At 72.8% G+C, this 57,671-nt stretch carries 41 protein-coding genes (1 of these 41 running past the window's edge); 18 read left to right on the top strand and 23 right to left on the bottom strand.

Annotated features, from left to right (window positions below):
• Positions 1 to 842 carry the 3' portion of a glycosyltransferase family 4 protein gene (locus tag LZ495_RS36535; protein ID WP_235057462.1) on the top strand. Its footprint begins 292 nt before the window's first position, so 842 of the gene's 1,134 nt are visible here — the last part of the coding sequence; the start codon falls outside the window, past its left edge; its stop codon occupies positions 840 to 842.
• Positions 843 to 896: 54 nt separating this feature from the next.
• Here LZ495_RS36535 and LZ495_RS36530 read toward each other — a convergent pair whose 3' ends face one another.
• Positions 897 to 2,051 carry a peptidoglycan recognition protein family protein gene (locus LZ495_RS36530; RefSeq protein ID WP_235057461.1) on the bottom strand — a complete coding sequence of 385 codons (1,155 nt, stop codon included), beginning with the start codon at positions 2,049 to 2,051 and terminating at the stop codon, positions 897 to 899.
• 365 nt (positions 2,052 to 2,416) lie between these two features.
• On the opposite strand from LZ495_RS36530, the gene LZ495_RS36525 reads away from it, so the two are divergent.
• From LZ495_RS36525 to LZ495_RS36505, 5 genes are all read left to right on the top strand, one after another.
• Positions 2,417 to 3,172, top strand: a complete 756-nt coding sequence (locus tag LZ495_RS36525) for a TIGR03089 family protein (protein WP_235057460.1) — start codon at positions 2,417 to 2,419, stop codon at positions 3,170 to 3,172.
• 75 nt (positions 3,173 to 3,247) lie between these two features.
• Positions 3,248 to 4,909 carry an LCP family protein gene (locus LZ495_RS36520; RefSeq protein ID WP_235057459.1) on the top strand — a complete coding sequence of 554 codons (1,662 nt, stop codon included), beginning with the start codon at positions 3,248 to 3,250 and terminating at the stop codon, positions 4,907 to 4,909.
• Positions 4,910 to 5,118: 209 nt separating this feature from the next.
• Complete coding sequence (locus LZ495_RS36515) at positions 5,119 to 6,903, top strand: LCP family protein (protein WP_235057458.1); 1,785 nt, start codon at positions 5,119 to 5,121, stop codon at positions 6,901 to 6,903.
• 104 nt (positions 6,904 to 7,007) lie between these two features.
• On the top strand, positions 7,008 to 8,843 hold the full coding sequence (locus LZ495_RS36510; protein ID WP_235057457.1) for an LCP family protein: 1,836 nt from the start codon (positions 7,008 to 7,010) through the stop codon (positions 8,841 to 8,843).
• A 112-nt stretch (positions 8,844 to 8,955) separates the two neighbouring features.
• The gene (locus tag LZ495_RS36505; RefSeq protein ID WP_235057456.1) at positions 8,956 to 10,824 is read left to right on the top strand and encodes an LCP family protein; all 1,869 of its coding nucleotides are present in this window, start codon (positions 8,956 to 8,958) and stop codon (positions 10,822 to 10,824) included.
• Between the two features lie 44 nt (positions 10,825 to 10,868).
• Here LZ495_RS36505 and LZ495_RS36500 read toward each other — a convergent pair whose 3' ends face one another.
• The 15 genes from LZ495_RS36500 to LZ495_RS36430 form a co-directional block, all read right to left on the bottom strand.
• Positions 10,869 to 12,263 (bottom strand): outer membrane protein assembly factor BamB family protein, encoded by a 1,395-nt coding sequence (locus LZ495_RS36500; protein WP_235057455.1) that lies wholly within the window; start codon positions 12,261 to 12,263, stop codon positions 10,869 to 10,871.
• An 82-nt stretch (positions 12,264 to 12,345) separates the two neighbouring features.
• On the bottom strand, positions 12,346 to 13,656 hold the full coding sequence (locus LZ495_RS36495; protein ID WP_235057454.1) for a nucleotide sugar dehydrogenase: 1,311 nt from the start codon (positions 13,654 to 13,656) through the stop codon (positions 12,346 to 12,348).
• Positions 13,657 to 13,977: 321 nt separating this feature from the next.
• Positions 13,978 to 14,985, bottom strand: a complete 1,008-nt coding sequence (locus LZ495_RS36490; protein WP_235057453.1) for a Gfo/Idh/MocA family protein — start codon at positions 14,983 to 14,985, stop codon at positions 13,978 to 13,980.
• Positions 14,986 to 15,049: 64 nt separating this feature from the next.
• Entirely contained in the window at positions 15,050 to 16,132 is a 1,083-nt protein-coding gene (locus tag LZ495_RS36485; RefSeq protein ID WP_235057452.1) for a DegT/DnrJ/EryC1/StrS family aminotransferase, read from the bottom strand.
• On the bottom strand, positions 16,132 to 16,737 hold the full coding sequence (locus LZ495_RS36480; protein WP_235057485.1) for an acyltransferase: 606 nt from the start codon (positions 16,735 to 16,737) through the stop codon (positions 16,132 to 16,134). The genes LZ495_RS36485 and LZ495_RS36480 overlap by 1 nt, the downstream gene beginning before the upstream one ends.
• Positions 16,738 to 16,798: 61 nt before the next feature.
• Positions 16,799 to 18,016 carry a glycosyltransferase family protein gene (locus LZ495_RS36475; protein ID WP_235057451.1) on the bottom strand — a complete coding sequence of 406 codons (1,218 nt, stop codon included), beginning with the start codon at positions 18,014 to 18,016 and terminating at the stop codon, positions 16,799 to 16,801.
• A gap of 10 nt (positions 18,017 to 18,026) precedes the next feature.
• A complete protein-coding gene (locus LZ495_RS36470) occupies positions 18,027 to 18,866 on the bottom strand; it encodes an ABC transporter ATP-binding protein (RefSeq protein WP_235057450.1) in 840 nt (279 codons plus the stop codon).
• Positions 18,850 to 19,785 carry an ABC transporter permease gene (locus LZ495_RS36465; RefSeq protein WP_235057449.1) on the bottom strand — a complete coding sequence of 312 codons (936 nt, stop codon included), beginning with the start codon at positions 19,783 to 19,785 and terminating at the stop codon, positions 18,850 to 18,852. Before LZ495_RS36465 ends, LZ495_RS36470 begins: the two co-directional genes overlap by 17 nt.
• A gap of 113 nt (positions 19,786 to 19,898) precedes the next feature.
• On the bottom strand, positions 19,899 to 21,371 hold the full coding sequence (locus LZ495_RS36460) for a glycosyltransferase family 4 protein (protein WP_235057448.1): 1,473 nt from the start codon (positions 21,369 to 21,371) through the stop codon (positions 19,899 to 19,901).
• A complete protein-coding gene (locus LZ495_RS36455) occupies positions 21,368 to 24,229 on the bottom strand; it encodes a hypothetical protein (protein WP_235057447.1) in 2,862 nt (953 codons plus the stop codon). The genes LZ495_RS36460 and LZ495_RS36455 overlap by 4 nt, the downstream gene beginning before the upstream one ends.
• Complete coding sequence (locus tag LZ495_RS36450) at positions 24,229 to 27,681, bottom strand: glycosyltransferase (protein ID WP_235057446.1); 3,453 nt, start codon at positions 27,679 to 27,681, stop codon at positions 24,229 to 24,231. Before LZ495_RS36450 ends, LZ495_RS36455 begins: the two co-directional genes overlap by 1 nt.
• Positions 27,681 to 29,135 carry a glycosyltransferase family 4 protein gene (locus LZ495_RS36445; protein WP_235057445.1) on the bottom strand — a complete coding sequence of 485 codons (1,455 nt, stop codon included), beginning with the start codon at positions 29,133 to 29,135 and terminating at the stop codon, positions 27,681 to 27,683. The genes LZ495_RS36450 and LZ495_RS36445 overlap by 1 nt, the downstream gene beginning before the upstream one ends.
• A 250-nt stretch (positions 29,136 to 29,385) precedes the next feature.
• Positions 29,386 to 30,654, bottom strand: a complete 1,269-nt coding sequence (locus tag LZ495_RS36440; protein ID WP_235057444.1) for a glycosyltransferase family 4 protein — start codon at positions 30,652 to 30,654, stop codon at positions 29,386 to 29,388.
• A 17-nt stretch (positions 30,655 to 30,671) separates the two neighbouring features.
• Complete coding sequence (locus LZ495_RS36435; RefSeq protein WP_235057443.1) at positions 30,672 to 31,838, bottom strand: glycosyltransferase family 4 protein; 1,167 nt, start codon at positions 31,836 to 31,838, stop codon at positions 30,672 to 30,674.
• Positions 31,835 to 32,875, bottom strand: coding sequence for a glycosyltransferase family 2 protein (locus LZ495_RS36430; RefSeq protein WP_268823823.1), 1,041 nt, complete (start codon positions 32,873 to 32,875; stop codon positions 31,835 to 31,837). Before LZ495_RS36430 ends, LZ495_RS36435 begins: the two co-directional genes overlap by 4 nt.
• A gap of 446 nt (positions 32,876 to 33,321) precedes the next feature.
• Here LZ495_RS36430 and LZ495_RS36425 point away from each other — a divergent pair, with 446 nt between their 5' ends.
• From LZ495_RS36425 to LZ495_RS36390, 8 genes are all read left to right on the top strand, one after another.
• Positions 33,322 to 34,860, top strand: a complete 1,539-nt coding sequence (locus LZ495_RS36425) for an LCP family protein (protein ID WP_235057442.1) — start codon at positions 33,322 to 33,324, stop codon at positions 34,858 to 34,860.
• Positions 34,861 to 35,004: 144 nt separating this feature from the next.
• Positions 35,005 to 36,486, top strand: a complete 1,482-nt coding sequence (locus LZ495_RS36420) for an LCP family protein (protein ID WP_235057441.1) — start codon at positions 35,005 to 35,007, stop codon at positions 36,484 to 36,486.
• Positions 36,487 to 36,589: 103 nt separating this feature from the next.
• A complete protein-coding gene (locus tag LZ495_RS36415; RefSeq protein ID WP_235057440.1) occupies positions 36,590 to 38,476 on the top strand; it encodes an HSP90 family protein in 1,887 nt (628 codons plus the stop codon).
• Positions 38,477 to 38,487: 11 nt separating this feature from the next.
• Positions 38,488 to 41,454 (top strand): ATP-binding protein, encoded by a 2,967-nt coding sequence (locus tag LZ495_RS36410; RefSeq protein WP_235057439.1) that lies wholly within the window; start codon positions 38,488 to 38,490, stop codon positions 41,452 to 41,454.
• A gap of 78 nt (positions 41,455 to 41,532) precedes the next feature.
• Complete coding sequence (locus LZ495_RS36405; RefSeq protein WP_235057438.1) at positions 41,533 to 41,706, top strand: hypothetical protein; 174 nt, start codon at positions 41,533 to 41,535, stop codon at positions 41,704 to 41,706.
• A gap of 412 nt (positions 41,707 to 42,118) precedes the next feature.
• Positions 42,119 to 43,441, top strand: a complete 1,323-nt coding sequence (locus tag LZ495_RS36400) for a UDP-glucose dehydrogenase family protein (protein WP_308268695.1) — start codon at positions 42,119 to 42,121, stop codon at positions 43,439 to 43,441.
• A gap of 50 nt (positions 43,442 to 43,491) precedes the next feature.
• Positions 43,492 to 43,923 (top strand): CoA-binding protein, encoded by a 432-nt coding sequence (locus LZ495_RS36395; RefSeq protein ID WP_235057437.1) that lies wholly within the window; start codon positions 43,492 to 43,494, stop codon positions 43,921 to 43,923.
• A gap of 165 nt (positions 43,924 to 44,088) precedes the next feature.
• Positions 44,089 to 44,508, top strand: a complete 420-nt coding sequence (locus tag LZ495_RS36390; protein WP_235057436.1) for a CoA-binding protein — start codon at positions 44,089 to 44,091, stop codon at positions 44,506 to 44,508.
• 62 nt (positions 44,509 to 44,570) lie between these two features.
• On the opposite strand, the gene purE is transcribed toward LZ495_RS36390, so the two are convergent.
• Together purE and LZ495_RS36380 are read right to left on the bottom strand one after the other, a co-directional pair.
• A complete protein-coding gene (purE, locus tag LZ495_RS36385; protein WP_235057435.1) occupies positions 44,571 to 45,101 on the bottom strand; it encodes a 5-(carboxyamino)imidazole ribonucleotide mutase in 531 nt (176 codons plus the stop codon).
• Positions 45,098 to 46,237, bottom strand: coding sequence for a 5-(carboxyamino)imidazole ribonucleotide synthase (locus LZ495_RS36380; RefSeq protein WP_235057434.1), 1,140 nt, complete (start codon positions 46,235 to 46,237; stop codon positions 45,098 to 45,100). Before LZ495_RS36380 ends, purE begins: the two co-directional genes overlap by 4 nt.
• Positions 46,238 to 46,501: 264 nt before the next feature.
• Between LZ495_RS36380 and LZ495_RS36375 the strand changes: the two genes are divergently transcribed.
• Together LZ495_RS36375 and LZ495_RS36370 are read left to right on the top strand one after the other, a co-directional pair.
• Positions 46,502 to 47,002, top strand: a complete 501-nt coding sequence (locus LZ495_RS36375) for a GtrA family protein (RefSeq protein ID WP_235057433.1) — start codon at positions 46,502 to 46,504, stop codon at positions 47,000 to 47,002.
• Positions 46,999 to 47,499, top strand: coding sequence for a GtrA family protein (locus LZ495_RS36370; protein WP_235057432.1), 501 nt, complete (start codon positions 46,999 to 47,001; stop codon positions 47,497 to 47,499). The genes LZ495_RS36375 and LZ495_RS36370 overlap by 4 nt, the downstream gene beginning before the upstream one ends.
• 21 nt (positions 47,500 to 47,520) lie before the next feature.
• On the opposite strand, the gene LZ495_RS36365 is transcribed toward LZ495_RS36370, so the two are convergent.
• The 5 genes from LZ495_RS36365 to LZ495_RS36345 all read right to left on the bottom strand — a co-directional run bounded on the left by LZ495_RS36365 (position 47,521) and on the right by LZ495_RS36345 (position 53,028).
• Complete coding sequence (locus LZ495_RS36365) at positions 47,521 to 48,783, bottom strand: sensor histidine kinase (protein ID WP_235057431.1); 1,263 nt, start codon at positions 48,781 to 48,783, stop codon at positions 47,521 to 47,523.
• Positions 48,784 to 48,822: 39 nt separating this feature from the next.
• Positions 48,823 to 49,494 carry a response regulator transcription factor gene (locus tag LZ495_RS36360; RefSeq protein ID WP_235057430.1) on the bottom strand — a complete coding sequence of 224 codons (672 nt, stop codon included), beginning with the start codon at positions 49,492 to 49,494 and terminating at the stop codon, positions 48,823 to 48,825.
• Between the two features lie 240 nt (positions 49,495 to 49,734).
• Positions 49,735 to 50,211, bottom strand: a complete 477-nt coding sequence (locus tag LZ495_RS36355) for a hypothetical protein (protein ID WP_235057429.1) — start codon at positions 50,209 to 50,211, stop codon at positions 49,735 to 49,737.
• 267 nt (positions 50,212 to 50,478) lie between these two features.
• Positions 50,479 to 51,792 carry a WxL domain-containing protein gene (locus tag LZ495_RS36350; RefSeq protein WP_235057428.1) on the bottom strand — a complete coding sequence of 438 codons (1,314 nt, stop codon included), beginning with the start codon at positions 51,790 to 51,792 and terminating at the stop codon, positions 50,479 to 50,481.
• 432 nt (positions 51,793 to 52,224) lie between these two features.
• Positions 52,225 to 53,028, bottom strand: a complete 804-nt coding sequence (locus LZ495_RS36345; protein WP_235057427.1) for a hypothetical protein — start codon at positions 53,026 to 53,028, stop codon at positions 52,225 to 52,227.
• A gap of 769 nt (positions 53,029 to 53,797) precedes the next feature.
• On the opposite strand from LZ495_RS36345, the gene LZ495_RS36340 reads away from it, so the two are divergent.
• Complete coding sequence (locus LZ495_RS36340; protein WP_235057426.1) at positions 53,798 to 55,006, top strand: hypothetical protein; 1,209 nt, start codon at positions 53,798 to 53,800, stop codon at positions 55,004 to 55,006.
• 277 nt (positions 55,007 to 55,283) lie between these two features.
• Positions 55,284 to 57,632, top strand: a complete 2,349-nt coding sequence (locus LZ495_RS36335; RefSeq protein WP_235057425.1) for a WxL domain-containing protein — start codon at positions 55,284 to 55,286, stop codon at positions 57,630 to 57,632.
• The last annotated feature ends 39 nt before the right edge of the window (positions 57,633 to 57,671 follow it).

Genomic DNA, 57,671 nt, shown 5'->3' with positions numbered 1-57,671 from the left:
TGTTCCCGCGGGTGCCGCTGGTGCTGGACCACCTGGAGAGCGTGGACGACGTCGCCGACCGGACCGGGCGGCCCCCGCGGGTGGGGCTGCGCGTCGCGATGCGGGTCGAGGCGTCCGCGCTGCATGCCGCGGATCTGATCCTGGTGGACACCGAGGAGCACCGCCGGGTGCTGGCCGCGGCGGATCGGGAACGTGCCGTGGTGGTGCCGATCGGGGCCGCTCCGCACTGGTTCGATGCCGGTCGGGACATCGGCGGCGATCTCGTGCCGCCGATCGAACCGGCAAGCCGGGAGCGCCCGTTGCGGATCGTCGCGCACGGGTTGTTCTCGCCCGTGCACGGGGCGACGGTGATCGGGGCGGCACTGCGACAGTTGGACGGCTACCCGCTCGCCGTCACCCTGGTCGGCCGCGGCCTTCAGCTCCAGCGCACTCGCGACCTGGTGGGGCAGGATCCGCGGGTGCGCTGGCACGCCTGGGTGCCCGGTTCCGAACTCCCGCGCCTGGTGGCCCGGCACGATGTGTGCCTGGGGGTTTTCGGTACGGGCGCCAAGGCGTTGCGGCTGGTGCCGAACAAGGTGTTCCAGGGCGCGGCGGCCGGCTGCGCGGTGGTGACCTCGGACACCGCGCCGCAGCACCGGATGCTGGGCGGCGCCGCGCGGTTCGTGCCGGCCGGGAACCCGGACGCGCTCGCGGACACCCTGCGGCGGCTGGCCGGGCATCCGGCCGAGGTGGTGCGGCTGCGTACCGCGGCGGTGGAGTTGGCACGCGAGCGGTTCACTCCGCAGGCGGTGGTCGAGCCTCTTGTGGAGCGGCTGGAGCGGATGGTCGGGAAGGGCTCGTAAGCGGTCGGACGAGGGCTCGTCGAGGAGCTCGCCGAGGGGCTCGGCGGCGGTCGGCTACTGCATGAGGCGTTCGGCGCCGCGGCGCAGCCGCCACAGGTTCTCGTAGAGCTTCTGGCCAGGGCACTCGGTGTTGAAGGCGTCGCGGTGGCCCGCGATGACGTTGAAGCGCGCGCCGGTGCCGGCCGGGAACTTGCTGCCACTGTCGGCGGAGGTAAGTTCGGCCTTGCCGAGGGGGTCGGCACCGTGCAGGCCGAGCTTCCAGGCCAGGACGCGGCTGAGGCCGTCGACGAGGGCGGCGGGCGGGGCGGTCCCGGTGTACGTGCCCATCGCGGCCACCGCCGCGGTGTCGTTGTTGAAGCCGAGCGTGTGGGCGCCCTTGACGGGCTTGTCGACGCCGCCGGCCCGGCCTTCGTAGATGGTGCCGCAGCGGTCGACGAGGAAGTTGTAGCCGATGTCCGCCCAGCCGTTGGTCTTCACGTGGTAGCGGTAGATCGAGCGCAGCACGGCGGGCGAGTCGGCGCAGGTGAAGTCGTTGCTGTCGGCGGTGTGGTGCACGAACATCGCCTTGACGGTGTTCGTGTACTTGAAGGTCAGGTCGCGCAGCGTCTCGTCGGCGCCCCACTCGGCGCGGCCGACGATCGCGGGCCGGCTGGCGGTACGGGGCGCGGACTGCGCGGCGGGGCCGATGCGGGAGTCCGCGGCGGAGACGCCGGGGTCGACGAGGTCGAGCCGCAGGCCGCGCGGGAGTTCGCCGCCGAGGAGGCCGACGCGTACTTGCGCGCCGTCGGAACGGCCCACCCACAGGGGCTCGGTGGCGCCGCGGGCGGTGGCCGGGCGGGGTGCGTCTTCGGCGTACATGCCGGTGCCGTCGCCGCCGACGCGCAGGGTGCGCCAGTCGGTCCAGGTCCCGGCGGTCCTGGTACGGACGGTCACCGCGAGCCGGGGGCTCGCGGCGGGGTCGTCCCAGGAGACGCCGACGAGCGAGAAGCTGCGGGTGGTCTGAGCCGGCGTCAGGACCATGGTGCGGCCGGCCCCGGGGACGGGGGTGCGGGCGGCGACGACGTCCACGCCGCGCAGTGCGGTGGTGTGCGTCGCACCTGAGACCGGCGCGGGCATCGGCACAGGGGCCGCGGCAGCGGACGGGATGGCCAAGGGGATCGCGACAGCGGCGGCCAACAGCGGGGCGCACAAGGCTTTCCTGGCGGACAAGGAGGCTCTCCGACTCACTCGCGGTCACGTACGGGGTGCGCTTTCGCACACCAACGTCTGGTTCCTCCGTGGTGTGCGTGTAGTGCTGATCCGAGGAACGCCACCCGGATGGCGCAGATCCCCGCGGCTGCGGGGACGGAGGCAACGAGGACGGGGCAAGGGGAACGAGGAGACGCAGGGGACGCGGGGAAGAGGGGCGGGACGAGCGACGGTGGCGTGCGCGGCGGGTAGTCGGTCCGGCGGCGGGTCGGGGCGGAGTGAGCGGGCAGGGCGAGACGTGGCCGAGGGGTGCGGGCCGGCGGAGGTGTGGCGGGTGGGTGTGCGGGGTGTCCGAAGGCTGCGGTGCGGGTCCGTAGAGTGGCGGGATGCCTGAGACTCCTGTGTCGCTGCTGCGTGCGGCGATGGCGGCCGATGCCACGCGCCCGTTCACCACGTTCTACGACGACGCGACCGGGGAGCGGGTCGAGTTGTCGGTGGCGACGTTCGACAACTGGGTGGCGAAGACCGCGAACCTGCTGCAGGACGACCTGGGGGCCGAGCCGGGGCAGCGGTTGGCTCTGCTGCTGCCCGCGCACTGGCAGGCGCAGGTGTGGCTGATGGCGAGCTGGGCGGTGGGGCTGGTCGTGGTGCCGGACGGCGACCCGGCAGGGGCCGATCTGGTGGTGAGCGGGCCGGACACGCTGGACGCGGCACGCGCGTGCGGCGGGGAGCGGGTGGCGCTGTCGCTGCGGCCCATGGGGGCGCGGTTCACCGAGGTGCCGGCCGGGTTCCTGGACTACGCGGCGGAAGTGGCCGGGCATGGCGACCGGTTCGTTCCCTATGTGCCGGTGGGCGCCGATGCCGAGGCTCTGGAGCTGGACGGCCGGACGCGGACCGCGGCGGAGGTCGGCCAGGCGGGGGCCGATGCGGCCGCGGAGTGGGGGCTGACGTCCGGGGACCGCCTTTTGAGCGCATTGCCGTTCACTCGTGAGGGTGGTTTGCGGGCGGGCCTCCTTGCCCCGCTCGCGGCGGCCGTACCTGTGGTTTTGTGCAGAAACCTCGAACAGATCGACGAATCCGCCCTGGAACGACGGATTTCGACCGAGCGCGTCACCCGTACGATCACTGATTCCGAAGGCTGAACCCCGGCCGGACACCTGGGGCGTCCGCCGTCACACCGACCGGGGCAACTGCGTGCGGGGAGGTGACGACGGGGCATGGCCAAGAGGCGTACTCCGTCCGGCAGCGCATCGGGAGACGGCGGCCGGGCCGCGGACGGGAGGGGCGGCCGAGCCGCGGAGCGCCGTGCGCGGCGCAAGCGCAACCGGCGCCGCAAGGTGGTGCTGCCGTTGGCGATCGTCGGCTCGCTGCTCCTGCTGACCGGTGTGGCGGGGGCGTTCGTCGCCTACCGGACCCTGAACGGCAACATCAAGACCGACGCGGTCAAGGGCAAGCTGAGCCAGGACCGCCCCGAGCCGGGCAACGGCCGGGCGCTGAACCTGGTGGTCATCGGCTCCGACTCGCGGGCCGGCGCCAACAAGGCGCTGGGCGGCGGCAAGGACGAGGGCGAGCGCTCCGACACCACGCTGCTCGTGCACCTGTCCGCGGACCGCAAGCGCGCGGTGGTCATGAGCATCCCGCGCGACATCCTGGTCACCGTGCCGCCCTGCGTGCTGCGCAGCGGCTCGAAGTCCGAAGAGCGCACCCGCCAGATGTTCAACTCGGCCTACGAGTTGGGCGGCGCGGCCTGTACCCGCAACACCCTCGAACGCATGACCGGTATGCGCATCGACCACCACATCATCGTGGACTTCTCCGGCTTCAAGGGCATGGTCGACGCGGTCGGCGGCGTGGAGATCTGCCTGCCGCAGGCCGTCCAGGACAAGACCGGGAAGATCTCGCTGGCCGCCGGGCAGCGCAAGGTCGGCGGCAAGGAGGCGCTCGACTTCGTCCGCCTGCGGCACGACGAGGCGATCGGCGGCAACGGCAGCGACCTGGGCCGCATCAAGCGCCAGCAGGCCTTCATCGCCTCGCTCGCCAAGCAGATCACCAGCAGCAAGGTGCTGCTCAACCCGGCCCGGCTCTTCAACCTCGCGGACGCGATGACCAAGTCGATCCGCGCCGACGAAGGCCTGGACTCGGTCAAGGCGCTCGTCGACCTGGCGCGCAGCGTGCAGGGCATCAAGTCGTCGGAGATCACCTTCGTCACCGTGCCGGTGTTCGACTCGCCGACCGACAAGAACCGGCTGGAGCTGATCCAGCCGGACGCGAAGCGGCTCTTCCAGGCCATCAACACCGACGAGCCGATCAGCGGCCGCAAGCCGGGCGCGGCTTCCGCCCCGGTCCAGGCCGGCGCGGCACCGGTCGGCAAGCCGGGAACGCCGGCGGCGAGCGGGACTGCGGGTACGGCAGGGACACCGGGCACCCCGGGTGCCCCCGGCGGCGCCCAGACCTCTCCCCCGTCGTCCGCCGCCCCGCCTGCGCTGCCACCGGGCGCGGTGCCGCCGTCGCAGGTGCACGTGAAGGTGCTCAACGGCACCGGCCGGCCCGGGGTGGCCCGCGAGGTCGGCGACGAGCTGACGCGGCGCGGGTTCGTGGTCGAGTCGACCGGCAACGCGCCTCAGCAGGCCGCCGCCACCACGATCGAGCACGCTCCGGGGCTCGCCAGCCAGGCGCGTACGCTGGCCGCCACCGTGCCGAACTCCGAACTGGCGCCCAAGAGCGGGGCGCCGCAGCAAGTGGTCCTGACCATCGGGAGTTCGTACACCGGGATCACTCCGCCGGGTGCGCCCGCGGGAGTGGCCGCACCGGCGACCTCGGCACCGCCGCTGAAGGTCGCGACGCGCGACGGGGATCAGGACATCTGCAAGGCCACCTGATCACACCCCGGCTTTCCTCACCTGAACAGCGCAAAGTACCGTGCCTGCCTACCGCCGGACAGCTGCAACGCGGCACGTCACTCCATCGTGATGTGACATAGGTCACATGCGCCGCGCAACATGCAACTCACCCTTCCGTCGGTACGTCTATCTGGACACCGGCCACCCGGAGTTCGCACCTGCGCACTTCCGGACACGGGGGCCGATTCATGTCGCACGGCAGGGAGCGGAACCTGGTGGCCAGCAGCGAGCAGGACCCGAGTACGGCAGGTCCGGATCCGGCGGAGACCGCCGCATCCGGGGAGCCGACCGTGCCCGAGGTCCCGCCCGCGGATGCGGCGGAGAACGACGAGGCCGCAGCGAGCGCCGAGCCGGCGGCCGAACCGGAGGCATCCGAGGCTGCAGTCGCGGCCGAGCCCGCAGCCGAGGCCACCCCCGAGCCCGCTGCCGAGGCGGTCCCTGCGTCCGAGCCCGTACCGGCGCCCGCGGCCGAGCCCGCCGCAGCCGCGCCGGAGGAGACCGTCCTGCCCGCCGCCCCCGTGCTCATCGCGCACCCGGCCCGCCGCAAGCGGCGCTGGCGGCGTGTGCTGATCAGCATGGCGGTCGCGATGGCGGTGCTGGCCACCGCGGCCGGGGTGACCGCGTTCGTGCTCTACCGGCAGCTCGACGGCAACATCACCACCGAGTACGTGGCGGAGAAGATCGGCCCGTCCCGGCCGCCGGTGATGCCCGAGGCTTACGGCGCGGTCAACATCCTGCTGATGGGATCGGACGACCGGACCGGCGAGAACATCGAGTACGGCGACATCGGCGAGGGCACCAAGCGCTCCGACACCACGATCCTGCTGCACCTCTCCGCGGACCGGAAGAGCTCGGTCGCGGTGAGCATCCCGCGCGACCTGATGGTCCAGATCCCGTCCTGCGTGCGCGACGACGGCACCACCTCGCGCGCCTACAAGGACCAGTTCAACCACGCGTTCGAGATCGGCGGCTCGGCCTGCACGATCAAGACCGTGGAGCAGATGACGCAGGTGCAGATCGACCACCACATCGTCATCGACTTCACCGGCTTCAAGCGCATGGTCGACGCGGTGGACGGCGTCGAGGTGTGCCTGGACGAGCCGCTGCGCGACCGGGCCGCGAAGCTCGACCTGCCGGCCGGGCGCCAGGAGCTCGACGGCGAGGAGTCGCTCGCGTACGTCCGGGCCCGCAAGAACCTCGGCGACGGCAGCGACACCCAGCGCATGGTCCGCCAGCAGCGCTTCCTCGCTTCGCTGTTCAACAAGGTGCAGTCCAACGGCGTGCTGTTCAACCCGATCAAGCTGTACAGCCTGCTGGACGCCGGCACGCGCTCCATCACCGCCGACCCGGGGCTGGACTCGCTCGACGAGCTGACCAAGCTCTCCAAGAGCGTCTCGGGCATCCCGTCCGACAAGTCCGCGTTCCTGACCGTGCCGCGGCAGCAGTACCGGTACAACACCAACCGCGACGAGCTGGTCCAACCGGAGGCCGACGCGCTGTTCACCGCGATCCGCTACGACCGCGTCGCGGTCGGCAAGCCCGAACCCGGGGTCGACGCGGACGGCGACGGCGTGGAGGACAGCGGCTCGGTCCGGATCGACGACCCGAACCCGGTGCTGCCCGACGAGCCCCCGGGCGGCACGCCCGGCGACGGCACGTCCACCGGCACCGCGGACCCCGACGGCGATGGCCCGGCGACCCTGCGGCCGGGCAGCACGCCCACCGGGAAGGCGCAGCCCGGCGTACCGTCCCGCACTCCCCGGGCCGGCACTTCCCCGACCGCCGAGACCGACGGCAGCAGCAGTTCGCCGACCGGCACCGCCGACCCCTCCGGGTCCGCATCGCCGGACGCCACCGCGGCGCCGACCGACGGCAGTTCGCCCAGCTCCGGGGCGACCACCGCGGTACCGGTCCCGACCGGCCCGATAGTCACCGTCACCGGTCGCACAGTGGACCAGGACGTGTGCTCATGAAGCCGGGAAGCGGCCGCTAGGGTGACACTTTCGTACGCACGAGCAACGCGCGACCGGGGAGCTGCGCATGCCGAACCACAGGTAGCCGGGAGGGGAAGCGGGTCGTGAACGCACGCAACGCGCCCAGGCACGGCCAGTCGGACAACGAGTTCGACGGCCTCGACGACGCCGACGTCGCCGACCTGTGGGTCATGGACCCGGACACCGGCAACTACCAGCTCCGCTCGCCGGGCCCGGCCGCCCCGGCACCGCGCCGCGGCGAACCCGACGACGACGACCCGTTCGCCTCGCTCTACCGCGACTCCGCGGGCAGCGCGGGCGGCTCGCGGGCGCGTACCGTCGCGCCGCAGCGCAGCGAACCGGACGTCGAACCGCGGACCTCGCGCCGGACGGCCGCGGCCGCCGCGCCGCCGCCGCGGAGCAAGGCCAAGAAGCGGCTCAAGTGGACCGCGATAGGCCTGGCCGTCGTCCTGGTGGTCATAGCCGGGGCCGCATACGGCTACTACTGGTACCTCAACAACCGCATCAAGAAGACCGAGCGAAGCGGCGCCAACGAGGTGCCCAAGGCGGCCGCCGACGAGTTCGGCCGGGTACCGCTCAACATTCTGCTGATCGGCTCCGACACCCGGGTCGGCGAAGGCAACACCGGGTACGGCGACAAGGGCCACGAGGGCCTGGCCGACACCACGATCCTGATGCACCTGTCCGCGGACCGCTCGAACGCGACGATGGTCAGCATCCCGCGCGACACGATGGTCGACCGCCCGTCGTGCAAGTACGACAAGGGCGTACAGCCGGCGTCCACGAACAAGGTGCAGTTCAACACCACGCTCCGGGCACCCGGCGGAGCCCCGTGCACCGTCGCCACGGTCGAGCGCATGCTCGGCGTCCAGGTCGACCACTACTTGATGATCGACTTCAAGGGCGTCAAGGAGATGACCAAGGCGGTCGACGGCGTCCCGATCAATCTGTGCGAGCCGATCAACGACCCCGTACGCCCGAACAAGCAGGGCGGCACCGGCCTGAAGCTGCCCGCCGGGCCGCAGCGCCTGGAAGGCAACGACGCGCTGCAGTTCCTGCGCGCCCGGCACGCCTTCGGCGACGGCAGCGACCTGGCCCGCATCGAGGCGCAGAAGAGCTTCCTGATGGCCCTCGCGCGCGAGATCAAGACCAGCGCGACCTGGAAGGACCCGGCCGCGGTGATCGGGATCGCCCAGGCGGCCACCGGCAACCTGCAGGTCGACAAGGGCCTCGGCAGCATCAACAAGCTCGTGGGGCTCGGCAACGAGATCAAGAAGGTCCCCGAGAAGCGGATGGCCTTCACCACGCTGCCGATCGAGCCCTACCCGGGGAACCCGGAGGCGTGGGTCCAGCAGCGCCAGCCCGATGCCAACAAGCTGTGGGAAGCGCTGCGCACCGACACCGCCGTGACCAAGGGCGATCCGGCCGCACCCGTGCCCGGCGCGGCTCCCGAGACACCGGTCGCCGCCCCGCCGGCGCCGCCCACCGTCGACCCGTCCACGGTCCGGGTCACGGTCCGCAACACCACCAAGTACCCGAAGGCCAAGGCGGTCGCCACTCAGCTGACCGAGCTGAAGTACAAGGCGACGGCGGACACCGCGAACAGCGGTACGCCGCGCGACAACAGCGTCGTCAAGTACCCGAAGGGCAAGGCCGACACGGCCAAGCAGATCGCCGCCGCGGTCGGCATGTCGCCGCTGGCGATCGAGGAAAGCACCGCGGCGGGCAGCACGTTCGAGCTGGTCATCGGCTCGGACTTCCCCGGGCTCACCGGCGCCGCGCCCACCAAGGGCACAACGGCGGGCGCCCCCGGCACCACCGCGGCCTCGGCACCGCCGATCGCGGTCCCGCCGGCCGAGGAGCTCAAGCTCAACACTGCGGACAACACGTCCTGCATCTCGACCGGAAAGAAGAGGTAGGCAGGGCACCGCTTTTGGCTCATGGACGGTCCGCGGGCGGGTCGAAAGGGACACTTTCCGGTCCTGCGCCCGCGGACCGCCGAGGAACAGCGCCGGGGAGGGGATGCACGGCATGGCTTCAGGGCACCGACGTCCGCAGGGACCGTACGATCCGCAGCACGACCAGCAGCGGGTACCGCAGCAGCGCGACGGCGGGCTGGGGGCGCTGGACGACGCGGACATCGCCGACATGTGGGTCATGGACCCGGACACCGGGTCCTACCGGCTGCGCACCCCGGACGAGACCGCCGCCGGGGCTGCCGCCCAGGAGCCGGACCGCGACGCTTACTACGGCGACGACGACCCCGAGGACGAGTCCGCGTACGCCTCCGAACCGGAACCGGAATCCGAGCCCGTGCGCTCCCCTGGCCGCCGCGCCACCCGGACCGCACCTCCGCCGCGGAGCAAGGCCAAACGCCGCCTGAAACGCACGGCGATATCCCTCGGCCTGATCCTCCTGGTGCTGGCCGGTTCCCTCTACGGCTACTACGAGTACCTCAACAGCCGGATCCAGACGGACAAGCACAGCGCCGACCCGGACCGCGTGGCACCGGCCGAGAAGGACGAAAAGGGCCGGAAGCAGATGAACATCCTGCTCATCGGCTCGGACAGCCGCATCGGCGAAGGCAACACCAAATACGGCTTGAAGGGCCAGGAGGGCCACGCCGACACCACGCTGCTCTTGCACCTGTCGGCAGACCGCTCCAATGCGACGGTGGTCAGCATCCCGCGCGACACGATGGTCTACCAGCCGCCCTGTCTGTATGACGGAGGCAAGAAGACACAGCCGGCCCGGGAACTGGTCATGTTCAACGAGAGCCTGCTCAAGCCCGGCGGTCCGCCTTGCACGGTCGCCACTGTCGAGCGCATGCTCCGCGTCCAGATCGACCACTGGCTGATGATCGAATTCAACGGCGTCAAGGAGATGACCAAGGCCGTCGGCGGTGTGCCGTTGAACTTCTGCCGCCGGATGCACGATCCGGTCGACAAGGAGGGCGGCACCGGACTGGACGTCGGTCCCGGGGTGGCGACTCTGGAAGGCGAATCGGCCCTGCAGTTCCTGCGGGCCCGGCACGTCTACCCGGCGGAGAGCGACCTGGCCCGCATCGAAGGCCAGAAGAAGTTCATGATGGCGCTCGCCCGGGAGATCAAGACCAGCGCGACCTGGAAGGACCCGGCCGCGCTCTTCAAGATCGCGCAGGCCGCGACCGGCAACATCAAGGTGGACGAGGGGCTGAACCGCCTGGAGAAGCTGGTGGACCTCGGCCAGGAGATCAAGAAGGTGCCCGAGAAACGGATGGCGTTCACCACGCTGCCGTACGAGCCTTACCCCGCGAACACGAACCGTGTGCAGCCCAAGCAGCCTCAGGCCAACAACCTGTGGGCGGCAATCCGTGGTGATGTCGCGTTCACCAAGGGCGATCCCACCGCCCCTGCCCAGCCGATCGCCTCGAACGAGCCGCCGGCGCAGACCGAACCGCCGCCGCCCACCGTCGACCCGGCCACCATGACGGTCTCGGTGCGCAACACGACCAACGTGCCCAAGGCTCAAGCCGTGGCGACCCAATTGTCCGCCGCGGGCTACAAGGCCAAGCCCGATCAGGCGAAGTCGGCAACGGTCCGGGCGAACAGCTCGGTGGTCTACCCCAAGGGCAAACAGGACGCGGCCCGGCAACTCGCCGCTGCCGTCGGCATACCGGTGACCGCATTGGAGGAGGCGGCCTCGGCCACTGCCACCACCTTCGAAGTCGTCATCGGACTCGACTTCCCCGGCCTCAATGATCCGGCGCCGGCGAAGACCCCGACCAGGTCCGGCAAACCGGGGACCGGGGCACCTGCCTCGCAGCCCCCGCAGCAGCCTCCCGCGTCGCAGGCCCCGAAGCCGCCCACGGCTGAGGAACTGCAGCAGAACACCGCGGACGACAAGAGCTGCGTGGGCTGACCCAAGCCCGGCAGACGAACACCCGCCGGCCCCCGGACGCGCCCTCAGCGCTGCCGGGGGTCGGCGTCCGTTGCGGGCTTGTCTGCCTGGGCCTTGGGGGTCAAGTAGGCGATGGTCCAGGAGAGTTCCGGGGATGCGGTGTGCTCGGCGACGATGCGCTGGCCGCTGGTGAAGATGCGGTCGACGGGTGTGCTGAGCGTGGTCGGCACGGTGCTGCCGTCCGCGATGCGCAGGATGCGGGGGCCGCGTTCGCCGGGCAGGTAGAGCAGCGCCGCATCGGAGCCGTCCGGTGCGATGCCGTCCGCGCCTCCGTCGGAGAGCCGCCGCAGACCGCCGGCCTCGGTGAACCACACCGGTGTTCCGTCGGCGATGCGGTACGCCGCGACGCCCGCGCGGCCGGTGCGCTCCTCGCGGACCAGCACCATCCCGCCCGCCACGACGACGTCTGCCGGGTCGGCGCCGGCGTGCGTCCACGCCAGGCGTCCGGTCGCGGTGTCGAAAGCGGCCAGGGCTCCGGCGCGGCCGTCCGGCTGCCGGGCGCCGACCAGCAGGCGCCCATCCTGGATCGCGGCGATGCCGACGGCAGCGGACTCGCCTGGCTCTGCGGGCAGTTCGACGCGCCAGAGCGGCGCCGCCACGCCGGGCTTGTAGGCCGCGACGGCCCCTGGGGCAGCGGTGTAGGTCTGCTTGCCGTCCGAGACGGCGTCGGTCCAGGCGCCTTCCACCGACCACGAGCGGGCTGTGCCGCCGGTGACGACGTCCTGGAACGCGAGCGTCGACCAGCCGGGCTTGCCGCCCTTGGCCTTGCCGACCATGAGCACCGTACGGGCGTTTCCGGTGCGGTCGGTGGCCCAGCCGCCGTCCTCGTCCGCGCCCCCGGCGGCCGCACCGGCCGCGGGTGCGAGCGGCGCAGCGCGGCACCACTGCAGGTAGCCGGAGCGGGCGTCGGCGGCGAGCACGTGGGTGCTCCCGTCGGGCTGCGGCGCGAATGTCAGCGCGCGCAGGTTCTTCATGAAGTACGCAACCGGCTTGTTCGCGGTGCGCATCCAGTGCCGCTTGCCGTTGCGGCCCTCGTACATTGCCAGGTCGGCGGGTGCCGCGCCGCCGCGGGCGGCGAGCAGGCCGAACTGGTCGGCGAGCACGGGGCCGGGGCCCTGCGCGGCGATCGTCCAGACCGGTGCGCCGACCGCCGCATCGCCGGTGAACGCGGTACCGGCCCGGAAGCCGGCATCGGTGCGCGCGGCCTGCAGCACGGGGTCGTCGAAGGTGTCCAGGGCCGGCACCGGGTAGGCCGCCGGGAACACCTTGTTGTCCGCGAGCGGTTCGAAGTCGGCCCAGCAGGCGGAGACTTCGTGGGCCTGCACGGCGACCACGCCCAGTACGGCCAGCAGCCCGGCGGCGCAGCCGCCCGCGACCAGCTTGCCGACGTTGACCTTCATGCACCCACCTCGGATCGGACCGGCGGACGGCGGTGCCGCGCGGGCCCCGCGGAGGTCCGCCGGGCCCGCGCAGCCGCGCGGTTCAGTCGGACCCGCCGCCGATGGTGCGGCGCAGCACGCCCGCCCAGCGGTCCGGGTCGGTGACCCGGCGCCCGTCCACGAGAGCGCGGACGCCCGGGAATTGCCCGGCGGACAGGGTGCGGTACTCGGCGTGGTCGGTCTGCACGATGACCGCGTCGACGGGCTCGCCGACATGGTACGGCGTGAGTCCGAGTGCGGTGATCTCGTCGTCGGCGTACATCGGGTCGGCGACGCGCGCCTCGGCACCCGCGGCGCGCAGCGCCTGCACAACCGGGAAGGTGCCGGAGAACGCGGTCTCCTTGACCCCGCCGCGGTAGGCGACGCCCAGCACCGCCACCTGGGCGCCGCGCAGTCCGGTGCCGCCTTCCCGGGACAGCAGGCCGTCCAGCAGGCCGACCGCGTAGCCGGGCATGCCGGCGTTGGTGGTGCGGGCCGCCTTGACGATGGTGGCGTCCGGGTCGTTGAAGGCGTAGAAGCGCGGGTAGACCGGGATGCAGTGCCCGCCGACCGCGATGCCGGGGCGGTGGATGTGGCTGTACGGCTGCGAGTTGGAGGCCTCGATCACCGCGTAGATGTCGATGCCGACCGAGTCGGCGAAGCGCGCGAACTGGTTGGCGAGGCCGATGTTGACGTCGCGGTACGTGGTCTCGGCGAGCTTGGCCAGCTCGGCGGCCTCCGCACTGCCCATATCCCACACGCCGTTGCCGCGCGGCAGGTCGGGGCGGGCGTCGAAGTCGAGCACCGCCTGGTAGAACTCGACGGCCTTCTTGGCGCTGATCTCGTCGACGCCGCCGACCAGCTTCGGGTAGGCCCGCAGGTCGCCGAAGACCCGCCCGGTCAAGACGCGTTCGGGGCTGTGGCACAGGAAGAAGTCGGTACCGCAGGACAGGCCGGACGCGGCCTCCAACTGGACCAGGAAGCGCTCCCGGGTGGTGTGCACCGGGAGGGTCGTCTCGTAGGAGACCAGCGTGCCGGGCCGCAGGCCGGCCGCGATCGCGGCGGTCGCGGCGTCCATCGCGCGGAAGTCGGGGCGGGCCTCGGCGTCCACCACCACGGGCACGACGACCACGACGTAGTCCGCGGCGGCCACCGCGGCGGTGGTGTCGGTGGTGGCCTGCAGCGCCCCGGAGTCCACCGCTGCGCGCAGGCGCGCGCCGAGCTCGGCCTCGCCGGGGAACGGTTCGACGCCCTTGTTCACCAGCTCGACGACGGCGGCATTGACGTCGGCGCCGACCACGTCGTGGCCCTTGCCGGCGAACTGCACGGCAAGCGGGAGGCCGATCTTCCCGAGCGCGACGACACAGATCTTCACGATGGGCGAATCCTTCTTGTACGGCTTGTTCGGCTTGTACGGGCGTGCAAAGGCTTGTCCGGGATGATCCTGTTGCCGCCAGCGTAGCGGCGCGACCGGCGCCGACCCGGGCCGTTCGCGCTACGCAGCGTGGCGTACGCGCGGCCGGGCGGGGAGAGTTCCCCGGACATTCCACCCGAACCGGTGACCCGCAGCGACGAAGGGCGGGCGGGCGACCTGGCGAACGGCCAGGCCGACGCCAGGCGGGCTGCCGGGCGGATGCGCGCACGCGCAAGCCCGGGAGGGCGGCCGGTGCGGCCGCCCTCCCGGGGAATCCGCGGGTCAGCCGGCGACGGCGACCGTGGTGCCGTCCGTGGCGGAGTCCAGCATCGCCTGCGCCACCACGACGTTCACCAGGCCCTGGTGCATCGTGACGATGTCCGAGTCCTTGCCGAGCACCGCGTCGCGGAACGCCTCGTGCTCGGTGACCAGCGGCTCGGGCTTCGCGATCGCGTACCGGATCATGTCGCCCTCGGAGACCCCGCGGAAGTTCCGCAGCGCCTCCCACTGGGTGGCCATCTCGGCGTTGTTGTGGAACGTCAGGTCCACGTTGAGGGTGTCCGCGATCAGGCAGCCGCGCTCGCCGGTCACCACGGTGACGCGTTCCTTTATCGGCGAGAGCCAGTTCACCAGGTGGTTCGTGACGGTGCCGTCGGCCAGTTGCCCGACCACCGCGACCAGGTCCTCGAAGTCGCGGCCGCTCTTGTAGGCGGTCCGCGCGGACACCGAGCGGTACGGCTGGCCGGTCACCCAGGCGGTGAGGTCGATGTCGTGGGTGGCCAGGTCCTTGACCACGCCGACGTCCGAGATGCGGTTCGGGAACGGGCCCTGGCGGCGCGTCACGACCTGGTAGACGGCGCCCAGTTGGCCCTCTTCGAGGCGGGCCCGGAGCTGCTGCAGCGCCGGGTTGTAGCGCTCGATGTGGCCGACCGCGTTGACAAGGCCGGCCGTCTCGAAGGCCTCGGCGACGCGGCGCGAGGACTCGACGTCCTGCGCGAGCGGCTTCTCCACCAGCGCGTGCACGCCCGCGGCGGCGAGCGCCATGCCGACCTTCTCGTGGCAGGCGGTCGGGGCCGCGACCACGCAGTAGTCCAGCCCCAGGTCGACGAGTTCCTCGACGGTCCCGCACAGCGGCACGCCCTGGGCGGCGTTGTGCGGATCGCCCATGGGGTCGGCGACGCCGACCAGTTGCACCCCGGTGAGGGAGCGCAGCACGCGGGCGTGGTGGCGGCCCATCATGCCCAGGCCGATGAGTCCCGCGCGCAACGGCGCACCCGGCAGCGGGCTCATGCCGCCACCTCGCTGCGCTCGGCGGCCGCATTCGCGAAACGAATCCTCTTCTTGGTTCGCTCGCTCACTTCGCCACCACCGCCTCGACGATGCTCTTCAGGTCCGCGTCCGACAGCGACGGGTGGACCGGGAGCGAGAGCACCTCGCGGGCCGCCCGCTCGGTCTCCGGCAGGTCCAGGGCCAGCCCGAAGGACGGCAGCCGGTGGATCGGGATCGGGTAGTACACGCCGCTGCCGACGCCGCGCGCGGCCAGCCGCTCGGCGAGGCCGTCACGGCCGCCGGGCACCGCGTCCGGCTCCACCCGGACGGTGTACTGGTGGTAGACGTGCCGGGCGCCGGGCGCCACGGACGGGGTGCCGACCGCGGATCCGGCCAGGCCGGCGTCCAGGAACGCGGCGTTGGCGCGGCGCTGCTCGGTCCAGCCGGCCAGCTTGCGCAGCTGGACCCGGCCGATGGCGGCGTGCAGGTCGGTCATGCGCACGTTGAAGCCGACGAGTTCGTTCTCGTAGCGCTTCTCCATGCCCTGGTTGCGCAGCAGGCGCAGCGTGCGGGCGATCTGCGGGTCGTCGGTGACGACCATGCCGCCTTCGCCGGACGTCATGTTCTTCGTCGGGTAGAGGCTGAACACCGCGGTCTTGCCGAACGCGCCGACGGGGGTGCCGTCCAGCGCGGCGGCGTGCGCCTGGCAGGCGTCCTCGATCACCGCAATGCCGTGCCGCTGCGCGATGGCGCCGATGGCGGCCATGTCGGCGGGGTGGCCGTACAGGTGCACCGGCATGATCGCCGCGGTGCGCGGCGTGACCGCCGCCTCGACGGCGGCCGGGTCCAGGCAGTAGTGGCCGGGCTCGATGTCGACGAACACCGGGGTGGCGCCGGCCAGGGCCACCACGTTGGCGGTGGCCGCGAAGCTGAAGGACGGGACGATGACCTCGTCGCCGGGTCCGACGCCCATCGCCAGGAGGGCCAGGTGCAGGCCCGAGGTGCCGGAGTTGACCGCGACTGCCGTGCGGCCCGCGACGATCGCCGAGAACTCCTCCTCGAAGGCCGCCACTTCGGGGCCCTGGGCGACCATGCCGCTGCGCAGCACGCGGTCGACGGCTTCGCGCTCCTCGGCGCCGAATAACGGCGCTGCGGCGGGAATGCTCATCAGGGGACTACCTCCGCGAGGGTCTCGTCGGTCTCGATATAGCGCGCCCCGGTATCCGGGCACACCCACCGGCGACTCCCCGTCGCGACGGACCGTTGGGCCGGGTCCTCGACAAGAGGCACACCCGCCCGGCCCACCCACTTCACGCGCCGTGCCGGTACACCCGCAACGAGTGCGAAGTCCGGTACGTCACGGGTGACAACCGCACCGGCGGCGATCAGCGACCACCGGCCGACCGTCACACCGGCCACGATGACCGCGCGCGCGCCCACCGCGGCGCCCTCGCGCACCAGGACGCCCTGCGCCTCCCAGTCCCCGCCGCGCTTGAGCGTGCCGCCCGGGTCGACCGAGCGCGGGTACATGTCGTTCGTGAGCACCGCGGCCGGGCCGATGAAGACCCCGTCCTCCAGCCGGGCGGGCTCGTAGACCAGCGCGTAGTTCTGCAGTTTGACGTTGTCGCCCAGGCGTACGTCGGGCCCGACGTACGCGCCGCGGCCGATGATGCAGCCGGTGCCGAGGACCGCTCCTTCGCGGACCTGCGCGAGGTGCCACACCGTGCTCCCGGAACCGATCTCGGCGGTACGGTCCACATCGGCGCTCGGCATGATGCGGGCACCGGACGGGTCAACGTCGCCCGTGAACTCCACGCAGCGCTCCTCGGTCTCGTCAGGGTCTGCGCTCGGCGGCACGGACAAGATCACTGATGATGCGGGCGAGTTCGTCGGAGGGTGCGACCCCCGCCAGATTGCGGTCCGTCCACTCGAGAGCGGCGGTGCGCAACGCCCTTGGCTGCTCGGGGTGGTCGGTCCAGGCGCGCAGGGTCCGCCCCGCGTCCTCGGCGTCGCGGACGACCCGGCCCGCCCCTGACTCCTGGACGATCCTAGCCATTCGCGGCAGGGGCGTGGCGACAACTGCCAGGCCGCAGGCCAGGTACTCGTAGAGTTTGGTGGGCACCGCCTCTCGAAACGCCGGGGTGTCGTCCAGCAGCGCGAATCCGGCCCAGGCGCCCGCGGCGAACCGCCAGGCCGCCTCGGGGGCGAGGCGGCCGTGCAGCCGTACGCGGGCGGCCGCGGGCGACTCGGCCTGCCAGCGGGCCAGCCACTCCTGGTCGGCCGCGGCCACCGGGCCGACCACGTCCAACTCCCAGGGCGGCGCGGCCTCGATGGCCGCCAGCATGGCCTCCAGGCCGCGCGATCTGCGCACGTCGCCGATATAGACGGCACGGGGCACCGGGCCGGGTGCGGTGTCCTTCGGCAGGTAGCCGGTGTCGGGCAGGTTCTTGACCACCATGCGGCGACGGGCGGCCAGCGGCGGCACGTGGTCGTCGGCGACGACGGTGAGGTCGGCACGCCGGGTGACCGCGGTGCACATCCGGACCAGCAGGCGCCCGCCCTGCCCTTTCCAGGAGGCGCCCCACGCCCGGTCGCGCAGCAGCGCCCGGTAGTCCTCGTGCACGTCGACCGCCAGGCGTCTGCGGCGCAGCAGCCGGGCCGCGGCGGCGGCCGGCACCAGGTCGGGGTCGAGGGTCATCAGGACGCGCCCGCGGGCCCGGAACGGCACGGTGAGGTCGCGCCGGGCCCGGGCCGCGGCGCCGCCGCGCAGCCCGAGCGAGCGGACCAGCGTGCCGGGCGGGCCGCCGGCCGGGTCGCCGAGGCCGATGACCTCGACGGTGAGCCCGGCCCGCAGCAGCGCCGCGGAGGTGCGGTGCAGGCGGGCGTCGGCGACGTCGTGCCCGGAGCTGATGATGCTGACGTCGACGCCGTGCGGCGCTGCGGGGACGGGGGCTTCGGGCAGGGCGGGTGCCGTGCGCGGCAGGCCGGAGCGGACGCCGTCCTTCCGGTTGTCGCCGGTACCTCCGGTGCCGCTGTCGTGCGTCATGGTCATGGCAGTTCGGTCAGACGTCTTCCATGGCGAAGGCTTCTTCGCCGACCTCCAGGAAGCGCATGTACTCCCCGATGATCGCCTCCGGGTCGCCCTGGTCCATCAGCTTGCCCTTGTGCAGCCACAGGCAGTGGTTGGCCATCTCGCGGACCGATGCCATGCCGTGGCTGACCAGGATGATCGTGCGGGCCGCGCGGCACAGTTCGTCCATCTTGGCGGCGGCCTTGCGCTTGAAGCGCGCGTCGCCGGCCGACAGCGCCTCGTCGACCAGCAGGATGTCCGGGTCCATGTGCACGCCGACCGAGAAGGCCAGGCGCTGGTACATGCCCGAGGAGTACGACTTCATGGGCATGTCCATGAACTCGCCGAGCTCCGCGAAGTCGGCGATCTCCTCGTACTTGGCCTGCACCTCGGCTTCGGTCTTGCCCTGCGCGAGGCCGCCGAGGATGACGTTCTCGCGGCCGGTCAGCTGGCTGTTGAAGCCGACGCCGAGGGCCAGCAGCGTGCTGACCCGGCCGTGCACCTCGATGCGGCCGCGGGTGGGCGGCAGGATGCCCGCGATGGCGCGCAGCATGGTCGACTTGCCGGCGCCGTTCGCGCCGACCACGCCGAGCACCGTGCCGTGGTTGATGCTCCACGACACGTCGCGGACCGCCTCGATCTCGCGGATCGTGCGCTCGCGCCGGCCGGCCCGCTTGATCGCGCTCTTCAGCGTGGGGACCTTCTCCACCGAAGTGCGGTAGGTGATGGACAGATTGTCGACGCGCACCGCGAGCGGCTGGTCGCGCGGGTCGGGGCGCGGCGGGCCTTCCGCAGCGGGGGCCCGGACCTCGGGGTCAGATGCGGTAGGCAAATTCACGCTCCCGGGACAGGAAGAACCAGGCTCCGCCGAGCAGTGCCACGACCGCCCACGCGGAGCCGTACAGCATGAGCATTCCGTCGGGCGCCCGGTTCTCCAGGATCACCTGGTTCCAGGACCCGATGATCGGGTACAGCGGGTTGGCCTTGAAGATCCACAGCAGCCACTCGTTGCCGGCCAGCTTCTGCTTGGCCTGCGAGACGGTGAACAGCACCGGGGACAGGTAGATCCAGATGCGCAGCGCGTACGGCAGCAGGCTCGCGGTGTCGCGGAAGTACACCGCCATGGCGGCGAAGAAGAGGCCGCAGCCGAAGCTGAAGACGGTCTGCACCACGAAGATCGGGACCAGCCACGCGAACGCGAGGCCGACCGCCCGGCCCGCGGCGAAGTGCGCGACCGCGTAGACCACCAAAGTGGGCCAGTACATCATGAACGAGGAAAACAGCGCGGACAGCGGCAACAGGGCCTTGGGGAAGGCCATGTTCATGATCATCTTGCCGCCGCCGGTGATGCAGGTGGACGACAGCTGGATGATGTTGCGGGTGTAGTAGTAGGAGAAGAGCCCCGACAAGATGACGGTGAAGCCCTTCATGGCGCCGTCCTCGGGCGAACCCGAGAGCACGGTCACCAGCATGAAGTAGACGGCGGCCAGCAGCAGCGGGTTGATCACCAGCCATAACTGCCCGAACACCGTCTCGTAGTTGCGCCCTTTCAGGGTCGCGTGCGCCATGCGGTACGCGAACCTGCGGCGCTGCCACAGGTCGCGCAGGTACGTCTTCAGCGGAGGCAGGTGCGCGGCGTACGGCTCGTACACGTGCACGGGCACGCTGTCGGCCGCACCGCCCTTGTTCGCCACCTGCGCCTCGGCATCCATGACCGCCACTACCGGCTTCTCCTCGGTTGCGGGGCTCACCCCTCGGAACTGACAACCACGAAACGCTCCGTACGGGTGGATAACGACGATACCGGCGAAACCGGTTCACCCGGTTCGCCGCCGATCCGCACCACCCGGTCGGCGCGTGCGGTTCACCCCGTCTCGGCGAACGGGCGCGAGCCCTCCAAAGGCTCCGGCCGGCGGCCCGCGAGGCGGGCGTACAGGTCCACGAGAATGCGGGCCTGGCCCTCCCAGGAGTTCTCCGCCAGCAGCTCTTCGGTGTACGCCGCGGCGTAGCGCGCGGGGTCCGCGAGGACCTTCCCGGCCGCCTCCGCGAACGCCTCGGCATCGCGCTTCCGCAAGGCCCGGTCGGCCAGTTCGCCGGTGCTGCGCACCGCGAACACCTCGCCGCAGCCGAGCTCGGCGGTCTGCTCGGCCATCGCCCGCACGTCCGAGACCACGATCGGCAGGCGGGCGTGCATGTACTCGTAGTACTTGGTGATCAAGGCGATCTCGTGGTTCACGGTGTGCAGGATCGGGATCACCCCGACGGTCGCCGAGGCGAGGTAGGCAGGCACCTGATGCGGCGCCACATAGGGCGCGGTGTGGATCCGCGCGCCTGCTCCAAGTTCACCCGCACGTGCGACGAGTGAACGCACGTACGAGTCCTCCGCGTCGCCGCACACGATCACCACATGGGCCTCGCCGAGCAGCGGCATGGCCTCGATCATCACGTCCACGCCGCGGGCCGGCGAGATGGCGCCGCTGTACACCAGGAGCGGTACGCCGGCGGCCAGTCCGAGGGCTTCGCGCACCCCGACGGGCTTGGCCTCGGGGCCGGCGGCCGCGGGGCCCACCATCGGCGCGTTCGCGACCACCGTGGGCCGGGTGCGCAGCGCGTACCGCTCCGCCAGCATGCCGGCCAGCGTCGGCGACACCGTGACGACCGCATCGGCGCGGCGCACGAACTCCCGTTCCAGGCCGGTGTACGCCAGCTTGCGCTGGGTCGGCATGTGCACGCCCGCGACGTACTCGTGCGCGTCGTAGACCACCTTCGGGCGCCGGCCGCCGGAGCGCGCGATCCGGTCCGCGATGCGCACCCCGATCCCCGGCGTGTGCATGTCGTGCGCGTGGACGACGTCCGGCCGGAAGTCCTCGACGACCGCGCTCCACGCGTCTTCGAGGAGCAGCAGGTGCCGTGCGGTGCGCCGCCAGTCGCCGTCGCGGATGTAGACCTTCCACAGCGTCTCTTTGGCCTTGCTCTTGACGCCGGGGCCGCCCGTGCCGGGCTCCTTGACGCTCTTCATGAGGCGGCGGCGGACCTTGTAGTCCACCCGCGCGGCGAAACTGGCGGCGCGTAAGACGCCCGCGCGCGCCCGGTCCACGGGCGCCGCGGAGTGCACGTACTGCTCGGACTTGAGCTTGAAGCGGTTCGACAGCCCGGTCCGCATCACCTGCGCGGCGCCGATCCGGGTGGCCTTGCGGGGTCGTGCGGGGGCGTTCGCGTCGTAGCCGAGGAGCAGCACCTCGAAGCCGGCTTCGGCGGCCGAGTAGGCGACTTTCTGCACGCGCGAGTCCCGCGTGATGTCGTTGGCGACCAGCATCGCCACGCGCGGGCGCGTCACGGCGCGACGCCGAGGAACCCGGCCAGCACCCGGGCGCTGCGGGTGCCGTCGTGGTTGGCGCGGACGTACGCGGGACCGCGGGCTGCGGTCGCGGCGGCCTGGTCGCGCTCGTCGAGGATGCGCAGCAGTTCGTCGTGCAGGGTCTCCGGGTCGGCGTTGACGATCGGCAGGTCGTCCGGCAGGTGGGCGGCCACTGCGTCGTCGATGTAGGCGACGGTCACCCGGCCGGCCGCCATGGCCTGCGCCGACATGACGCCGTACGCGCCGAACACGAACTGGTCGAGCACGATGTCCGCGTCGGCCAGCAGCGCGGGCATCTCGGCGTGCCCGACGCCCTTGATGCGGCGGTACTCGATGAGCCCGGCGTCGTGCAACTCCTCCACGACCGGTTCGATCAGCGCGGTGCCCTTCGTGAACGGGCTGGACGGCGCGTGCACCACGACCGGCCGGTCCCGCTCCAGCGGCGCGCGCTCGGCGGCCCACAAGCCGGGGTCGACCACCACCGGCAGCCACACCGCGTCCGGGACGTCGGCGAGCAGGTCGGGGGTGGAGACGAACTTCGGGACGTCCATGGCCCGCACCACCGGGCCGAGCCGGTCCACCTTGCTCTGCAGCGCCCGGGTGAGCTCGTGGTCCGGGTCGAACGGCGAGAACCGCACCCGCTCGCGGTGCGCGGCCGGGTTGCGGATCTCCGAACCGTGGAACGCCATGGCGACGGCCACGCCGGCGGCCTGCAGTTCGGCGAGGTCGAAGTTGGCCCACGGCCCGTTGAGGCGGCCGAACGGCGGCATCGCGTTCTCGGCGAGCACGTGGGTGAAGTTGTCCAGGACGTACGCCAGCTGCCGCAACTGCCAGGCGCGGGACAGCCAATCGTCGGTCGAGATGCTGCGGTCCGACGCGAAGCCGAAGGTGTTCCCCGAACTGAGGGCATAGGTCTCGGCGCGCACGCCGTCGAGATTGGCCTGCGCCGCGCGCGCCCACTCGTGGGCCTGGCCCGCCATGTTGGTGGGGCCGATGCCGAGGGCGATGCCGCCGGGCGCGGCAGCCGTCGCCTCGACGCTGCCGGCTTGGCCGACGGGGGCCTGTGCAGCGGGGGCGAACGCGTCGATGTAGGGCCGGTAGGCCGCGTCGCAGCGGTCCGGCCATGAGGGGTCGGCGGCGGCGCCGTCCCAGACGTCCTTGCGCACCGCGGCCAACCGCCGCCGCGCGAGCTTGCGGCGCAGCCCGGTGAGGAGGCCGGGCCCGGCCAGCGCGGCGACTTCGGAACGGGCCACGGAGATCTCGGCAGCCGCGTCGGCGTCGACCGGCACCCCGAGCACGCGCAGCACGCCGTCGCGCTCCACCGAGACAGAGGTGGCCACTTCGGCGGTCTCGGCGGGCGTGGCGAGCATGACGTAATGGCCGGCCTGCGCGAGAGCACGGGCTTGGACGATCTCGGCGGAGTCTTTGGCGAGCGGCGCGCGGGCCGTGAGCACCACGCGGGGGAGCCCGCGCCGGTCCGAGGGGACGCCTTGGGCGCCGACCGCCTGGAGTTCCTTGGTGGCCGCAACAGGTTCCGCGGAGGCGCCGTCCGGCGTTGGAGCGGACGGGTCCGCGGCAGGATCGGTGGAAGCAGTCACGGACGTGGCGGCAACGTGATCGCCGATCGCCTGGGCGGCGGGGGCGCCCGCCGCAGAACCGCCGCGCGCAGACGCCTCGCCGCACTCAGCCGCGGGTGGCGTGGCGGCGGAGGCGTCGGGCGCGCTGTCTTCCGTGGGGACGCCATCGGCGCCGACCGCGCGCAACTCCTTGGTCGCCGTGACGGGTACGGGCACGGTGTCGGCGGAATCGCTGCCGACCCCCTCAGCGCCGGGGGCCCCTGCTGCGGGGGACGCGGGCTCGTCGGTGTGGTCGCCCGGCGATGCGGTATCGACCGTGTGGGCTGCGCCTTCGTCGTCGCCAAGCGGCGTGGCCGCAGCGGCGTCGGCGACAGGCTCGGTGCGCTCCGCGGAAACGCCGCCGTCCGGCGTCGGGGCCGACGGGTCCGCAACAAGACCAGTGGAAGCAAGTCCTGAAGTGGCGGCGCCTGCTGCGGAAGTGCCGCGTTCGGGCGCGTCGGTGTCGTCACCCGACGTTGCCATCCCGTCGGTGCGCACTGCGTCCTCGTCGTCGGCAGGCGGCGCGGCATCGGTGGGGCGGCCGACGACAACCTCCGCGGCGGAAGCGCTGTGTGCGAATGCGTCGCTACCCGCAGCCGTGGCGGCGGCTGCGGCGACCAGGGCTCCGAGGGAAGCCTCGGGGGTTGCGGACTGCCCGGCGCTCCGCCCGAGTTCGGGTCCGCTCCCCCGCCCGCCGCCGGCCTGCGCAGAGTCCTCGCCGACCACGCCGACTGCCCCCGCATCCCTGATCGGCTGCGCCTGCGCCGCGGCACCGTCGCTTCCCGCGACGGGGCGCGAGGACGCGGGCTGATCCGCGGGCGTTTCGGCGGTCTCCGGGTTGTCTGCGGTCTCGGACCGGGTGGCCGAGTCAGTCGCTCCCGACGTCCCCGTCTCCACTTCTGCGTGGCCTGCGCCGACAAGGGCGAGTTCCAGGTCGCCGGGTGCTTCGGAAGCCGTGTCGGCGGCCCCCCGCATCGCCTGCGTCTCCGGGGCCGTCGCCGTGGCGTCGTTTCCGGCCGGTTCGCGGTCCTCGGCTGCCTCGCCGTCGACGACGCCCTGCGCGGGCACTGCGTGGTCGTTGCCGTTCGCTGCGGAGCTGGGCATCGGGGCCTCCGCCTCCTGGTCGGTGGGTCGGCCGGCCGGCCGGAGGTGCGCGGGGTCGGCGGCGGGCTCGCCGGTCGCGGGCTCGCCGTCGGTGGTGACGGATTCCGTGTCGGCCATCAGGTGTCTCCCTGGGCTGGTGCAGGCGTGGCGAGGAAGGGCGCGAGGGCGGCGGCAGATCTCCGACCGTCGTGGTGGCGGGCCGCGAAGTCCGGTCCCTGGGCTGCGATTTCGGCAGCCGAGGTGCGGTCGTCGAGGATGTTCTCCAGCACTGTGCGCAACGTGGCCGCGGTGGCGTCGAGTTGCGGGACACCACCGGCAAAGCGGGCCCGGACCTCCGGGGCCGCGTGGCCGACCACCACTCGTCCGGCGGCCATCGCCTGGGCGGCCAGGACGCCGATGTTGCCGATCGCGAGCTGGTCGACCACGACGTCCGCATCGGCGACCAGCGCGGGCATGTCGGCGGGCGGGACGCCCTCCGCGCGGCGGTACTCGACGAGGCCGCGGGCGGCCAGGTCGCCCACCACGGCATCGACCGTCGGCGAGCTCTTCAAGGTGCCCCGCGACGGCGCGTGCAGGATGACGGGCCGGGTCCGCTGCAGGGGTTCCGGACCGGGGCGCCAGGCGTCCAGGTCGACGACCACCGGCAGCCACACCGCATGAGGCCAGCGGTCGAGCACGAAGTCGAGGAGGTCCGGCGTCGAGACGAAGACCGGGCCGTCCCATTCGGCGGTGTCCGCCATGCGGGCGTCGACGCGCGGCTGCAGGTCCTGGCAGAGCGGGCTGTTCGGGTCCGCGAACGGGGAATCGGCGTACAGCTCGCGGTGCTTGCGGGGATCGCGCACGTCGGAGCCATGGAAGACCAGGCCGACGCCCAGCCCCGCGGCGCGCAGCGCATACGCGTCGCCCGAGAAGCGGCCGCTGCGCGCGGCCCGGCCGGTGAGCGCCAGGCCGGACTCCAGCAGGACGTGTGTCGCCGTGGCCACCAGGTGGCGGCGCAAAGCGAGATGCAGGGCGGCGGACTCCCATCCGGCGCTGCTCAGCAGGCGGTCCGCGGGGAACCGCAGCGGGCCTTCGCGGCGCAGGGCGAAGGTCTCGGTCGCGGTGCCGGGCAGGTGGCGTTCGACCGCCTGGGCCCACGCCCAGGCCTGCCCGGCCATGTTCGCGGGTCCGATGGCCAGCGCGGTGGCCCGCCGACCGGACTTCGTGACCGGAGCCTCGACCGGTGCGGAGACCGCCGCTTGCGGCGGGTGGATGCGGTCGGCCCGCGGTGCGGCAAGGCGTTCGAGGGTGCGCAGGGCCCGGGTGACGTCCGCGCCGGCGGGGAAGCCGGCTGCGTCGGGGCGGGCCGGGTGGTACTCGACGCGGTGTCCGCCGGCCGCGGTGTGCGAGGCGATGAGCAGGGCGACGGGGTCGCAGGCGTGCACGACGTCCGGCCGCAGGTCGTCGAGGACCGGGGCGAGGGCGACTTCGGCGTCCACGGCCTGGGGCAGTGCGGACCGCCACGTGAGCCGGGGCAGGCCGGGGAGGATGCCGCGCAGCGGCTGGCCCGGGTGCGCGGTGCGGTTCGGCCGGCCGGTGAACTCGGCGTACGTGCGGGCCGCGCGGGCCTGCGCCGGGTCGGTGCCGCGGCGCCGGTCGCGGCCGGACGCCACCGTGCGCGGGGCCGGGACGAGCAGGGTCTCGACGGCGTCCAAGGCGGCGGCCGGATGCCGGGTGCCGCCACCGGGGCCGTCCGGGTCGGGGGCGAGGACGACGGTGTCGTGGCCGTCCGCGCGCAGGGCCGCGGCGAGTGCGGCGACCTCGGGGCGCTGCGCGCCGGCGGGGGTGCCGACGAGGACGACCGCGCGGCGTACGGGTGCGGGCAGGTCGGCGCCGTCCTCGATGCCCGCGGCGGTCCGTCCACAGCCTGGGGACAACTTTTCCGGAAGCCCCGGGAGGTCCGGGGCGTCGGCGGGCGGGATCGCGGCGAAGCGGGCGGGGGGCGCCGCGGCGGTGCGCCGCGGTTCCGGGTCGAGGCCGGTCAGGCGGGTGTAGAGCGCGGCGATGTTCTCGGTCTGCCGGTCCCAGGAGTGCTCTTCGAGGAATCCCGCGGCGGAGTACGGCTTCGTGTACCGGTCCGGGTCGGCCAGCACCTTGCGCACCGCGGCCGCGAGGCCGGCGGCGTCGCCCGCCGGGAAGACCTCGCCGCAGCCCAGTTCGCGCGTGAAGGCCGCCATGGTCCGCACGTCGGACACCACGATGGGCAGCCCGGCGTGCATGTACTCGTAGTACTTCGTGATCAGCGAGATCTCGTGGTTGGGCAGGTGCCGCAGCGGGATGACCCCGACCGTCGCGGTGGACAGGTGGTCGACGACCTGCTCGGGATCCACATAGGGCACGAAGTGGAAGCGCTCGGCGACGCCCGACTCGGCGACCCGGGCCTCGAGTTCGGCGAAGTACGGGCGCCGGTCGCCGGCCACCACGACGACATGGGCGTCGGGCAGGTGGACCAGGGCCTCGGCGAGCGTGTCGACGCCGCGCTCCGGGGCCAGCCAGCCGGAGTAGACCAGCACCGGTACGCCGTCGGGCAGCCCGGCGGCCCCGCGCACCCCGCGGCCCGCGGCTCCGGACGGCCGGGCCAGGCGCGGCGCATTGGCCGCGATGGTCGGCCGGTCGCGCAGCGCATAGCGCTCGCGCAGCATGTCGGCGAGCGTGTCGGAGACGGTGACGACCCCGTCGACCCGGGTGATCAGTTCGCGTTCGAGGCCGACGTACGCGGCCTTCTGCACCGGGTCCGGGTATCCCGCTCCGGCGATGAACTCCTGGGCGTCGTAGATCATCACGGCACTCCGGCCGGCCCGGCGCGCCCGGTCGACGGCACGGGCACCCACGCCGAGCGCGGTGATGTCCTGCGCATGCACGACAGCCGGTTCCAGCGCGTCGATCTCCGGGCCGAACGCGGCCTCGAAGTCGACCAGTTGCGGCTGGGTCTCGCGCCATCCGGCGCCTTGCGCGAAGCGGCTGTACGCGGCGGCCCGGACACGGGCACCGGGCCGGGCCACGTCGGCGATCCGGGCGGCATGCCGCCGGGTGGCCTCGCGGCGCAGCATGTGCCGGGCCCGGGCGGCGGTGACCGCGGCGCCCTTGAGCGTGTGGCGCACCCGGTCGCCCGAGGACCCCAGATAGGCGCCCTCGGCGGCTTGTTCGCGGCGCAGGAAGTTGACCGCCACGCGGTCCGCGACCTCGTCCTCGCGGCTCGCGAAGCCGATCCGGCCGAGCAGGCCGCGCCGGATCCGGGCCCGGCGGTACGGCGCGACCTCGGCGGGCACCGGCACGCGGATCACCGTGGCCGCGCCGCGCGCCGGGTCGCCGAGGACGGTGGTCTCGCGGGTGCCGGTACGCGAGCGGCCGAGGACCACGACGTCCCAGCCGCGTTCGGCCATGCCGAGGGCGAGCTTCTGGATGCGCGAGTCGCCGGTGATCCAGTTCATGCGCAGCAGCACGAGCCTCGGCGCGGCGATCGGCACGGCGGCCGGTGCGGGGTCCGCGGCGGGCGCCGGGGCGGCGGGCCGGGGTGCAGGCGTCCCCATCAGCCCACCAGCCGCCCGTAGAGCCCCAGGAGTTCGGGCACCTGGGCCTCCCAGGTGTGGCGGCCGAGCAGGTCGCCGTCGTACGGCTTGCAGTACTGCTCGCGGTCGTCGAGGACCTTGCGCACCGCGGCGGCGAACGCGGCCGAGTCGCCGGCCGGGTAGACCTCGCCGATGCCGTGCTCGCGCGTGAAGGCCGCCACTTGGCGCACGTCGGAGACCACCAGCGGGAGCCGCGCGTTCATGTACTCGTAGTACTTGGTCGGCAGCGAGAGTTCATGGTTGGGCGCGTGCAGCAGCGGGACGATGCCCGCGGTCGCCGCGGCCAAGTGCCGGACGACCTGCTGCGGTTCGACATAGGGCAGGACATGCAGCCGGTCGGCCACGCCGAGCGCTTCGGCGCGCCGTTCGAGCGCGATCACGTACGAGTTCCGCGCCGTGACCGCGGCCAGGTGCACGCCGGGCAGTGCGGGCAGGGCCGCGACCGCGGTGTCCAGGCCGCGTTCCGGTGCGGTCATCCCGGCGTAGACGAGGAGCGGCACGTCCGGTCCGAGGCCGGCCGCGGCCCGCACGTCGGGTACGTCCGGGCCGTCCCCGGCGCCGAGTTCGGCGACCGTCGGGGCGTTGCGGACGACCGCGGGGCGCACCGGGAGCCGGTGGTCGGCGGCCAGCAGGTCGGCGATGGCCTCGGAGACGGTGACGACGCCGTCGGCGAGCTTGATGTACTTGCGCTCCTGCGCGGCCATCGCCGGACGGAACGCGGGGTCCCCGGCGCGCTCCCAGCCCGCGATGTACTCGTGCGCGTCGTACACGACCTGCACCGGGTGCCCCGCGGCGCGCAGTTTGAGGGCGGCGCGCACCACCAGGCCGATGGTGTCGAAGTCGTGCGCGTGCAGCAGGTCGGGCTGCAGCTCGGTGATGACCGGGGTGAACGCGGCGTCGAAGTCGACCAGTTGCGGCTGGGTCAGCCAGGCGCCACCGTCCCGGCCGAAGCCGGCCGCCAGGCGGGTCCGCAGCGCGGGCTTGCGGGCCTTGGCCGCGGCGCGCTCGTACAGCCTGCGGCGAGCCTCGATCCAGTAGCCGCGGGCCCGGTCGGCGGCGGTCAGGCCGGTCAGCCGCAGCTTCGCCGCCAGGTCGGCGCCGTCCCGTGCGGCCAGCCGGCGTTCGACCTCCAGATCGGCGCGCAGCGCGCGGCGCGTGTCGACGCGCATGCGCGCCTGCTCGCCCGAGCGGTAGCCGAAGCGGCCCGCGACGCCGCGCGGCGGATGGTCCTTGCGGTAGGTGTGCGCCGTCATGCGCAGCGGGACGCGGATCACCCGGGCATCGCCGATCAGGTACTCCTCGCGGGTGCTGCCCCGCGCCCGCCCCAGGAGCACGACGTCCCAGCCGGCCGCGGCGACGGACCGCGCGGTCTTCTGCACCCGCGAGTCGCCGTCCACGAAATTGCCGACCACCATCACCGCGACCCGACCGGCCCGCGGTGCACGCCGGTCGTGCGCTTCCGCCTGGCTCGCCTGACTCACTGCTGCGATCTCTCTCTCACTGCGGGCGCGGCCGGGGTCGGGAACCGGCCCCGGACACGCGGCCAGTTTGCCACGCGGGAGGGCTCCGACCCGGGGTCGCGCGGCGGGGTGTCGCGGACTCGCGAGAAGACTCGCGGGAGGCCCGGGGACTGCGGGACGAGGGCGGGAAGAGTGCGGGAAGCGGTCAGCCGCGCTTGCGGAGGGCGCCCAGTTTCACCCGGGCCCGCTTGCGGGCCGCGTCTATGCGGCGGATCAGCAGGTGCACGCGCGGGTTCGCCTCGACCCGGTCGCGGGCGGACCGCGGCGGGACGGTCGCGGTCAATCCGCCTTGGCGGCCCAGGGCCTGGCGGAGCCGGGAGGTCTCGGCCTCCAGCGCGGTGATGCGGCCGCGGCCTTCGACCACCGGCCAGTCCGGCCGGCCGGCCACCACCGGGACCGGCGGTTCGCGGTAGGCGTCGCGCAACTGCCGGGCGACCTGCGCCAGATCGTGGCGGCGGGCGACCCACGCCACGGACTCCTTGCGCAGCCGGGCCCGCTCGTCGGGGTCGGCGGCCAGCCGGCGTACGACCTCGCCCAGGTCCGCACCGACCGCCTCGACCACCGGGCACCCGGGTACGCGCGCCCGGTTGCGCTCGTGCACGTGCGCGACGGCGATCGCGCCGCAGGCCATCGCCTCGACCGCGACCATGCCGTGGTCGCCGATGGTCAGGCTGTCGACCACCAGGTCGGCGCGGGCGAATTCGGCCTTGACCTCGCGGTGGCTCAGCCCGGACAGCGGCCGGTACTCGACCAGGCCTTCGCCGTGCAGCGGGCGCAGCGCCGCGTCGACCAGGTGCGAGCCCTTGGTGGCGCGCTTGGACGGCAGGTGCACGACCACCGGGACGCGCGGCTCGGGGCCGCGCTCGGCGGCCCAGTCGGCGGCGTCCAGCGCGAGCGGCACGAGTTCGGCGTCCGGCACGTAGTCGAGCAGTCCGGGGGTGGACACGAAAAGCCGGTCGCAGTGCCGCCGGGCGATCTCCACCATGGCGTGGATGCGCACCTCGTCGACGACCGCGTCCTTGAGGTACGAGTCCGGCTCGCGCTCCATGTGCACGCTGCGCAGCCGCACGTCCGAGCCGTGGAAGTGCATGAAGACCTTCTTGCCCAGCGAGCGCAGCAGCGGCAGGTCCCACAGCGCGGGCAGCAGCGGTTCGTGCGCGTTGAGCAGCGAGCGGCCGTACTGGAAGTGGAAGACGTCGAAGCCGCGCACCGCGCGGTCCAGGACCTCCCAGCGGTACGCCGGGTCGGCCAGCAGCCGGTCGGCGTCCCACACCCGGTCCGGGACCAGCCCGAAGGCCGGCTCGCCGAAGCTCCACACCTCGGCGTGCGCGCCGAGCGCGCGCAGGCCGCGGGCCCATGTGCCGGGCTGCCCCGCGATGTCGCGGGGGGCGTACAGCACCCGAAGTGCCGTCATGGCGTCGTGTCTTCCGGTCAGAGGCTGGTGCCGGGAAGTGCGGCGTACACGCCGAGCAGGGCCCGCGCATCGTGCTCCCAGGAGAGCAGCGGTTCGGCCTTGCGCACGTTCCCGGCGAGTTCCGGGTAGCGGTCGCGGGCCTCGCGTATCGCGGCCGCCAGCGACGCGGCGTCGCCCGGCCGGTACAGCGTGCCCAGGCCGTGGCGGCGGACCACGCGCGCCAGTTCCTGCACATCGGTGGCGATCACCGGGACTCCCGCGCGGACCGCGTGGAAGAGCTTGTTGGGCATCGCGAGCCGGTGGTTCTCCCAGCGGTCCGAATGCGTGACCAGCGCGAGGCCGGTGCCGCGCAGCAGCGCGTCCACGTCGTCGACGGGCAGCGCGGCGCGGATCTCGGCGGGGCCGCGGTCGAGGGCGGCGAGGTAGGTGTCGTCGGACGGGCCGACCAAGGTGACCCCGAAGCCCGGCAGTTCGCGGGCCGCCGCGACGATCGTCTCGATCTCGCGGTAGGGCGCGATGCGGCCCGCGTACACCGCGCCGGAGGGGCGCTCGGGCAGCGGGACGGAGGCGGCTGCGGTGCCGGACGGGAAGGTGTTCTGCACGACGGTGACGTGCTGCCAGCCGTAGCGGTCGCGCAGCGCGTCCGCGACGCCCTCGCCGACGGTGACCACCGCGGCGGCGCGGCCGCCGAGTTCGGCTTCGAGGCGGGCCTCGCGGGCGGCGAGCACCGGGGTGGGGCGGCCCACGCGCGGTCGGCCCGACCACAGTTCGTGGGTGTCGTACACGAGCGGTACGCCGCGGCGGTCGGCCAGGTCGGCGGCCAGCCGCAGGGTGTTGAAGTCGTGCGCGTGCACGACGTCGAAGTCGCGGGCCTCGGCGTCCGGTTGCGCGGCGCGGGCCCAGGCGGCGAATGCGGAGGCGCGGTGCCGCGGCAGCAGCGCCCAGCGGGCCGCGCGTAAGTGCGGGGGCAGCGGGCGCCCGGTGCCGACCGGGGCGCCGGCCCGGGCGAAGACGGACGCGCCGCCCGCCGACGAGACGGTGACCCCGGGCGGCGGCGTCCAGTCCGCGGGCACGCCGCGGCCGATCACGTGCACGTGGTGCCCGGCACCGGCCAGCGTCGCCGCTTCGCGCACCACGCGGGTGTCGGTCGCGACGCTGGTGATGACGAGCATCAGGACGTTCACTGCCGGCCGGTCTCCCGGCCGTCGTCCCGCGGGTCCCGCGGGGCCGGTGCGGGCACGGCGCCCACCCGGTCGGCGAGGCTGCGCGGGCTGGTGAGGAAGCCGAGTGCCCAGGAGCCGTGCATGGTGGCCATGGCCACCGGCAGCCGCACCAGCGCGGCGGGCCCGATGCCCCGGCCTTCCCAGAGGGATCCGGCCACGATGCCGGCTACGTACCCGCCGGGCAGCAGCAGCGCGGGCAGGAAGCCCGCGGCACCGGCCGCGGTGCCCGCGACGACGGCGATCAGGGCAGCCGGGGCGGCCAGGTAGCGCGGGTTCACCGAGCCCTTGTGGTGCCGGGTGACGACGCGGCGCCAGCGGCCGTAGTCGAAGTACTGCCGGGCCAGCGAGCGGACCGTGGGCCGGGGCCGGTACGAGACCCGCAGCTGCGGCGAGAACCACACGAGGTGTCCGGCCTGCCGGATCCGGTAGTTCAGCTCCCAGTCCTGGGCCCGGACGAACTCCTCGTTGTAGCCGCCCATCCGGTCGAGGACCTCGCGGCGGAACACGCCGAGGTAGACGGTGTCCGAGGGCCCGGCCTCGCCGCCGGTGTGGAAGCGGGAGTTCCCGACGCCCAGCTTGGAGGTCATCGCGCGGGCCACCGCGCGCTCGAACGGCGTGGTGCCCTCGGCGTCCATGATCCCGCCGACGTTGGCCGCACCGGTGTCGCTGAGCAGCTGCACCGCGGTGCGGACGTACTCGGGCGGCAGGATGCCGTGCCCGTCGACGCGGACCACGACCGGGTGCCGGGCCACACCGATGGCCGCATTGAGCGCGCACGGCGTGCGGCCGCTCGGGTTCGGCACGGTGCGCACCCGCGGGTCCTCGGCGGCCAGCCGCGCGGCGATCTCGTCGGTGTCGTCCGTCGAGGGGCCGAGCGCGATGACCACTTCCAGTTCGCCGGGGTAGTCCTGGGAGAGCGCGCGGCGGACCGCCTCGGCCAGGTGGCGCGACTCGTTCAGGACCGGCATGACCACCGAGACCGGCGGTGCGTCCGGCAGCGGCGGCAGATCGCCCGGCCGGCCGGGCTCGGGCAGGGCGGCCTCGGGCAGGGCGGCAGCCGGTGCCGACGTGGGTTCGTGGGACATGGGCTTCATCGGAACCCGAGCGTACTGCCGATGCCCCCGGACGTTGGCACCGTCCACCGAAGAAAGCGGAGAGACCGGTTCCTGTTCGTCCCGCGGCCGGGCCGCGCAGGCCCGCAGGCGAGGCGCCGATCCGGGTCCCGGAGCCCGGCGCGCCTGCTCCGACCGCCCGCGAACGTCACCCTAAGGTGGGTAATCCGCGTCCGGGCCCGCCGAAGGACGGCAACCACGGCAATTCCGGTGTTTTCCCGGCAAATGCCACCCCGGGGCGCAACCGGTTGCCGCAGCGCCGACGTCCCTCTTTCGAGGGCCTGCCGCAGGTGCGGGCGATCGGACCGGCGGCAGGAGGGGAAGAGCAGGGCATGGCGACGCGCAGCACGGCAGGCCGTACGCAGCCCCCCGGCCCCCCGGTCCGCAGATGGGCCATGTCGGTGACCGGTTTCCTGGCCGTCCTGGTCCTGCTGACCAGCGGCATCGGCTGGGCCTGGGTCAAGTACATGGACGGCAAGCTCAACCGCGTGGACCCGTTCTCCGGTTCCGGCGACCGGCCGGACACCGGTGCGTCCGGCGACCTCAACTTCCTCATCGTGGGCACCGACAGCCGGGAAGGCGTGCCGCGCAGCACGCTCAACCAGCTGCATGCCGGCGGCGAAAGCTGCGACTGCACGGACACGATGATGATCGTCCACCTGAACGCCAAGCGGGACAAGGCGACCGTGGTGAGCATCCCGCGGGACAGCTACGTCACCTTCCCCGCGCACAAGGACAAGACCACGGGCAAGGACGCGGGCGAGTCCAAGGGCAAGATCAACGCGGCCTACACGCTGGGCGGCGCGGCCCTGACGGTCGCCACCGTCGAGCGCGCCACCAACATCCGGATCGACCACTACATAGAGGTCAACTTCCTGGCGTTCGTGGGCGTCGTGGACAAGCTCGGGGGCGTCGACATGTGCACGCCCATCCCGCTCAAGGACCCCAAGTCCGGCCTGGACCTGCCGGCCGGCACCACGCACCTGGACGGCGTGAAGTCGCTGCAGTACGTCCGGGCCCGCTACCTGTCCAGCGACCCGACCGGCGACATCGGCCGCACCCAGCGCCAGCAGAAGTTCATGAGCCAGGTGCTGGCCCGGGCCACCAGCACCGGCACGCTGACCAATCCGGTCAAGCTGCAGGGCGTCCTGGACGCGGTGTTCGGCTCGATCACCGTCGACGAGAAGCTCAGCGTCAAGGGCCTGCTCGACCTGGGCACCAAGATGAAGGGGCTGTCGAACTCCGGCGTCACGTACGCGCAGATCCCGCTCAAGACCATGGACCACCCGGTCAAGGACTGGGGTTCGACGGTGCTGTGGGACGAGCCGGGTGCGCGCGTGCTCTTCGACGCCATCCGCGACGACCGCGACGTGCTGGCCCCGCCGAAGGCGGACAAGGGCAAACCGACCGGCTCGGCGTCGCCCGGCGCGGTGGCGGTCGAGGTCGCCCCCGCCGACATCTGGCTGCAGGTCTACAACGGCACCGGCACCCAGGGGCTGGGCGGCCGGGCGCACACCGACCTGTCCGCGGCCGGGTTCAAGATGAGCGCCGCGGCCCGCGGCGGCCAGGCGCTCGGCATCACCGACGCCGCGCAGACGCTGATCCGGTACGACCCGCGCTGGGACCGCTCGGTGCAGACCGTGGCGGCCGCGCTGCCCGGTTCGCGCCTGCAGCCCGTCGAGGGCCTCGGCCGCACCATCGAGGTCGTGGTCGGCGCGTCCTACACCGGGGTCACCCCGGTCGCCGCGCCGCCTTCGCCGGGCGCCGGCGCGAGCAGCTCCGGGCCGGACCGCACCCCGGGGGCGGCTGGGACCGGCAGCCCGTCCCCCGCGATCAGCGCGACCACCGGCGACAAGGTCGTCTGCAAGTAGGGCCCGGGCCGCCCGGGCCGAGCCGGAGACCGGAAGAGAAAGAGGGTCAACAAGCGGACACAGCCGTACCAACCAGGCCACAGATGTGTCCTGGGCCGGTACGGGGTTTGCCCGGCATGCCCGCGCGGTGGCAGTTTCGTATCCATGAACTCATGGCCGCCCGGATGGGCCGAGGATGACGGGCTGCGCGGGGGCCCGCGCCGCGACGGACGGGACACCCCGCCGTCCGGGCCGGCCGGCACGCCCGAGGCCGAGCCGACGGCGGTGCTGCCCCGGGACCGCTACGGCCGCCCCATAGCCCCGCCCGGCACGCTGCCGGACCGCCCGGCCGGCACCATCCCGGCACCGGGCAGCCCGGGCGCGCAGCAGTCCGGCCCCGGCGTGCCGCCGCGCCCCGCGGCCGCGCCCGGTTCGCCGGACGCGCAGCCCACCCAGGTCATGCCGGGACGCGGCCAGTCCGGATACCCTCCGCAGCCGCCTCTGCACCAGGCCGCGGCACCCGCCGCACCGGCGTCCGACCCCGTGGCCCCGCCGCCGCGGCCTGCCACCCGTCCTGCCGGTCCCGACCGGCCCGACGGCCCCGGCGGTCCGGACGGACCCGGCGGCCCGCGCCGCCCCGGCGAGGGCGGTCCGCGGCGCCGCGCCGCGGGCCCGCCGAACTGGAAGAAGCGCATCCTGATCGGCGTGACGGTGTTCCTCGCCGTCGTCCTGCTCTTCCTGACCGGCACCTACTTCTGGCTGGACTCGAAGATCCGCCACGAGGACGTGCTGCGGAACTACGAGGGCCGCCCGGCCGCGACCGCGGGCACCACGTGGCTGATCGTCGGCTCGGACAGCCGCGAAGGCCTGTCCAAGGAGGAGAAGAAGGACCTCAAGACCGGCAACGCCGCGGGCAAGCGCACCGACTCGATGATGCTGCTGCACAAGGGTGAGGGCGGCACCACGCTCATCAGCCTGCCGCGCGACTCGTACGTGCAGATCCCGGCGTACGACGGCGGCAAGACCCCGGTCAAGGCGCAGAAGAACAAGCTGAACGCGGCCTACGCGCTCGGCGGTGCGCCGCTGCTCGCGCAGACCGTCGAGATGGCCACCGGGATGCGCCTGGACCACTACGCCGAGGTCGGCTTCGGCGGCTTCGTGGGCATCGTCGACTCGCTCGACGGCGTGGACATGTGCCTCAAGACGCCGATCAAGGACGAGAAGTCCGGTGCCGACCTGCCTGCCGGCTGCCAGACGCTCAACGGCCAGCAGTCGCTGTCGTTCGTGCGCGCCCGCTACTTCGACCCGACCTCGGACCTCGGCCGCATGCAGCGCCAGCAGCAGTTCCTCGCCGCGCTGGCGCACAAGGCCAAGTCGCCGTCGGTGCTGCTCAACCCGTTCAAGGGCTTCCCGATGGCGGACGCCAGCCTGGGTGCGGTGATCGTCGACGACGACTCGGGGATCTTCGACCTGTACGGGCTCTTCAAGGACATGGGCTCGCTGTCCGGCGGGAGCGGCGGCACCATCACCGTCCCGATCAAGAACCCGGACTTCAAGTCCCCGGTCGGATCCGCCGTCCAGTGGGACGACGCCAAGGCGAAGGCGCTGTTCGACGCCCTGCGCGCGGGGCAGCCCGCACCGCGCTGACCGCGCACCGGGAACCACCCTGGATCCACCTCTTGGATCCAGGGTGGATCCACCCCGTATCCCGGTGGCTTCCTGTCGGCCGGACAGGACATCATCGACAGCCATGAGCAACGCAGACGCCGACCGCGCGACTCCCCCGGCCGCCGACCACACGTTCCAGGTCGACCTGCGCGGTCTCGTCGACCTGCTGTCCCACCACCTGTACTCCAGCCCGCGCGTCTACCTGCGCGAACTGCTGCAGAACGGGATCGACGCGATCACCGCCCGGCGGGCCGCGGACCCGGCCGCGCCGGCCGCGATCCGGCTCACCGCGGCCGGCGGCGGGCTGCGCGTCGAGGACTCCGGCATCGGCCTCACCGAAGAGGACGTCCACCGGTTCCTGGCCACCATCGGCCGCAGCTCCAAGCGCGATGCGCTGGAGACCGCCCGGCGCGACTACCTCGGCCAGTTCGGCATCGGCCTGCTCGCCTGCTTCGTGGTCGCCGACGAGATCACCGTGGTGACCCGCTCGGCGGGCACCCCGGACGCCCCGCCGGTCGAGTGGCGGGCCCGCGCCGACGGCCGCTACGCGGTTCGCGTACTGCCCGCCGACGCGCGCCCCGAGCCGGGCACCACGGTGCTCCTCACGCCGCGTCGCGGCAGCGAGGAGTGGTTCGCCGCGGACCGCGTGCTCGACCTGGCCCGGGACTTCGGCGGCCTGCTGCCGTACGACATCACGGTCGCCGACGAGACCGGCCGGACCAGCCTGGTCACCGACACCCCGGCGGTATGGGACCGCGAGTACCCGACCCCGGAGTCCCGGCACTCCGCGCTCGCCCGCTACTGCACCGAGACGCTCGGCTTCGCCCCGCTGGACGTCATCGACCTGTCCGTCCCGCTCGCGGGCGTGCGCGGCGCCGCCTTCGTCCTGCCCTCCGCGGTCAGCCCCGCGATGCGCGGCAAGCACCGCGTGCACCTCAAGGGCATGCTGCTCACCGAGTCGGCCGACACCCTGCTGCCGGACTGGGCGTTCTTCGTGCGCTGCGCGGTGGACACCGAGGCGCTGCGGCCGACCGCCTCGCGCGAGAGCCTGTACGACGACGAGGCGCTGGCCGCGGTGCGCGACGCCCTCGGAGCGGGCCTCCGCAGCTGGCTGACCGGGCTGGCCGCGCACGAACCCGAGCGGCTCGGCCGGTTCCTCGCGGTGCACCACCTCGGCGTGAAGGCGATGGCCCGGCACGACGACGAGCTGCTCGAACTCATGCTGCCCTGGCTGCCGTTCGAGACCACCGACGGCCGGGTGAGCCTCGACGAGTTCGCCGGCCGGCACCGGGTCGTGCACATCACCGACACCGTCGAGGAGTTCCGGCAGATCGCCCCGATCGCCGCGGCCGCCGGACTCGGCGTGGTCAACGGCGGCTACACGTACGACGCCGACCTGGTGGGCCGGCTGCCGGCGCTGCGCCCCGGGACGGTCGTCGACCGGCTCGACCCCGACACCGTCACCGCGCACCTCGACCCGGTCGACCCGTTCGTGGAACTGGCCGCCGGGGACTTCCTGGCGCTGGCCCGCACGGTGCTCGCACCGCTGGAGTGCGAGCCCTCGCTGCGCACGTTCCACCCGGTCGCGGTGCCCGCGCTGCTGCTGGACGGCCGCGACGAGCGCAACGAACGCACCCGCGCGCAGGCCGAATCGGCCGCGGCGAGCGCGGGCGACGACCTGTGGGCCGGCATCCTCGGCGCGCTGCGCGGCGACGCCCCGCAGGCGCGCCTGGTGCTCAACCACCTCAACCCGCTGGTGCGCCGCATCCTGACGGTGCCCGACGAGGAACTGGCCCGGACCACGGTCGAGGGACTGTACGGGCAGGCGCTGCTGCTCAGCCGCCGCCCGCTCTCCGCGCAGGAGAGCACGCTGCTGAACCGGTCGTTCCTGGGGCTGCTGGAGCGCGCGGTGGACAACACGGCAGGCGGGGCGGCAGCCGACCCGGCCGGCCCGGCCGACGAGAAGTGACGGGGAGCGGCATGTTCGACGAAATCACCGACGAGGACTCCTTCTTCGCCGCCTACACGGCGAACGACGACCAGCCGTACGGCATACCGCGCACCGCACGGGCCGAGGCCCTGGTCGACGCGGCCGCGCGCCTGGACCGCCCGCAGCTCCTGGCGTACAGCCTGGTCGGCGCGATCAAGGCCTACAACTACGGCGGCGAGTCGCCGAAGAGCCCGGTGGCGATGGCCCGGCTGCTGCGGCTGTACGACGAGCAGCCCGGCGAGTTCGACGAGCGGCTCACCCACCTGCTGTTCTGGTATCTGAAGTGGATCACCAGCTCGCTGCTCGCGGTCCCCGAGGTGCCGCTCGCCACAATCCGCGGCTACCAGGCCGAGATGGAGCGCCGCTACCGCACCGCCGGGCACAGCATGCGGCCGGTGCACCAGAACGCCTTCTACCTGGCCCGGCACGTCGGCGACGACGACGCCGCACAGCAGGCCTTCACCGCGTGGCTGGCCGCGGACCGCGAGGAACTCGCGGACTGCGACGCGTGCGAGCGGCGCACCCAGGGCCGCTGGCTCATGGGCAGGGGCGACGACGCGGGCGCCCTGGACCTGTTCGCCCCCACGCTGGCCGGTGCGCTGTCGTGCGCCGAGGAACCCCAGTACACGCTGGGCGCTTCGCTGCTCCCGCTGGTCCGGCTCGGCCGGGCCGACGAGGCCCGCGGCCACCACCTGCGCGGCTACCGCAAGGTGCGCGGCAAGGTCAGCACCTACAGCACGGTGGCCGAGCACATCGAGTTCTGCGCGCTGACCGGCAACGAAGGCCGCGGCGCGGAGATCCTCGCCGAGCACCGCGGCTGGCTCGCCCGGCCCGCCAGCGACCTCCTGGACCACCTGGGCTTCCTGGAAGGCGCCGCGGTACTGCTGAACCGGCTGACCGCGACCGGGCACGGCCGCATGCCGGTCGCGGACGTACCCGGCACCGACGGCACGGCGGCCGACCTGCTCGCCTTGTGCCGCTCCGAAATGGAGTCGCTGACCGCCCGGTTCGACACGCGCAACGGCACGGACGCGGTCACCCGCCGCATGCACGAGCGGATCGGTCAGGAGCCGCTGGCCGAGCGGCTGGTGCTGGGCGTGCGTTCGGTGCTGCCCGCACCGCGGACGGCTCCGCCCGCGCCCGCGGCACCCGCCGCGGCACCCCCCGCGGCCCTCGGCCTCGAAGAACTGGCCGCCCGAGCCAAGGACTTGTACGACCAGGCCCACCCGGACATGAGCGAGGCGTGGCGGCAGTACGCCGAGGCGGCGAACGCCGCAGGCAAGGAACTCCCGCTCCACGACGCCGCCATGGTGCACGTCGACAGCGCGTACCAGGCGCGGCTGCGCGACGACTACCGCGAGTCCGCCGCCTGGGAGGACCAAGCGGCGGAGATGTTCGACGCCGCGGGTTCGCCCGCGGAGGCCGCCGCCTCGCAGGCCATGAGCCGGCTCTCGCTGTTCCTGGGAGCGCAGCACGACCGCGCCGGGCACAGCGGCACCGACGCGGCCGGTCCGCAGCCCGCGACCGTGGTGCCGCTGCCGGACTTCTCCGACCTTGCCGCCCGCACCGCCGCACTCGCCGCGGACGACCCCGCGCACCTGCGCAGCCACTTCCGGGTGCTGCGCTGCTCCGCGGTGGTGCAGTTGGCCTCGCTGAGCAGCGCCGAGGAGGAGCAGCCGACCGCCGGGGCCCGGCTGGCCGAAGCGGTGGACGCGGTGGCAGACGCAGCGGACCGCAGCGGTCTCGCGCAGCACCGGATCACCGCGTACGAACTCCAGGGCCAAGTGGCGCTGCAGCGCGGGGACCACGACACCGCCCTCGCCGCTTTCGGCACCGCGGTCGAGCTTGCGGACAAGGCGGGGCGCCCCTGGGATGCGCTCCATGCCCGGGGCATCCGCGGCCAGTTGCTGTTGGCGTTCCGGTCCGCCGAGGAAGCCGAACCGGACCTGCGCAGCGCCGCCGACCTCGCCGACACGTACCCCTCCGTCGGCATCCCGTCCGGGCCGCTGCGTGCGGACCTCGCCAAGGCGCTCGCCGGGCAGGGCAGGTTCGAGGAGTCCGTGGAGCAGGCGAGCCGGGCGGCGGACTGGTGCGATGCGCACGACGCCCCCGACCTGGCCGCGAACTGCCGGATGGGCATGGCGCACGCACTGCTCCGGCTGGGCCGCCCCGCGGATGCTGCGGCCGTCGCGGAGGAGACCCTGCCGGAGGTCGAGCGGCTCGTCGGGCCGGACGACCCGGCACCGCTGATGGAGAGCTACTGGCTGCTGGGCAGCTGCCTCCAGCAGATCGGCGAGGCGGCCGGTGCCGCGCACGCCTTCGCCCGGGCCGCCGGGTACGCCGACCGGAGCGCCGACACCGAGACCCGCATGCAGCTCACCTCCGAGGCCGCGCACGCGCTGGCCCAGGCGGGCGCGCACACGGAGGCCGAACTGGCCTTCGGCCGCGGCATGGAGCTGCTGCGGGAGCTGGGCCTGACCGGCGGCCTGGTCCGGATGCTGCGGGCGTCCGCGTGGAACCTCCTGGAGGGCGCGGGTCGGGAGGTCCCGGAGGCCACCGCGGACGCCGTCCTGGCCCGGTTCGCCGAGGCGGACCAGGTGGTCGCGGCGGCCCCGGGCGACACCGGCGAGTTCGACCGCGGCCAGGAGCTGATGTACACGCGCACCCAGACCGCCGACGCCCTGACCCGGCTGGGCCGGTACCCGGAGGCGGTCGAGGCGGCGGGCAGCGAGGCCGAGCGGCTGGCCGCAGGGCTGCCGCGGCATGCCGAGGAATACGCCGAGATGGCGAGCCTGGCCGCCCCGGTGGAGGCCTACGGCCTGGACCGCCCGCACGCGGCCCGGGCACGGCTGGACGCAGCGGCCGCATCCCTCTCCGCGGTCGGCTGCCCCGCCCCGGCCGAACGCCTCCGGGCGGTGCGGGCGCAACTGCCTCCGGCTCCGGACGCGGAGGGCTAGGCGCCCGCCTGCTCAGGGTCCGCCCTGATTCGGGCCCGGTCCCGGGCGGCAGACTCCGCAGCCCGGGACCATGGACTCATGCTCAAGCGGATTCCGTTCGACCCCGATGCCCACCTGCTGCACGGTGCCGGCCTGGCCGGCTGGCGCCGGGCGCGCGCCGAGGTGCTGCGCACCCATGGACCGTCCGCCGCCCCCGACGCCTGGGTCGTGATCGGGGTCGGCCCGCAGCCGGTCCGCCTGCTGGTGGATTGACTCGCGGACCGCGGGATCGACTGGAACCCCTTCGATCCGCGCGATATCCGCCTGTCCGTCCACCGACGGCTGAACAGCGAGGGCGGGCCCGTCTCCCCGCCGGCCGCGCACTGCACGGTCCGGATCCGGGCTGCGGCACTCGCGCACCTCGGGCTGCTTCGCGAGCAGCCGCCCCCGCCGCACGGGTCCGCGCCGGGCTGGTGGCGGGCCGAGGCGGGGCGCCGATGGCAGTGGTGACCCGGACCCGAGCCCGGTGATTCATCCCTTTGGCCGGAAACCGCCGGAAGGTGCGCCCGGTATTACCGACCTTTGGACCATCCCCCGGAGTATCTCGTCCGTCAGTGCGGCGGGCCCGGCGCGGCTACGATTCCGGGTAGCAGAACGGCCGGTTCGACAATGCCTGGAGGGCAGCGTGGCAGCACTTCGCGTCACCGTGATCGGCACCGGCTACCTCGGTGCGACGCACGCGGCGTGCATGGCCGAGCTGGGCTACGAGGTGATCGGCGTCGATGCCGACCCCGACAAGGCGGCCACCCTGCAGGCCGGCCGCGCACCCTTCTACGAGCCCGGCCTCGACGATCTGCTGGCCCCGCACATCGCGTCCGGGCGCCTGCGCTTCACCACCTCCGCGCAGGAGGCCGCCGAGTTCGGCGACGTGCACTTCGTCTGCGTCGGCACCCCGCAGCGCAAGGGCGAGTTCGCGGCCGACACGAGCTACCTCGATGCGGCGATCGACGCGCTCGCCCCGCACCTGACGAAGCCCTGCCTGGTGGTGGGCAAGTCCACCGTGCCGGTCGGCACCGCATCCCGGCTGGCCACCCGCCTGGCCGAGCGCGCCCCGGTCGGCGAGGCCGCCGAGCTGGCCTGGAACCCGGAGTTCCTGCGCGAGGGCCACGCCATCGAGGACACCTTGCGCCCGGACCGCCTGGTGGTCGGGATCCGCTCGGCGGCCGCCGAGGCGAAGCTGCGCGAGGTGTACGCCCCGCTCATCGACGCGGGCGTGCCGTTCCTGACCACCGACTTCGCGACCAGCGAGCTGGTCAAGGTGTCCGCGAACGCCTTCCTGGCCACCAAGATCTCGTTCATCAACGCGATGGCCGAGGTCTGCGAGGCCTCCGGTGCCGACGTCACCCAGCTCGCCAAGGCGCTGTCGTTCGACCCCCGGATCGGCGGGCTCTTCCTCAATGCCGGGCTCGGCTTCGGCGGCGGCTGCCTGCCCAAGGACATCCGGGCCTTCATGGCCCGGGCCGGCGAGCTCGGCGTCGACCAGGCGCTGACCTTCCTGCGCGAGGTCGACGCGATCAACATGCGGCGCCGCTTCAAGCTGGTCGACGTGGCCCGCGAGGCGTGCGGCGGCGGCTTCCTGGGCCGCCGCGTGGCGGTGCTGGGCGCGGCCTTCAAGCCGGAGTCCGACGACATCCGCGACTCGCCCGCGCTCAACGTCGCCGCCCAGGTGCAGCTGCAGGGCGGCGAGGTGACCGTCTACGACCCCAAGGCGACCGACAACGCGCGCAAGATGTACCCCGGCCTGGGCTACGCCGACAGCGCGTTCGACGCGGCCCGCGGCGCCCATGTGGTGCTGCACCTGACCGAGTGGCGCGAATTCCGCGCCATCGACCCAGCCGAGCTGGGCGCCGTGGTCGCCGAGCGCCACATCATCGACGGCCGCAACGCCCTCGATCCGGCCGTGTGGCGGGCCGCAGGGTGGACTTTCCGCGCACTCGGACGGCCCTGACCGCGTGCCGTCCTGTGGTGGGACGGCACTCCTCAAGGCACGATGACCGCATGGCATATGTCGCAGACGGGGTCGTCACCGACGACACCGCGATCCGGGACCTGCTCATCACCAACAAGACCTGGGCGGTCGTCGGCCTGAGCTCGAACATGGCCCGCCCGGCATGGGGCGTGGCCGGCTTCCTCAAGGGCCATGACAAGACGATCGTGCCGGTGCACCCCCGGGCCGAGAGCGTGCACGGCGAGCGCGGCTACGGCATGCTCGAAGAAATCCCGTTCCCGGTCGACGTCGTCGACGTGTTCGTCAACGCCGATCTGGCCGGGCCGGTCACCGCGCAGGCGATCGCGATCGGCGCCAAGGCCATCTGGTACCAGCTCGGCGTCGTCAACGAGGACGCCATCAAGCTGGCCGTCGAGGCCGGCCTCCAGGTCGTCGTGGACCGCTGCCCGGCCATCGAATGGCCGCGGCTGATCGGCGCCTGATCGGCGCCTGACCGGAACAGGCCGGGAATGGGCCGGGAACCGCTCTCGCCCGGACCGCCGCCGAGGCGCACGATGGACAGGCGTACCAGGCGGCTCCAGCAGTACCACCCCGATCCCGAGATTCACCGAGATCCCCAGGATCCCCAAGACCGCGAGGGGCACAGCATGCCGTACGGCGACGACGCGACGATCCGGCGCATCCTCTCCCACCGCACGTGGGCGGTCGTCGGCCTCAGCACCAACTCGCACCGGGCGGCGTTCGGGGTCGCCGCCCACCTCCAGCAATGGGGCAAGCGCATCGTTCCGGTGCACCCCAAGGCGGAGACGGTGCACGGCGAGCGCGGCTACGCGTCGCTGGCCGACATCCCGTTCCCGGTCGACGTGGTCGAGGTCTTCGTGAACTCCGACCTCGCCGGGGACATCGCCGACCAGGCGGTCCGGATCGGCGCCAAGGCGGTGTGGTTCCAGCTCGACGTGGTCGACCGGGCCGCGTACGCGCGCACCACGGCGGCCGGCCTCGACATGGCGATGGACCGGTGCGCCGCGGTCACGCTGCAGCGCATCGGCATGACCAGCGCCGTCTGAGCCGACCGGTCCGGCCCGGTCGAGCCGGACCGGACCGGGCACCGGGTCAATCGGGCACCGGGTCAGTCGGCGACGCGCTCGCGGAGCTTGCGGCCCTTCTCGGTGGCCTGCGCCTTGAGCTCGGCCTGGAAGTCGGTCATCCGGGCCAGCAGTGCGGGGTCGTGCGCGGCCAGCATGCGCACCGCGAGCAGGCCCGCGTTGCGGGCGCCCGCGATGGAGACCGTGGCGACCGGGACCCCGGCCGGCATCTGCACGATGGACAGCAGCGAGTCCATGCCGTCGAGGTACTTGAGCGGCACCGGCACGCCGATGACCGGCAGCGGGGTCACCGAGGCCAGCATGCCCGGCAGGTGCGCGGCGCCGCCGGCGCCCGCGATGATCGCCTTCAGGCCCCGCCCGGCCGCCTCCTGGCCGTACGCGATCATCTCCTGCGGCATGCGGTGCGCGGAGACCACGTCGGCTTCGTAGGCGATGCCGAACTCGTCCATGACCTCGGCGGCGGCCTTCATGACCGGCCAGTCGGAGTCCGAGCCCATGACGATGCCGACGACCGGGCGGCCGTCCGTAGCAGCGGCGGTCGTGTCGGCGGTCATTCGGTGATGCTCCCTCGCAGATAGGCCGCGGCGTGCCCGGCACGCTCGCGTACGTCGTCCAGGTCGTCGCCGCAGACGGTGACGTGCCCGACCTTGCGGCCCGGCTTCACGTCCTTGCCGTACATGTGCACCTTCACGCCCGGGTCGCGGGCCATGACGTGCAGGTACGCGTGGTACATGTCCGGGTAGTCGCCGCCCAGGACGTTGACCATCACGGTCCACTTGGCGCGGGCCCGCGGGTCGCCGAGCGGCAAGTCCAGGACGGCCCGCAGGTGGTTCTCGAACTGCGAGGTCACCGCGCCGTCGATGGTCCAGTGGCCGGAGTTGTGCGGCCGCATGGCCAGCTCGTTGACCAGGATCCGCCCGTCCCGGGTCTCGAACAGCTCGACCGCGAGGTGCCCGGTCACGCCCAGCTCGCCGGCGATGGTCAGCGCGATGCGCTGGGCCTCGGTGGCGCGCTCCTCGGACAGGTCCGGGGCGGGCGCGATGACCTCGTGGCAGATGCCGTCCACCTGGACCGACTCGACGACCGGGTACGCCACCGCCTGGCCGTGCGGCGAGCGCACCACGCAGGCGGCCAGCTCGCGGGCGAAGTCGACCTTCTCCTCGGCGAGGACCGGGACGCCGGCCTGGAACGGCACCTCGGCCTGCGCGGCGTCGCGGACAACCCACACGCCCTTGCCGTCGTAGCCGCCGCGCACGGTCTTCAGCACGACCGGCCAGCCGCCCACCTCGTCGGCGAACGCGGCCACGTCGGCCGGGTCGGCCACGATCCGGTTGCGCGGGCACGGCACGCCGATGGCGGCCAGCTTCTCGCGCATGACGCCCTTGTCCTGGGCGTGCACGAGCGCGTCCGGGCCGGGGCGCACCTTGGTGCCGTCCGCCTCCAGGGCCCGCAGGTGGCCGGTGGGGACGTGCTCGTGGTCGAAGGTGAGGACGTCGCAGCCGCGCGCGAAGGCGCGCAGGTCCTCCAGGTCCGCCTCGTCGCCCAGGAAGACGTCGCCGACCACCTGGGCCGCGGACTCCTCGGGCGCGGCGGCGAGGACGCGCAGACGGACACCGAGCGGGATTGCGGCCTGTTGGGTCATGCGGGCGAGCTGGCCGCCGCCGACCATGCCGACGATCGGGTATGTCACAGGGACCAAGGGTATCCGGCCGTTCCGGACCCGCCGACCGCGCGGTCCCCGGGCCGTCCCGGCGCGGTCCTGGGGCGGGCAGCAGGCGGGCGGAAAGCCCCGCGGGGCAGGGCGTGCGGCGCCCGGGAGGCGGGCGCCGGGCGCCCGCGCGGTGTGTGCGGGGCGTGTAAAGACTGTGCAACAAGCCCGTCACCTGCGCGCCGGGGCCGGGACAGGTAGCGGCTACCCTCGTCAGGTGAGTCGTCTGTGCAGTCAGGAGAACCGGTGAGTGCCGCCCCCGCGGATCCCCATGCCCAGGCGGGGCGCCGAGGCCGGTTCCGGACCGAGGTGACGCAGTTCCTGCTCGCCGGCGGCCTGGCCTACGCAGTCGACGTCGCGGTGTTCAATCTGTGCCTGTTCCTCGGGCTGGACGCGGTGACCTCGAAGGTCGTCTCGTCGGTGCCGGCCACCATCGTGGCGTACATCGGCAACCGGTACTGGACGTACCGGCACCGCGAGCGCACCGGCGTGGGACGCGAGTACACGAAGTTCTTCGTCTTCAGTGCGATCGCCGCGGCGATCCAGGCCGGATGCGTGTTCGTCTCGCATCACCTGATGGGCTTCACCTCCCCGCTCGCCGACAACATCTCGGGCAACATCGTGGGTATGGCCTTGGGAACCCTGTTCCGCTTCTGGGCGTTCCGTACCTTCGTGTTCAAGCACAAGAGTCCGGAGGCATCGCCCACCGTGGATCCCGCGTTGTCCGGCGCCGGCGGCGCCCAGTGAAGGCTCTGCGCGCCTTGTACGGGCGGTTCGAACACCTGGTCCACGAAACGCTGAAGTTCGGCGCGGTGGGCGGCTTCGGCGTGATCGTGAACATCCTGGTGTTCAACGTCTGCCTCTACCAGCTCGACCTGGCGCCGGTGCGCTCGTCGATCATCTCCACGGCGGTCGCGATCGGGGTCAACTACCTCGGCAACCGCTTCTGGGCGTTCCGGCACCGCAAGTCCGCCGACCAGCGCCGCGAGCTCGTGCTGTTCCTGCTGTTCAGCGGGGTGGGCATGGCGATCGAGGCCGGTGCCGTGGCGATCTCGCACTACCTGCTGGACTTCACCAGCACCAAGGCCGACAACATCGCCAAGTACGCGATCGGCCTGCCGCTGGGCACGCTGTTCCGGTTCTGGTCGTACCGCACCTGGGTCTTCACCGGCACGCACGCCGCGCAGCTGGACTCCGAGGCGGCCCGGCTGGTCGAGGAAGAGTCCACGCCAACCGGCCGCTGAGGCCCGCAACGCGGCCCGTGCCTACTCCGGGTCGCGCGGCTTGGCGCCCAGGAAGACCGCGAACACCGGCGGCCGCAGCTGCAGCAGCTCCAGGCGGCCGCCGTCCGCCTCGGCCAGGTCCCGGGCCACCGCGAGGCCGAGACCCGTGGAGTTCCGGCCGCTGACCGCGCGCTCGAAGACCCGGGCGCCGAGCACGTCGGAGACGCCGGTGCCCTCGTCCTCGACCTCCACGACCACCGAGGTGCCGGTACGGCGGGTCCGGATGGTCACCGTGCCGTCGCCGTGCATGAGCGCGTTCTCCAGCAGCGTGGCCAGCACCTGCGCGAGCGCGCCCGGGGTGGCGACCGCCTCCAGGCCCGGTTCGCCGGCCACCCGGATGGCCCGGTGCGCGCCGGCCACCGCGGGCCGCCACTCGTCGACCTGCTGGCGGACCACGTCGTCGACCCGGACGGTCACTGCGGACGCGGTCCGCGGGTCGCGGCCGGCCGGGCCGCGGCGGCTGCTCGTCAGCAGCCGCTCCACCACATCGGTCAGCCGCTCCACCTGGGAGAGGGCGATGGCCGCCTCCTCCTTGACGATGGCCGGGTCCTCGGTGGCGATGATCTCCTCGAGCCGCATCGACAGCGCGGTGAGCGGGGTGCGGAGCTGGTGCGAGGCGTCCGCGGCCAGCCGCCGCTCGGCGGTCAGCATGCGGGCGATGCGCTCGGCGCTCTGGTCCAGCACCTCGGCGACCCGGTCCAGCTCGGGCACGTCGTAGCGGCGCTGCCGCGGGCGCGGGTCGCCGGAGCCGAGCCGCTCGGCGGTCTCCGCGAGGTCGGTGAGCGGGCGGGCCAGGCGGCGGGCCTGCCAGACCGCGAGGGCGGTCGCGGCGGCCACCGCAAGCAGTGCGACGCCGAGGATCAGCAGGAGCGACTCGCGGACCTGGCGGGTGACGCGGTCCCGGGACTCCGAGACGGTCACCGTCTCGCCGAATTCGCCCGTCATCGTCACGTCGAAGGACTTGCCCTCCGGCTTGGCGCCGAACTCCAGCGGGGGGCGGCCGGGCAGCGCGATGGTGGCGTACCGGGGGCCGGTGACCTGGCGGGCCAGCAGCGCGACGTCCGGCTCCTCGCCCGCGGCGAGGCGCAGCTCGACGGTCTCCAGGAGCCGCGCGGCCTCCGCCTTGAGATTGTCGCGAGCGGTGGTCTCGATCGCGTTGGTCTCGACGAATGCCAGCGGGATGCCGAGCACGGCCACCACGACGAGCACCACGCCGAGGGTGGTGTTGATGAGCCTGCGACGCACGGATGCAGCCGTTCCTGGTGTCCTTCCGAGGCGCTTCGGTCAGCTCTTCTCGAAACGGAAGCCGACCCCGCGCACGGTGGTGATGTAGCGGGGGTTGCCCGCGTCGTCGCCGAGCTTCTTGCGCAGCCACGAGATGTGCATGTCGAGGGTCTTGGTGGAGCTCCACCACGTGGTGTCCCACACCTCGCGCATGAGCTGATCGCGCGTCACCACGCGGCCGGCATCGCGCACCAGGACCCGGAGGAGGTCGAACTCCTTGGCAGTGAGCTGGAGTTCCTCCTCGCCGATCCAGGCGCGGTGCGAGTCGACGTCGATCCGTACGCCGTGCACCCCCTTGTCGACCTCGACGGCGCCGCGGCGCAGCAGCGCGCGCACCCGGGCCAGAAGTTCGGCGAGCCGGAAGGGCTTGGTGACGTAGTCGTCGGCGCCGGCGTCGAGCCCGACCACGGTGTCGACCTCGTCGGCCCGGGCGGTGAGCACCAGGACCGGGAAGCCGTGGCCCTCGGCGCGCAGCCGGCGGCAGACCTCGAGGCCGTCCATGCCGGGCAGCCCGAGGTCCAGGACCAGGAGGTCCACTCCGCTCTGCGCGGCGCATTCGAGGGCCGTCGGCCCGTCCTCACGCACCTCGACGTCGTAGCCCTCACGGCGCAGAGCGCGGGCCAGGGGTTCGGAGATGGAGGCGTCGTCCTCGGCGAGCAGTACGCGGGTCATGGCCCGATCGTAGAACTCTTCGGCACGCGGGTCCCGCACCTGCCCCGTACCCGTGCGCCCGGAATGCGCGCGGAACGCCTGTCAGGAACGGAAATACCGCAAGATCTCGTGACAACTTCCGCAAATGCCGGACAGCCGGATGATCTCCCCTCACGCTCCGTCACCCGCTCCGTCACCCGCTCCGGACGCACGCCGGGCGGGCTCCGGCACCGCGGAGCCCGCCCGCTCCGTGCAGGTTGCTCAGCTGACGGTCAGCGTGGGGCTCACCGAAACGATCTCCAGGGTGCTCGCGCTCCCGTACGTGGCCCAGATACCGAGCTTGACCCGGTACGAGCCGCCGGGGACGGAGGCGGCCTGCGGGGTGTACCCGCCGACGCTGCCGCTCGTCTGGGCCGCGGTCAGGCAGCCTGCGGCCGGCATCTCCGACACCGTCTCCTCCGACCCGTTCGGGTTGACCTTGACGATGATCTGGTACCAGCCGCAGAACGACCACGCGGAGGGCGTCGCACTCTTGAAGGACAGCCAGCTGCTGCCGATGAGCTCGTTGCTGTTGCCCACGATCAGGCAGGCGTTGCCCGTCGTGTTCGGGTCGATCGACGTCGCACTCGGAGTGGCGCAGCTGTAGACGGTCGCGGACGCCGACGGTGCGGCCATCCCCAACGCGGCGACAGTTCCCCCGGCAACGGCCAACGACGCCACTAGCTTTCGCATACGCATGGATTCTCCCTGGCAGTCTCGCGGTTCTCGGACATGGAACACGAAGTGCAGGAATTGCCTGCGCGCCGAAAATCGGGAGGCCGGGCCGAATGCGCCCATGCCGAATGAACTGCCATGCGTTCCGGCTCCCCCGATACCGACTGGCACAGTAGAACTCGTTCTAACCAACGAGTTCGTCATAGTTGGCCAGCCGGCACCGGAGAAGTCAAGGGACGCCCGCGTCCCATTCCCAAAAGGCATGGGACGACGGGCCGTTCCCGGTTCCGCTCAGGAGAGCGAGAGGGTCACCTTGGCGGTGTAGGTACCGGCCAGCTGGAACGAGGGAACAGCAAGGGTGAAGGCCGCGTTGCCGGCGAACTCGCCACCGGTGACCTGGCCGGCGCCCTTGGCGTCCTGCGAGCACAGCGTGGAGTTGTCGACCACCGCGTTCGCACCCGACTTCACCGCGGACGGCGAGTCCGGGTTGGTCACGGTGCAGTTCGGGGTCCACTTGAACGACGACTTCGAGATGGTGCCGCCGGTGTCCGAGGTGAAGTCGGACGTCTTGGCGGTCAGCGACCAGCCCTTGGTCGAACCACGGAAGTCCTGGATCGCGACGGTGTTCAGCACACCGGTCATCGTCTGGGGCTTACCGTTGATCGTGATCGGCGACAGCGTCACACCCGCACTGGCCTGCTGCATCGCCAGCGGACCCGGGAGAACGTCACCGCCCGGGGTCTGGTCCAGGTCGCCCGGCTTGCTCGACGGGATGACCGTGAAGGGCAGACCTGCGTTGTTCGCGGGCGGGAGGCCCTCGGACACCGCGATCATCGTGGTGTTGTCCTTGGTGACGGTCAGGACGCCGGAGACCTTGCCGTCGGCACCCACCGTCGCCTGGATCGCGTCACCGGTCGGCGCCTGGCCCGCGAGGCCCAGGATCGTCACGGTGGCACCCGGGGTGTAGTTCTTCGCCGACACCGTGACGTTGACCGGCAGCTCGCCCTTGTTCGGGGAGAGGCTCTCGACCTGCGCCGGCGGCGGGACGTTCTTGACGGCGAGGCTCAGGACCACGCCGTTGTTCGCACCCGGGGTGCACGGCACGGTGCCGAAGTCGGTACCGTCCGAGATGGTCTTGTTGTTCAGGTCCAGCCACGTCAGGTCCAGCTGACCACCGGGGGTGGCGCTGACCGGGATCACGTAGTCGACCTCGAACGGGTCGGCGTCGATCTGGCCGGTCGGCAGCGGGTCCATGTACTTCTGGACGACCCACTCCTGGTTGCCCGTGTAGGCACCCGAGAGGCCGAACTTGAAGGTGCTGGTCAGGTCGACCTTGGGCAGCGGGAACGGGCTGCCGATCGGGCTCAGGCCCGGGTCGACCTTCAGACGCACGGTGGCGCCCGGGGCGTAGGGGCCCGCGTTCGTCAGGTCGGTGACCGTCATCGACATCGGCGCGGTCTTGGTGCCGATCGGCGCCGGGGCCACACAGGTGACCGACGGCGTCACGGTGCCGGCCGACGCGGTGGGCGCCAGCGCGACCAGGCCGAACGACCCGATCGCCACGGCCCCGGCGACTGCCGCGACCTTCTTGCTGGAGTTGAACATTGAGGTGCTACTCCCTTCCAGGGGCTGCTGCCGCCGCCGGGGGGCGGGGCAGTCGAACACCACACCGGAGTCGCATCGAGAGCGCACTACCATGGGCTCAGGTGCTCCGGTGCCGTCCTGGGACGGTCGCCTCGTAATTCCGTCGCACACGGCCGAGGCGGCCGTCTCGCGGTCCTCGCGCCCCCGGGGGTATTTCCGGTAGAGGTGCGCGGGACCGACGTGCGGGTGGAACCTGTTTCAAAAACCAGGCGAGCCATTGATGCCGTCAGGTGCCGCAGATGTCAAGGCTTTAGCTGCCTTGTGTTAACAGTTGCGTAATACACCGACGGGCCGGACAAGTCCGATCTTGGAAACCGGGTTCGCACAGGCGGAAACGGTGCCGCCGGGCCCACCCTCGAGGGGCCCGACGGCACTGTTCGAAGTCCGCGTGGATCAGACGGCGTTGTTCCGCGAGGCGCGCACCTTGCGGGTGGCGATCAGGACCGCGCCGATGCCCAGCAGGCCGACCGTGCCGCCGACGAGGCCCATGGAGAGCGCGTCGTCGAGCGGGCCGGTCTTGGGCAGGCTGCTGCCGGTGGTGCCGGCCGTGCTCTGGCTCGTGGTGCCGGCCGACGTCTGGCTGGTGGTGCCGCTCGAGGTCTGGCTCGTGGTGCCGCTCGACGTCTGGCTCGTGGTGCCGGCCGTGTTCGCACCGGTGGTGGTCGTGGCGCCGCCCGAGACGGTGACGCTGGCGACCACGCCGCCGCCGCCGGTGATCGTGCAGACCGTGTCGCCGAAGCTGGTCTTGGTGACCATCTTCTCCGGCGTCAGGTCCACCTTGCCGGAGGCGCCGGCCGGAATCGTCAGGTCGCCCTCGAAGGGCGCCAGCTTCTGCGGGACGTCCTTCTTGACGTCGATGGTCTGCTCGGCACCGGTCACCGTGGCGGTGCCGCCGCTCGAGAGCTTGAAGGTGATGGACGGGGTCACCTTGGAGGGGCCGACGTCGATCGGCGCCTTGATCGGCGAGTTGCCGGTGGTGACCTTGACCTTGACCTTGGCACCCGCGGCCGCGGAGGCCGGCGTGACGTCGACCTGGATGGACTGCGGGCCGTTGGCCTCGCCGAGCGCCGGCACGACGCACTTCAGCGTCGGGGTGATGGTGCCCGCGGACGCCTGCGGGGCCATCGCCAGAACGGCTCCGGACGCCACCGCGAGCGACGCGAACGCTCCCGCGCTCCGCTTGATGGACTTGCCCATGTGGTGCTCCCTTCGGGGACTTGCCTGTCGTAAGTCGACGGCCGATGCGGCATGCGCGTGGCTCGACCTTTGCGCACCGGCCTTCTCGTCCTGCACGGACCGTTCACGGCTCCGGGGCACCGGAGTTCGTGATCGTCCACCCGCGCCGGCCTGGTCGCACGGGAGCCGGAGCGGACTCGACGGCCCGCACAAATGCACAGGCCCTGGGCGCGCTGACCTGGGCTTCTGATATTGGAAGACCCCGTCGGCACCGCACCCCGAGAGACATCAAGACTGTGCCAGTCATTGATGGCATGTCAGATCATGGGGTGACGGTACGACAAGTCACATCAGCGAACAACAGTCATCGACAGAAAAAACACCGGTGTCGGGAAACGGTTCGGCATCGCGCGCCACCTGGGAAATCGGTGTATCGACAAGGCGTTTGAAAGCCGTTCCGCGACCTGGAGCCGATCGACACGTGTCACCAACGCGAATCGGACAGGGGGCCGGAGACAGGCCGCGGACGGGGGCCCGGATCCGGCGCGATCCGGCCTTGCGTCCGCCCCGCGGTGTCCGCGTTCGATGACTTTGCCCCGGTCGAAGTCCCGTTCCGGTCGCACCCCGCAGGGGCTTGACACGTCGTCAGCGGACCCGGGTGAATTGCTGTTTGACTCCGGGTCAGTAGGGCTGCCCGGATTCGACCGCACCGCGGCCGGCCCGTCCGCCGCCGCACTGCGGACCGCACGCGCACGGCAACAAGGCAATGCAGAAAGGGAGCGTCTGCAGCATGGCTTCACGGCGCACCGGATTCGCCGCGGCCGCACTGGCCGTCCTCGCCGCCGGCATCGGCCCCGGGCCGCAGCCGGCCGGCGCCGCGGTCGTGACCGATGCGGTCACCTGCGTACCGCCGCCCTGGAACGGCCCGGACTTCGACTGGCAGCCGCAGATCGACCTGGTCGTGGCACCGCAGAAGGCGGTGTACGCGATCGGCGACAAGGTGACGGTGACGTGGCGCTGGAAGACGCCGCCGCGCAACCCGTCCAACTGGGTCGTGGTCGCCGTGAACAGCAGCACGCCGACCGGCGTGGTCAAGGCGATGGGCGCGCAGAACCAGGACATCGCGGTGGCCGGCCCCAAGGGCAACCCGACGTCGTGGGGCTCGCAGCCGCTGAACGTGGCGGACATGACCGGCACCTTCACCGTGGAGAAGGAAGGCCGCATCGACCTGGCGCCGGGCGCCTATTCGCTGCTGACGTCGCTCTCCACCAAGGCCTCCACCTGCACCCCCAAGGGTGTGCTGAACGTGTCGGCGAGCCTTCAGGCCGGCACCGCGACGCCGCCGCCGGGCGGCGGGACCGGTGGAAGCACCGGCGGCCCGGGCGGCACCGGGCCGAGTACGACCGGCCCGAGCTCTCCGGGCAACTCGGCCTCGCCCGGCGCGACCGCGGGCTCCAAGTCCCCCTCCCCCAGCGGGACTTCTCCGTCGGCCTCGGCAACCACGGGCGACGACCTCGCGGCCGGGCCCGGCAGCCTCGACCTGCCGCCGCCACTGCCCGCCGAGGCACCGGCCGGGCCGCTGTACATGACGCAGAGCCTCCAGGGCGTGAACATCGGCGCCGCCACCGCGCAGAACGGCAGCCGGACCGTGGTCGGCCGCATCAACCCGGTGACGGTGTTCGACCAGCGCGGCAGCACCCTCGGCTGGTCGCTCACCGGGCAGTTGGGCCTGCCGGCCGGCAGCACCGCGCAGCCTGGCCCCGGGCACGTGCAGTGGACGCCCAGCTGCGACCGGACCGGCGCCCCGGCGGCCCCGGGCAGCGGGGCCGTGCCGGGCAGCCCGTTCGACGGCGCCCTCGCCTCGCCCGTGCTGCTGTGCCTGCAGAACCCGAGCACCGGGGAGGTCACCGGGGGCGAGTACCAGGCAGGCACCGCAATGACGTTCCAGCTTCCGCCGGGCAGCGCCGGCGAGTACGTCCTGACGCTGAGCCTGACCTGAGCCCGGCGCGCGCCAGATCTTGACTTCCGGGCGCCCGCGTCGCTCAATAGGGGAGCTCATTTCTGAAACGTGTTTCAGTCACGGACCCGGCGCGTGGGGCACCGGGTCCGAGGTGACGGCCAGACCTCTGCTCGACCGGTGCCCCGGACGAGTCCTCCGCCGTCTGCCGTGGGGGGTATCCCGGCGCCGCGTCTCCGCGGCGGACTCCCTGCGGTGTTCCACGGACCGCTCACCCAGGAGCGGGACGGGCACGGATCCCGAGGAGGGACAGCTCTCTATGCGCAAACCCGCGAAGACCCTGACGGCGGTACTCGGCACCGCCGTCATGGCCGTCGGGGCCGTGGTCACGGTGGGCACGACGGCCGCACAGGCCCAGACCGTGGCGTACAACGTGCACTGCACGCCCCCGAGCGTCGGCGGCAGTCCGTTCGACTTCTTGGCTCAGGTGGACCTGACGGTCAGCCCGAGCAAGCCGACCTACGCGGTGGGCGACCAGGTCACCGTCACGTGGACGTGGAAGGACGCGGCCACCAACCCGTCGAGCGTCACCGTCAACGCCGACTCCGTCCAGCCCTTCGGCACCGTCAACGTCTCCGGTGCGCAGGGCGGCACGGTGAGCGTGTCCGGTCCCAAGAAGAACGCCTCGACGCCCAGCGGCCAGAAGCTGTGGCTGTCGAACATGACCGGCACCTTCACCGTCAACAAGCCCGGCGTGATCAACCTGGCGCCCGGCAGCTACAAGAACGTGGCGAGCCAGCTGGGCACGTGGGAGACCCCGTGCAACACCACGGGCACCCCCGGCGTCTCCACGTCGCTGACCGTGGACGGCTCGATCCAGCCCGCCTCGCTGGGCCTCAGCCGCTCCGAAGTCCGGCCCGGCAGCGCGCCGTTCCAGGTGCTCGGCGCGAACTGGCCGTCCGGCGCCGCCCCGTCCGCCGCACTGTGCGCCGCGGACGGCAGTGCCTGCGATCCCGCCAAGATCACCGGCACCGGCCTCGCGGTGGACGCCAACGGCAACCTGACCGGCCGGGCAAGCGTGCCGGCCACGCTGTCCGAGGGCGACTACCGGGTCCGGATCACGTCCGGTGCGACCGCGGTCGCGGTCCCGCTCAAGGTGCGCAACAACGCACCCGCGTGGGCCGAGCCGGTCGCGTACGACGTGTCCTGCAAGCAGGCGACCAACGGCGCGACGTTCGCCTGGAAGCCCAAGGTCGTGCTCGAACTCTCCCCGGAGAAGCCGTACTACAGCGTGGGCGACCAGGTCACCGTGACGTGGCGCTGGAAGGACTACCCGCGCAACCCGCAGATGCCGGGCGTCATCCTGCTCGCCGACACGGTCACGCCGTCCGGCACGGTCAAGCTGACCGGTGCGCAGACCGGCACCATCGCGGTCAACGGGCCGAAGAAGAACCCGGGTGCGGGTGCGCCGCCGGCCGTCGTGCAGGTGTCGGACATGACCGGGACCTTCCCGGTCACCGCGAACGGCCGCATCGAGGTGGCGCCGGGCGACTACTCGCTCAAGCTCATCGCGCAGACCACGCCGTGCACCGCGACCGGTACGCCGGCCGTCTCGTCGTCCGCACAGGTCGGCATCCCGGTGCCGCCCGCGCCGACGCTGACCGCGACGCCGGGCACCGTCAAGGCCGGCGACCCGATCACCCTCGGCGGCGGCAACTGGACGCCGAACACCGCGCCTTCGATCCAGCTGTGCGCGGCGGACGGCAGCGGCTGCAGCGTGGCCGACTTCCTGGACAACACGCTGGCCATCGCGGCCGACGGCAAGCTCACCGGTACCGCCACGGTGAGTTCGGCCGCGGTGCCGGGGGCCCGCACGGTCAAGGTGACGGCGGGCACGGCGAGCGCGATCGCGCCGCTGGTCGTGGAACCGGCACCGCCCAACATGCGCCAGGTCGTGCTGACCCCGAACCACGGGCCGCTGGGCACCGTCGTGACGGTGACCGGCACCGGCTACGCGCCGAACACCGACATCTCGATCGCCGGCATCACCGCGGCGCAGGCGCCGACCATGGACCTCGCGTTCCTGAAGTCGGGCCCGGACGGCACCTTCGTCGGGCAGATCACCGTCACCAAGGCCAACACCGCGCAGATCGCCGCGGCGGAGGGCGTGGACCAGGCCAAGGCGGCCGCCGCACCGTTCACCGTGGAAGGCGGCGGGGACGGCGGCGTCATCAACCCGGGCCCGCTGGCCATGAAGCAGAACGCGGCGGGGGTCACCCTGAACCCGGTCGTGCTCAACGGCAAGTCGCAGCAGATGACCGGCAAGCTCAACACGGTCACCGTGGAGGACTTCCGGGGCAGCCAGCTCGGCTGGTCGCTGACCGGCCGGATCACCGACTTCCGCTCGGAGACCGGCGGCGTGCTGCCCGGCACCCTCACCTGGACCCCCAAGTGCGCGGTGACCAACCCGGATTCGCCGAGCCCGGTGCTCACCGGCGGAACCGGGCCGGTGGGCGGCGGCGCGGCGCTGTGCAGCGCGGCCAACAGCACCACGCCGGGCAAGCCGACCGGCGGGGTCTTCGCCGCGGACGCCGACCTCGCGGTCACCGTCCCGGGATTCCAGCTGGCCGGCACGTACACCGCGACGCTGACCCTCACGCTCAGCTGAGCGGCCGGCCGCAGTAGTCCGCACCACGGCGCGGGGCGC

The organism is Yinghuangia soli (genome assembly GCF_021502675.1).
GTDB classification, from domain to species: domain Bacteria; phylum Actinomycetota; class Actinomycetes; order Streptomycetales; family Streptomycetaceae; genus Yinghuangia; species Yinghuangia soli.
The sequence above is the reverse complement of the archived record's forward strand: the minus strand, read 5'-3'. Positions and strand labels throughout refer to the sequence as shown.

Coding starts and splice junctions, on each gene's coding strand:
- LZ495_RS36340 (WP_235057426.1), top strand. CDS start 53,798: ATGGCTTCACGGCGCACCGGATTCGCCGCGGCCGCACTGGCCGTCCTC.
- LZ495_RS36500 (WP_235057455.1), bottom strand. CDS start 12,263: ATGAAGGTCAACGTCGGCAAGCTGGTCGCGGGCGGCTGCGCCGCCGGG.
- LZ495_RS36395 (WP_235057437.1), top strand. CDS start 43,492: ATGGCATATGTCGCAGACGGGGTCGTCACCGACGACACCGCGATCCGG.
- LZ495_RS36405 (WP_235057438.1), top strand. CDS start 41,533: ATGCTCAAGCGGATTCCGTTCGACCCCGATGCCCACCTGCTGCACGGT.
- LZ495_RS36445 (WP_235057445.1), bottom strand. CDS start 29,135: ATGGTGGTCGGCAATTTCGTGGACGGCGACTCGCGGGTGCAGAAGACC.
- LZ495_RS36415 (WP_235057440.1), top strand. CDS start 36,590: ATGAGCAACGCAGACGCCGACCGCGCGACTCCCCCGGCCGCCGACCAC.
- LZ495_RS36425 (WP_235057442.1), top strand. CDS start 33,322: ATGGCGACGCGCAGCACGGCAGGCCGTACGCAGCCCCCCGGCCCCCCG.
- LZ495_RS36490 (WP_235057453.1), bottom strand. CDS start 14,985: ATGAGCCCGCTGCCGGGTGCGCCGTTGCGCGCGGGACTCATCGGCCTG.
- LZ495_RS36505 (WP_235057456.1), top strand. CDS start 8,956: ATGGCTTCAGGGCACCGACGTCCGCAGGGACCGTACGATCCGCAGCAC.
- LZ495_RS36355 (WP_235057429.1), bottom strand. CDS start 50,211: ATGCGTATGCGAAAGCTAGTGGCGTCGTTGGCCGTTGCCGGGGGAACT.
- LZ495_RS36360 (WP_235057430.1), bottom strand. CDS start 49,494: ATGACCCGCGTACTGCTCGCCGAGGACGACGCCTCCATCTCCGAACCC.
- LZ495_RS36345 (WP_235057427.1), bottom strand. CDS start 53,028: ATGGGCAAGTCCATCAAGCGGAGCGCGGGAGCGTTCGCGTCGCTCGCG.
- LZ495_RS36475 (WP_235057451.1), bottom strand. CDS start 18,016: ATGACCATGACGCACGACAGCGGCACCGGAGGTACCGGCGACAACCGG.
- LZ495_RS36440 (WP_235057444.1), bottom strand. CDS start 30,654: ATGACGGCACTTCGGGTGCTGTACGCCCCCCGCGACATCGCGGGGCAG.
- purE (WP_235057435.1), bottom strand. CDS start 45,101: ATGACCGCCGACACGACCGCCGCTGCTACGGACGGCCGCCCGGTCGTC.
- LZ495_RS36420 (WP_235057441.1), top strand. CDS start 35,005: ATGAACTCATGGCCGCCCGGATGGGCCGAGGATGACGGGCTGCGCGGG.
- LZ495_RS36515 (WP_235057458.1), top strand. CDS start 5,119: ATGTCGCACGGCAGGGAGCGGAACCTGGTGGCCAGCAGCGAGCAGGAC.
- LZ495_RS36390 (WP_235057436.1), top strand. CDS start 44,089: ATGCCGTACGGCGACGACGCGACGATCCGGCGCATCCTCTCCCACCGC.
- LZ495_RS36480 (WP_235057485.1), bottom strand. CDS start 16,737: ATGCCGAGCGCCGATGTGGACCGTACCGCCGAGATCGGTTCCGGGAGC.
- LZ495_RS36350 (WP_235057428.1), bottom strand. CDS start 51,792: ATGTTCAACTCCAGCAAGAAGGTCGCGGCAGTCGCCGGGGCCGTGGCG.
- LZ495_RS36525 (WP_235057460.1), top strand. CDS start 2,417: ATGCCTGAGACTCCTGTGTCGCTGCTGCGTGCGGCGATGGCGGCCGAT.
- LZ495_RS36410 (WP_235057439.1), top strand. CDS start 38,488: ATGTTCGACGAAATCACCGACGAGGACTCCTTCTTCGCCGCCTACACG.
- LZ495_RS36450 (WP_235057446.1), bottom strand. CDS start 27,681: ATGGGGACGCCTGCACCCCGGCCCGCCGCCCCGGCGCCCGCCGCGGAC.
- LZ495_RS36520 (WP_235057459.1), top strand. CDS start 3,248: ATGGCCAAGAGGCGTACTCCGTCCGGCAGCGCATCGGGAGACGGCGGC.
- LZ495_RS36485 (WP_235057452.1), bottom strand. CDS start 16,132: ATGAGCATTCCCGCCGCAGCGCCGTTATTCGGCGCCGAGGAGCGCGAA.
- LZ495_RS36335 (WP_235057425.1), top strand. CDS start 55,284: ATGCGCAAACCCGCGAAGACCCTGACGGCGGTACTCGGCACCGCCGTC.
- LZ495_RS36455 (WP_235057447.1), bottom strand. CDS start 24,229: ATGGCCGACACGGAATCCGTCACCACCGACGGCGAGCCCGCGACCGGC.